The following is a 55,279-nucleotide window of genomic DNA, read 5'->3' as shown; positions in this document are numbered from 1 at the left end:
CCGACCTGCTCACGCGGCACACCCAGGACATCTGGTTCGGCAAGGCGAACATCGAACAGGCCGCGGACGCCTTCGTGCGGGAGGCCGACAAGGTGCTGGGGCGAGCCAGTTGATCAAGCGTGACCTGGCGGCCTACGCGTTCCTGATCCCGTGGGCCGTGGGGCTGCTCCTCCTGGTGGTGGCGCCGCTCGGCTGGTCGTTGTACCTGTCCTTCACCGACTACGACCTGCTGTCGTCTCCTCAGTGGATCGGCTTCGGCAACTATCGGGAGCTGTTCACCGACGACGACCGGTTCCTGCACTCGGTGCTCATCACCGGCGGGTACGTGCTGGTCGCGGTTCCGCTGCAGCTCGGCGCCGCGCTGGCCGCCGCGCTCCTGCTCGCCAGGGAACGCCGGGGTCAGGGCGTCTACCGCTCGCTGTTCTACCTGCCGTCGCTGCTGGCCGCCAGCGTGGCTGTCTCCATCACCTGGCGGGCCATGTTCGACTACGGCGGCCCGGTGAACGGGGTGCTCGGCTGGTTCGGCGTCTCGGAACGTTCCTGGATCAACGATCCGGGAACGGTGATCTGGACGATCATCGCGCTGGAGATCTGGCGCTTCGGCGCGCCGATGGTCATCTTCCTGGCCGGGCTGAAGCAGATCCCCGGCGAGTTGTACGAGGCCGCCGCGCTCGACGGCGCGGGCCGGCTGCGCAAATTCGTCAGCGTCACCGTGCCCATGCTGAGCCCGATCGTCTTCTTCAACCTGCTGCTGGGCATCATCGGAGCGTTCCAGACGTTCGCTCCCGCCCAGCTCGTCGGCGACGGCAACGGCGGCCCCGCCGACTCCACCCTCTTCTACGCGCTGAACCTCTACCAGCAGGGCTTCGACCATCAGCGCATGGGATACGCCTCGGCGATGGCCTGGCTCATGCTGGTCGCGCTGGCCGGGGTCGCGGCCGTCCTGTTCCGCAGCTCGCGCCGCTGGGTCCACTACGGGGACAACACATGACAAACCGCCTCGCCCACGTCGCGATCGTCGGAACTCTCGTGATCATGCTCTATCCGCTGGTGTGGATGGTCATGACGGCGTTCAAGTCGACGACCGAGATCGCGCAGAACATCTCCCTCCTGCCGACGGAGCCCACGCTGGACAACTTCGTCCAGGGCTGGGACGGCGCGGGCGTGGAGTCGTTCGGCACCTACCTGCGCAACTCCACCGTCATCGCGCTGCTGGCGGTCGCCGGGAACGTGATCTCGTGCTCGCTGGCCGCCTACGCCTTCGCGCGGCTGAGCTTCCGCGGCCGAGCGGTGTGCTTCACGCTCACCATCGGCATGTTGCTGCTGCCCAAGGACGTGCTGCTGATCCCGCAGTACTCGATCTTCCACGCGTTCGGCTGGGTGGACAGCCCATTGCCGCTGATCGTGCCGTACTTCCTGGCGATGGACGCCTTCTTCGTCTTCCTCAACGTGCAGTTCCTGCGCGGGCTGCCGCGCGAACTGGACGAGGCGGCGGCCGTGGACGGCTGCGGCGCCTTTCGCAGGTACTGGCACATCACCCTGCCGCTGATCAAACCCGCGTTGGCCACCACGGCGATCTTCACGTTCATCTGGACGTGGAACGACTACCTTCCACAGTTGATCTACCTCAACAGCGCGGAGAAGTACACCCTGCCCGTCGGCCTGCGCATGTTCCTCGACGCCACCGCGGGCTCGGACCTCGGGCCGATGACCGCGATGTCGGTGGTGTCGCTGCTGCCGCTGTTCCTGCTGTTCATGTTCTTCCAACGCCGGCTGGTGCAGGGCATCGCCACCACCGGCCTCAAATGACTCCCGGAGCTTCCATCTTGATCATCATCACCGCCGGAGACCGCACGCCCGCGCGCCCGTACGAGGCCGCGATCGAACACGTCGGAGGCGTCCCGCGCACGATCACGCCGTCGCAGGACACGCTCGACCTGCCCGCCGAAGCATCCGCGCTGGTCATGGCCGGCGGCGCCTCGGTGGAGCCCGCCCGCTACGACTCGCCGGTGGAGGACGGCGTGACGGTCACGCTCGACCAGGCGCGTGACCGGCTGGAGTGGGCCATGCTCGACCAGGCGATCGAGCGCGGCCTGCCGGTGCTGGCGATCTGCCGCGGCCTGCAGGTGGTCAACGTGTACTACGGCGGCGAGTTGCACCAGGACCTGACTCGAACGCCGTACTCGGTGCTCCACCGGCCCGACGCGGCGCGCACCCATCTCTCCCACCGGGTGACCGCCAAGGGCGGGCGCCTGGGTGAGCTGTTCGGCCAGGACGAGTTCGGCGTCAACAGCATTCACAAGCAGGGCGTCAAGCTCCTCGGCGCCGGCCTGGACGCCACCGTCTTCAGCGAGGACGGCCTGATCGAGGGCCTGGAGCACACCAGGGACCGGATCCTGGCCGTCCAGTGGCACCCCGAGGAGCTGATCACGACCAGCCCGGAGTCCCAGGCCCTGTTCACCGACCTCATCAGAAAGGCCACCCCCAGGTGAAGAAGAAACCTCTGCTCGCCGCCGCCGCCGCTCTGGTCGCCGTCCTCGTCTGGACACCGCCCGCGCACGCCTCCAGCTCCGCCGTCGCCACCGGGGCCTCCACCGTGGACGGCCGCCCGGTCGTCTGGAAGAACCGCGATCACTGGTCCACGCCCGACGGCTGGCAGGTCGTGCCGTTCCACCAGCCGGCCGACGGCAGCAGCTTCGGCGGCGGCGACCGCTACACCTCCCGCTTCGGCTACACCGGCGTCACGGCGCGCGGCTCGTCCGGCCTGGACCCGATCACCGGCTCGACCATCCCGTGGGCCGGCGCCAACGACCGCGGCCTCGGCCTGGTGCAGGTCGCCGGGCACACGCTCGACTCCGCCTTCGCCTCCAGCCACGGCTTCCCCGTCTCCCAGGACCTCGCCAAGGGCATGACCGGCGGTTACCTCAACCACCTGGTGCTCTCGCGGGCCGAACGGGTGGACGAGGTGGAGCAACTGCTGCGCGACACCAACGACGGCGGCGGGTTCAACGCCAGCACCGGCCGCAACACCTCCACGATCATCAGCGTCTTCGACCGGTGGGGCAACGCCGCCGTCTTCGAGATCGACGGTGACAGCTTCACCCGCGACAACATCACCTCCGAGTACACCCAGGACGCCGACGGCCACTACTCCGCGCCGCACACCGACGACAAGGATGCGGCCAACCCCGCCGACGGCGCCTACTCGGGCTACGACTGGCGGACGAACTTCAGCAAGGTCCGGTGGACCAAGCCGAACGGGTTCCCGTACTTCGTGGACGAGCAGGTCACCACGGTGGAGAACGACGTCGTGGTCAACACCGGCGACACGCCGGACGGCGTCCACGACTGGGAGGACTCCACCAGCGGCGTCATGCGCCACAACCGCGCGGGCATCCGCATGGACGATCCACACAAGAAGGACTACCGCTACTTCATCCAGAAGGAGGTGCGCGGGTACGGCATCCCCGGCAATTACTCCATCGAGTCTCTGTCCAAGAGCATCGGCGACCTGCCCTCCGGGGAGAAATCCACCGGCTACCACCTCAACCGTTTCGTCTCCACGTTCGGCACCGTGATCACCGGCTCCAAGATCGGCGACCCGTACGAGGGCAAACTCACCACGATGTGGGTGGCCCTCGGCGAGCCCACGGTCAGCGTGTTCGTCCCGCTCTTCCCGTACGCGGGCACGACCCCACCCGAACTATCCGACATGTACCTGGCGAGCAACGCCAAGCGGCACCTCGTCTACGACTACACCGACGACAACTCGTGCGGCTACAGTTGCGGCCGCAACGCCGACCACACGATCGACCCGGCCGCACTGGTCGGCGCCGGAGGCTACTACGGCACGGGCGGCATCCAGAAGTACACCTTCGGCATCGAGAACTGGGCCTTCGACCAGTACGACGACTTCATCGCCGACCTGCGCACAGGCACCCGCACCCCGGCCCAGCTCAAGGCGGACATGACGGCCTGGCAGCGCTCCATCGCCCAGACCGTCAAGAGCAACTACGTCAACGGCACGATCCCGGCGGCCCAATAACCGGGGAAGACACGGGCGCAGCCGGTCGAGACCGGCTGCGCCGCTGACGACCGCCCTCGTCCATCCCAGCCGGAAAAGGCTTATCGATACGGAATGGCTGGATCATGTTCGCGGACGAGAGCGACGCCCGGCTTCTGCCGAACCCCTTGGCCATGGCCGCGGGCAATATCGTCGCCCGGGACAACGTCCAGCACCTGCGCGGGCTGGCGCATGGCGACCTGCATACGGGCAACGTCCTCCTGCCGCGCATGGGGCAAGGGGGACTCCTGCCGCAGCGGTTCAGGCTACCTTCGTCGCTGCTGGCCGCCGCGCTCCTGCACTGCACGTTCGGCGATCTCGACGAACGTACCCGCTGGTGGTTCCAAGGCCATGCCCCGCCACAGCGCGCGATTCCGCACGTCTCCCGTGCGTTCGCTCGCCGCGCCGGGCCGGGCCGGGGGCGTCATCGGCGGAGCGCTGCGGGCGGGTGCCGCGACTAGCTGGTGACGACCCTTTCGTCCTGGCGGCCCAGGAAGAAGTAGACGCCGCGATCGGCCTGCATGGCGGTGTGGAACTTCTTGGCCTTGGACTTGGCCGACTCGTTGGCGGTGACGATCGTGATGACCATGTAGTTCATGTACGAGCCCGTGAAGATCGCGCCGTATGCGTACCTGCTGTGGGCGCTGCTCCTGCGCCAGTTCACCTTGTTGTCGGCGGTGTTCTTGAACGCGTTCGCGGTCTTCTTGGCGTCACTGCTGTCGGCGAACGACAGCATGATCTGCACCGCCTTGAGGTTCCCGCCGTAGGCGCTGTACGCGAGTTGGACGGCGTTTTCACAGCCGTTGTCGGCCATCAGCCCCTCGGCGTCCACCGGGTCGCATGAGTCGTACGTCCAGCCGCCGACCTTGTTCGCCGCGTACTTCTCGTCCTTGTAGGAGTAGTTCCAGTCGCCGAATTCCGTGTGCTCTATCGGCCCGTCCGATCTGCTGGCGGGAGTGCTCGGCGAGGTGGCCGGCTCAGTGGGCTCGACGTCGGGCGATTCGGTCGGTACGGACGACGGCGGCGCGGACGACGGTGGCGCAACCGACGGCGACCCGGACGGCGGCTGGAGGCTCGGCTGGGCGACGGTGGTGGCCTCCGGGCCGGGGGTGTTGAGATAGACGTACGTGCCGAACGCGCCACCGCCGAGGAGCAGCAGTGCCGACAGGGCGATGATCACGCCGATGAGGGCGGGGTTGGTGCGGTTGCCGGGCGGAGCGCCGGTGGGCGGTGTGGATGCCGGCCACGCCTGGGTCTCAGTGCGGTACTGCCCCGGGTTCGGCCCGTAGGGCTGCTGCCGGCTCTGCCCGTGCGGCTGCTGCGACTGGCCTTGACCGTAAGGCTGCTGGTGGCCCTGGCCGTAGGGCTGGTGGCTCTGCCCGTGCGGCTGCGGCTGGCCCTGGCCGTAAGGCTGCTGGTGGTGGCTCTGGCCGCCAGGCTGTGGCTGACCCTGGCCGTGGTGACCCGCGCCCCGGCCGTACGGCCCGGGGCCGGGGCTGGGCGATGGCCCGTAGCCGTCGGTGCCAGGAGGCGGACCGCCCTGGCCAGGCTGCGGCCAGTGCGCCTGCTGGTGGTGTTGGCCGTGTTCCTGGTGGCCGGGGCCCTGCTGGGGGCCGTAGCCGGGGACGCCCTGGCCTGACGACGGCCCGTACCCTGGCTGTCCCTGCGGCCCCCAGGGTCCCTGCGGAGCGGGCTGCTGAGGCTGTGCCGCCCCTCCACCGGGAGGTGGATTATCGCCGCTTGCCGCAAATGCCCCATGATCACGATCTGACACGATGCCGTACCATTTCCTTCCCCGAGCCGACGCGGAGCCGACGCACGCCTAGGGATCGGCATCTTTCCATATGTCGTTTGATTTCTACTGAACTATCTCTATATGGAGACTCCGACAGAGGCGTCGTGGCCGCTCTGACCAGGCGTTCCAGCGCCGCCGTCTGCGCGGGCCAGGCCATCTGGATCTTAGGGCAGGAGTTCGACCCGGCCCGGTTCGCCCCCGAAGCCAGTCGCGCCGAGCGCCCGCCTCGGCTGGATGATCAGATGCACGTCTCGGCGGCGCGGCCCGCACCCGTTCCCGCCGCAGCACTCGCCCCGTACGGACGCCCGGCTGATCCCGGTCAAGCCCGCGAACAGCGGTTGGTGGCACAGGGCCACAGAGAAGGGGCCCGCTGTTGGCGCAGCAGGCCCCCGAGGTCGAGGTGTTCCGTGGTCGAGACGGATGATCCCCTCCGAAAAGCTCACCAGCGCTCAGGCGAACTTTCCTCTATTGAAGCGGTGCAAAATAGACATCGGTAGCGTGTGTGGCATATTCGCACGTTCACGAATAGCGGTGTCCAACTCTGAACGCCACCGAACAGTGGTGAACGTCTGTGAACATCCGTGCTCACCAGCGTTTCCCCGATTCCGCGCATGGAGCCGAACAGGCGTGCGGCGTGGGCCATCATTGGTTCAACGCCCCTGATTCCGGACGGTTGGCGCCGATGGGATCACAAGGTTGTTTGGGGCCTTTCCGTGGTCGAGCCTTCAAAAGTAGGTGATCCTCTCGATGTTCTCTGTTCGTTTCCGATTCCCGGGTGCCGGCGTCGTCATCCTGATCATCGTCATCGTGTTCACGGTGACACTGCTGCGTCTGGGCTACGAGCCGGAGGTGGCTCTCGCGCTGATCGCGGGCACCGCCGCGGTGGCGGTCAAGGCCACGCAGCGGTTCCTTCCCCGGTCGAAGACGATCTGAGCGAATGGTGGTTCGCAAGGGCGGGGAAGAGCCCCAGCGCCCGGCAGGGAAAGGAGCGGCGGACAACTCGTTGTTCCGGCTGCGGGAGGCGTTGCAGACCTTGGCGGTGGCGGAAGAGGACCGCACGCGCGCACTGGGAACCCTGGCCGCCGCCGAGAAGCAGCACAAGCGCGCCGCCCGGCTCCTGGCGACGGCCGAAGAAGACCGCGAGCAGGCGGCACTGGCTCTGACCCTGGCCAAGAAGGACCGAATACGCGCCGTACGGGTCCTGGCGGAAGAAGCCGACCAGGCGTACGCGAGAGTCGGGTCTCTGGACGCCAGAGAGAACAGCGCGGTCGCGCGGGCGGAGGGAGGGCTGGCGGAGGCCGACGGTCGTAGCGCGAGTGCCGAGGACGACCTGGCGCACGCCGACGCCCGGTACCGGGACGCGATAGAGGAACTGGGGCGAACTGACGCCCAACGCGTGCGTGCCGAAGAAGAGCTGACGCACGCCGATTCCCGGCGCGCGCAGGCGGAAAGGAGGCTGAGGCTCACCGAGCAGCAGCACAACCTCACTGAGCAGCAGTACAAGCGCGTGATGGCTGAGGCGGGGGTCGCTCGTGCCGCTGCCACGACCACGGCGATAGAGTCCCACATCGCCGGAAGCCTCAGCGGTCAACGGCCGAACCAGGCGGAGGCCAGCGGGCCGCCGGAATTGCCGTTCGGGCCGCCGGCAGACCTTCCCGGCTATGTTCTGAAGCCGGATCCGCTGTCCGCGCGGACTCCCGCCGAGTTCGTGGAGCTGCTGAAGCAGTACCGGATCTGGGCGGGCGAGCCCAGCTATCGGGAAATCGTCCGACGCGCTCGCAAGGCGTTCGGAGCCAGCACGTTGTGTGAAGCTCTGAAGTCCTCCCACCTGCCGCCCGAGAAGCTGGTACGGGCCTTCGTCTGGGCCTGCTCCGGCTCCGAAGAGGACCTGCAGGCGTGGACCACCGCCTGGCGGCGGCTACGCATGAAGCATCAGCGGCCTCAGAACGAGACGCCGGCCGCCCTCACGACGTTGCCCATCAGCGAGGAGGCCCCCGGCCTCGTCGGCTGAAGACCGTCGGCTGAAGACGCAAGATGCGCTTCCGGCGGGCCTCGCGAGAAGTCCGCCAGAAGCTCCGCTGCCCCACCACCGCCTGGCCTCCCCGCCCGTCCATGCCCCCGCAGGAAACGAACGACCACGCGACCGTCAGAAAGCTTGACCGCCTGGGTCTATGCTGTCGGCGGAGAGCGTCTCCATGGTGACGTAGCTGGTCACCGTGGCCACGCCGGGCAGGTCGGCCATCCGGTTGGCGTGGAAGTCCTCATAGGCGGGCAGGTCGGCGACCTCGACCTGGAGCAGATAGTCGAAGTTGCCGGTGATGTGGTGGCACGCGACCACCTCGGGCAGCCGACTGACCGCACGCTCGAACGCGACCACGTCCGTTCGGGTGTGCCGCATCAGCCGTACCCCGGCGAACACCCGCAGACTCCGGCCCACCGCAGCGGGATCGATCAGCGCCCGGTATCCGCGGATGACCCCAGCTTCCTCCAGTTGGCGCACCCTGCTCGGCCGCTTGGAGGCCCTGCACTCCGGCGTGACCACGATGCTGGACTGGTACCACATCGCGCAGAGCCACGAGCACGAGGACGCCGCCGTCGCCGCGCTGCGGGACACACCGGGGCGGTCGATCTTCTGCCTCGGCGCCGGATGGGGCACCCCCGACCCCGTCGACGCCGAGATCCGCCGCGTCCGCGCCGGCCCCAACGCCGGAGACGGCCTGGTCACCATGGCGCTGGGGCTGCGCGGGCCCGAGGACACCAGCGTGGAAACCGTCGGCAAGGAGCTGGAGCTGGCGGCCGAACTCGGCCTGCGCACCAGCCTGCACATCGTCTCCGACGGTACGCGGCGCCCGGTCGCCGAGTTGCGCGAGCACGGCCTGCTGCGGGACACCACCACGTTCGTGCACGCCAACGGCATCAGCGACGAGGAGTTGCGGATGCTCGCCGACGCGGGCAGTTCGGTGTCGATCAGCCCGGACGTCGAGCTGAAGATGGGGTTCGGCTGGCCGATGACCGGCCGGGCGCTGGCGGCCGGCCTGCGCCCGACGCTGTCCGTCGACGACGTCCCGTCGGCCGGCGGCGACATGTTCTCCACCATGCGCACCGCCTTCGCCGTGCAGCGCGGCCTGGACGGCGGCCTGCGCTCCCAGGACCTGCTGTCGTTCGCCACCATCGACGCCGCCCGGTCGTGCGGACTCGACGCCCGAACCGGCAGCATCACACCCGGCAAGGACGCCGACCTCATCCTGCTGCGCGCCGACGACCTGACCGTCTTCCCGGTCACCGACCCGGCCGCCGGCATCGTCAGCGCCGGCCATCCCCGCCTGGTCGACACCGTCCTCGTCGCCGGCCGCGCGGTCAAACGCGACGGCATGCTCGTGGACGTGGACCTGGCGGCGCTGAGGACCCGCCTGGTCGAGTCACGCAACAAGATCGCGGCCGCCGCCGGCATCCCCCTCGACGGCACTTGGCGCCCACAGCCGTAGGTTGTACAACCAGGCAACCGTCAGCTCTGGAATCGCGGATCTTGTCACCGACGGATCCTATGCTCCACCCATGAGCGCGGATGAGACTCCTGTTGTGCATGCCGTGGAGCTGGACGTGCTGGTGGATTACCACCAGACCTATCTCGTGGACGATGGGTGCAGCGCGGGCCAGGTTTATGACGGGCCGAGCAGCCACCCTGTCGGGATCATCCAACTGGGGGAAGGCACCGCCCTCCTGACCGTGGGCCTTCAGTGGGGGCCGATGGGATTCACAGTGGCCGTCGCCGATGGAGATCCGGGTGCTGACTTCGATGGCTACGAGGACATCGTCGAGATCAGCTACGAGTCCCCATCGGGCCGGGTTTCTCTGGAGGAATGGGGAGGGGGAACGACGCATGTTCTTCCGCCGTTGCCCGCCGGCCCCGGAACGTATCGATTGCGATACCACGCCAAAGGTATGGACGAGGAAAGCGCGGAGGAGATGGATGAGCACTACCTTCTGCAGATCTGGCCTCAGCCGCACGGGGATCCCGCTGTGCTCAAATCCACGAGTTGGCTCTTTGAATACTGGCTGAACTCTGAACGGTCTCGTCAGGTTGTCGCGGAACAGGGTGATCGGTCGTAAGGGCTGTATCTGTGCAGCGGCATGGCAACCTCGGTCGGCGCGTTCGGTCCGGATGTCGACTTCAGTTCTGCGGAAGCACGGCCGCCGCGATGACGACGTTGTTGACGATGGTTGCGGTGACGGTGCGCGCGACCGCTTCGGCGGCGGCTCCGGCGCCCCAGTTGCCTTGCTCGAGCTCCTTGGCGCGGGTGATCACGGGAGAGGTCCAGGGGATCTCGCGGTGGAACTGGGGAAGCGTCCCGCTTCCCGAGAGCAGTGCCGCGAGCGCGGCGGTACGGGGCTGCGGCTCCGCGCCCTCGACGAGCACGTCGCGGACGTCCTCGAGGAGCCGGGACCGGCGCCCGCTCCCACCGTCCTCGAGGACCGTCGTGTTGAACAGGCCGAGCGTCTTGCGGCTTCCGCGGCGGATGTCGCCGCGTTCGACGAGCCTGTCCAGCAGCGGGCCGCGCAGCGTCGGCCCGATGGCCGCGAGGACCGTCTGGACGCCTCGGGGCTTCCGGGAGACGTAGTCCCATGCGGAGCGGAGGATCTCGTCCGACGGCGGGCGGTCCTCGACGGCTTCCACCAGTGTCGCCCCGCCCCTGCCGGTGTCGGTTCGGACGTGATGGCCGAGGGCGAGATCCGCGAGCACCGCTCCTGCGAGGGTGTAGAAGAGGGTGTTCTCGCCTGCGATGGTCCCGGTGCCCGCCTGGAACAGGAGGAGCAGGAGATCCTCCGCCAGGGTCGGAGCGCCGAGCCGTTCCGCCTCGCCGGGCGTCTCGGTCCCGCCGCCGGCGAACGGTTCTTCAGGTTGTTGATTCATCGGTCACTTCTTTCTGTCGTGGATCGGTTCTGTCGATCGGGAGGGCGCTGACGTCACGACGAAGATCCGCCGCGGTGTGTTCAGGCCAGCAGGGCCGTGAGCATGCCCCAGGACAGGGTCGTGGTCACGGTCGTCCAGACCACGATCGCCACCGCCTGCCACAGCAGGACCCACCCTCGCGGCGTGCCGGAGGCGACGAGCATGGCGGAGGTGAACTGGGTGGGAATTGCCAGGGGCCCGAGGAGGCTCGCGCCGGGCACGCCGAACCGGACCAGGTACCTACGGAAGCGCCGGCGTCCCTTCGACTCGGGCTTGGGCTCCGCGGGCGTCTCGATCCGGCCCGCGCGACGAGCCGCCGCGGTGGTACGGACGCGTGTGCCGAGCAGCACGACCGCGAGAACGCTGAGGAAGTTCCCCGAGGCCGCGGCGATGCCGGCGACGATGGGATGAATCCCACCCAGGACGCCGATCGGCGACGCCCCCTCGCCCTCGATGAACGGGATCATTCCGGCGAGCAGGACGATGAAGGGCTGGACGAGGTCGGGAACCTGGGCCACGAGATCTTGGAAGTTGCGGACAAGGGTCTCGACGGGATTCACGAGGGCTCCTCGGGCGGCGTCTCGCGCATATCGGCGATCTGTTTCGACTGGAGCCCCAGTAGAGACCGTGTCCTTGGAACATGGTCAAACCCCGTGGAAGGCGACTGTCAGTCGTCGCCGTTCGCCTCGCGCGCGACGCGCGGCTGCTCGTGCGCGAGGATGCTGGCGCGGCGCAGCACGTCGAGTTGGGCGGTGTTGTACAACTCGACCACCGCTTCGATGAACGTCTGCCGCGTGACGTGTTCACTCTTCGACAGATGCGCCGCCGGATCGCTCAGCCAGGGGTAGTCGACGAGGTTCTGGGCGAGGATCGGCGCGAGCTTTTCCGCGAGTCGCTGCCGGGTCGCCTCGTCCGCGTCGGGCGACAAGGCGTCGATGTCGGCGCCGATGGAGCCGGTGTCGGCCTCCACCATGCGCCGCACGTCCTTCATCGCATCCTCGTCGTAGAGCTGCGTGTAGATGTGGATGATCGAGCTGTCGGCCTCGGACAGGCGTGCGGCGACGGACTCGAACCCCGCCGGCACGTCGGCCGGCGCGCTGCCACGCAGGATGGCCGCGATGTCGGACCGCGCTCTCTGCAGGTGCTCGATGCGTGCCGCGAGTTCGGCGTCGAGCTGTCGCAGTGCGTCCGGGGTGCTGTCCCCGCCCGCGCCGACTTCTCCGATCCGCGAGAGGGGCACGCCGAGATCGGCGAGCCGTCGGAGGCGCAGGAGGCGCACGAGATCCTGCACTCCGTACTGTTTGTAGCCGTTGTACCTGCGCTCGGGCTCGTCGAGCAGGCCGAGCCGGTGGTAGTGCCGGATGGTGTTCACCGTGGTGCCGGCCAGCTCCGCGAGTTCGCGTGTGCTCCAGGCCACGTCGTCTCCTTCCCTCGCTCACAGGGTGCGTCGTCGTCTCGCCCGCCGACATGACCAGCGTCTCGGCTCCATTCCGTACCGAGGAGTACAATTGTGGCATGGGTGATTCCCGGAGCACTGTCATGGGCCGGCCCAGGGAGTTCGACATCGACGAGGCGCTGGAGCGCGCCATGCGGGTGTTCTGGGAGCGGGGATACGAGGGGGCGACCCTCTCCGATCTGACCGGGGCCATGGGGATCACCAAGACGAGCATGTACGCGGCCTTCGGCAACAAGGAGCAGTTGTTCCGCAAGGCGCTGGAGCGCTACCACGAGGGTCCGGCCTCCTACGCGACACGCGCCCGGGAGGAGCCGACCGCACGGGGGGTGGCCGAGGCGCTCCTGCGTGGAGCGGTTCGGACCACCACCCTTTCCGAAGGTCATCCCGGATGCCTGACGGTGCAGGGCGCGCTGGCGGCGAGCGACGGAGGCCGGCCCGCGCACGACCTGCTCGTCGGCTGGCGGAACGACGCGGGTCTACGCCTCGAGGAGCGCTTCCGGCGCGCCGTCGAGGAGGGCGACCTCCCGCGCGACGCCGACCCGGGGCGACTCGCCCGATACGTCATGGCGGTGGCATTCGGCATCGCCGTCCAGGCGGCCGGCGGCCTCGGTCACGACGAACTCCAGGACATCGCCGACCTGGCACTGCGTAGCTGGCAGCCGTAGCGGGTGTGCCTACGAGCGCGCCCTGGCCACCGCCGGACACCGGCGCTCGCCGCCCGACAGTTGGTGCCCTTCCTGGCCGACGAGGGTGTCGAGGCCGTGCGGCAGGTCGAGGGTCTGGCCGACGCCATCGGAACTCCTTTCTGTGCGGAGACGCACCGTTCAGCAGGAGTGACGGTAGGGAGGGGTGGTATGCCGGAGGTATGCCATCCGCTCTCACGCTCCGACGAGGTCAGAAAAGTGTTCATATGGTGAGCACTTTGCTTGAGAGCATCGATCTCACAGGCCGTCGAACGGAAGGCTGACCACGATGACCGACAACGCCCTGCTCCTGGACGACGCCGCCGCCTGGAGGGCCTGGCTCGCCGAGCACCACGAGACCGCCCGCGACGTCTGGCTGATGATCGCCAAGAAGAACGGCGACGCGACGACCGTCACCCTCGACGAGGCCCTGGACGAAGCTCTGTGTCACGGCTGGATCGACAGCCACCGCAGGGCGTTCGACGGCGACTACTACCTGCAGCGCTACTCGCCGCGCACCCGCCGAAGCCCTTGGTCCAGCATCAACGTCGCGAAGGCCGAGGCGCTGACGGCCGCCGGCCGGATGCGCCCGGCAGGCCGCGCCGCGATCGAGACCGCCAGAACCGCCGGCCGCTGGCCCGCCTAGCAACCCCGACCCCGGCCCCGGCCCCGACCTGCGCGCCGACCTCGAAGAAGTGCCCGCCACCTGCCGATCCGCCGTCGGCCGCGGCCACGCGGCGGTCGGGCACGCGCCGGAGCGCGGGTCAGAGCATGTTCTTGATCGGCTGGGGCGTTTCCGGCACGGGCTGGGCGAGGATCTCGGCCGCCTCCCCTGGGGTGAGCAGGCGGGCGTCGCGCAGCAGGCGGACGGACTCCTCCCACTGCCTCCGTGCCTCGCCGTGCCGTTCGAGGCCGTGCAGCGTGGTGCCGAACCACCAGCGTGACACGGCTTCCTTCAGTCGGTATCCCGACTCGTGGAGCAGCCGCACGGCCGTCGTGTAGCTCTCCACCGCCTCGGTCAGCCGACCTGCATGGCGGTAGGCGTCGCCCAGCGAACCGTGTGCGATGCCCGCATCGGCGGGCGGGTCCGTCTTCGGCCACAGTTCCACCAACTGGCGTGCTTCCGCGATCGCCTCGTCGAAGCGCCCCTGCCGGTAGTAGACGTGCACCCGGTTGTTGCGGAGCACCGCCGCGGCCGCGGGGCGTTCCGCGTCGTCGTTGAGCGCCAACGCGGACTCCAAGTAGCCGAGCGCCTCGTCGAGACGGCCCACGATCGTGTTGATGATGCCGAGGTTGTTGAGCACCCCGGCCTTCCGCCGGGGCAGGCCGGCGCGGTCCCAGTCGGTGAGGGCCGTCTCCAGTTGGGCGATCGCGGCGTCGTACCGGCCCTGGTCTCGGTGTACCCAGCCGAGGAAGTTGCGGAGCTGGGCTTTGTCCTCCCACGCCTGGATATGGTCGGCCACCTCGATGGCGTGGGTGTAGATGTCGGCGAGTTGTGTGTGCCAGCCCTGGTAGCAGAAGGGCCAGTGCAGTCCGATGACCAGGCCGACGGCGGTCGCCGGGTCGGGGCCGGTCAACGCCTGCTGTGCGGCGGTGAGCAGGTTGTCCCGTTCGTCGTGGACCCATCGTTCGGCTTCGGCCGGGTTCTGGAAGGTGGTGCCGGGCAGTTCGACGGGGCAGCGCGGTACGGGCTCGTTGTTGAACAGGGTGCTCGCCATCCACAGGGTGGTCAGATAGTGGTGCAGCGCGCGCTGTACGGCGTTGGTGCGTTCCTGCTCGGGCAGGTCCTGGTGTGCTCGTTCGCGGGCGTAGAGGCCGACCAGGTCGTGGAACTGGTAGCGGCCGGGTCCGGCGGGTTCGAGGAGGCGGGCGTCCAGCAGGCGTTCCAGGGCGGCCTCCGCGCGGTGGTGCGGCCAACCGGTCAGGGCGGCGGTGGCGGCGGGGGTGTGGGCAGGCAGGTCGAGCAGGCCGAGCAGGGGCAGCAGGCGGGCGGCGTCACGGCCGGTGGGCTCTTCGTGGAGGTGGTGGTGGCTGACCGCGATACTGGCGCGGACGGCCAGGTCGGCGTACTCCAGCACGTCCAGGCGGCGGGTGGCGTCGGCCAGCCGCGCTTCCAGGTCGGACAGGGCCCAGTCGGGGCGGGCGGCCAGGCGGGCGCCGACGATCCGCAGGGCGAGAGGAAAGCCACCGCACAGGCGGACGACCCGCTCGGCCGCCTGCGGTTCGGCGCGTACCCGGTCGGGTCCGGCCAAACGGGACAGGAGCGCGGCGGCGTCGGCGGCGTTCAGGGCGCCCAGGTGGAGGCGGCGGGCGCTGTCGAGAGTGGCCAGCGGGTCCCGGCAGGTGATCAGCACCCGGCAGCCGGCGCCGGCGGGGATGAGCGGGCGGATCTGGCGCACGTCACGGGCGTTGTCCAGGATGACCAGCAGGTTGCAGGTCGCCGTCAGTGACCGGTAACGCGCGGCGGCCTCGTCCTGACCGGCGGGAACGGCGGCGCCGTCCAGACCGAGAGAGCGCAGCAGATGGCGCAGGGCCTGAGCCGGGGGCAACGGGTCGAGACCGGGAGTGGACCCGTGCAGGTTGAGGTAGATGACGCCGTCGGTGAACCGGGCCGCCATCGCGTGGGCGACGTGAACGGCCAGGGCGGACTTGCCGACGCCGCCGGGTCCGTCGATCACCGTGACGGCAGGCCCCCGGCCGGGCCCAAGTGCGGTGCGCAGGCGGTCGATCTCGGCGGCGCGGGCGGTGAAGGCACGAGTGTCGGCGGGCATCTCGGCCGGGACGTACGGCTCGCCCGCCGTGACCTGCTGGGCCGGCGCGGCCAGATCGAGGGCAGGGTCCTTGACCAGGACGGCCTGGTGCAGGCGGCGAAGTTCGGCCCCGGGTTCGATGCCGAGTTCGCCGACCATGACCTGGCGGATGTCCTGGTAGACCGCGAGCGCCTCGGGCGAACGACCGGCGCGGTGCAGGGCGAGCATGAGCTGAGCGGCGGCACGTTCGCGCAGGGGGTGGGTCCGCACGTGCATGGCCAGGTCGGTGGCCACCGCGTGGTGGTCCCCGGCGGCCAGGCGCAGATCGGCGTGGTCTTCCAGGACGGTGAGGCGTTCTTCCTCCAGACGGGTGGCTTCGATCCGCGCCCAGGGGGCGGCCAGCTCTGCCAGCGGTTCCCCCCGCCACAACTGCAGCGCCGCGCGGAACAGGGCGTCCGCGGCGGCCCTGCCCTCTTGCGCCTGGGCGATGCGGGCGCGTTTGACCAGGCGGCCGAACAGATGGGCGTCGACGTGGTCGGGTTCGAGCGCGAGCCGGTAACCGCCGGGCACCGTCTGGATGACCTCCTCAGCGCTGTGGGGCCCGAGGGTCTCACGGAGTTTGGAGATCACGATGTGAAGCTGCTTGCCCGCGGTCAGCGCCGAGCCGTCTCCCCAGACGTCGGTGAGGATCCGCTCGGCGTGCACGGCCTGCCCGGCGTTCATGGCCAGCCTGGTCAGCACACCGATACGCCGGCTCCCCACGACCCGTACCGGTCCGTCACCGCCCAGGACCTGCAACGGGCCGAGAAATCCGATCTCCAACGCCATCAGGAGACACTCCCCGCCCTTGACGGAGCCGGCAGCGCGACGACGCGGCCGGGCCCATTCGTGGCGATGACGTAGAGAACGACGTCGGGAACACGGCCCTTGTGCGGGCTTCTGGCGCCATGGTTCACATGTGCATGTATAGAAGCGCAGAGTTGCAGATCCCTTACAGATGACTCGTCAGGCTACCGATTCATCAGCGTCACCTTCCTGCCCTATGCGGAGGATTGTGTCGCGATCTCTGTGTCCCTTACGATCGCCCCTGCGTCTTCGTCTCGCACAGGAGGTCTCATGACACACGCCAGACTGCTCAAGAAGCTCTCCGTCGTGGCCGCGGCCGGCTTTTTCGCGCTCGGCCTTGGCGCTGCGACTGCCGCTTCCGCCTCCGCCGCCGGGCCCACCGAGATAATCGACGACATCACCCCCTCCGGCGAAATCTCCGGCAAGCCCACCACGGTCGCCCCTCGGTAACGATTCCACGCCGCCCCCTGCGCGTCCGTGTGTGGGCACCACCGCGCACTCCGGCTTCAGCGGTCTCGTTCCGGCAGCCGCAACCACAGATCCGGCGGGCCGACGACGGCCCGAGCGTCAGGCAGTCGCAGCCCCGCCATGGCACACAGATATGCCACGGCCTCGCCTTGGTAGAGGTATTCGGCGAGAATCTCGTCGGCCGTCAGGTGTCCGCCAACGTCGCCGGCGCCGGGATTCGTGTCGGAGTCCTCAATCGCTCCATCGCGGCTCACCAGCCCTTGGCTGCCGCTCTTGGGGTTGGCGAACAGGCTGTGGCAGACAGTTCCCTCGGACAGTGGCAAGGTCACTTCGGGGGTGGAGGGGACGTATCCCCAGGGTTGGGTGACGACGCATCCGCCGGGGACGTCGGTGATTCCGACGATTCCCAGATGGGCATCGGGATCGGCCCAAGGATCAGCCAGGACCGCCTCGATGGCGGTGTCGTCGGCCGGCCGGGCTTGCAGCCGCCGCGCAGCCTCAGCCGCGGTGAGATCCGCCACGCACGCCACACCCATGTAGTCGTCGCCGACGTTCTCCAGCGCGGCGATCAGCCGCCGCGCCTCCGCGACCGTCGCAGCCACGTCGGAGGTCAGGCCGGGGTGCCCGGCTGGGATCGGGAACAGGCCGGGGGCCGGGCCAGCTCGGCCACCGTCTCAGGAGTCCCCCATTCGGCCGCGAAGTGCAGGGGCTTCCCCTCGTAACCGCCGAAGGCGTAGACGCCCGAGTTGGGGTTGGCACCCGCTTCCAGCCTGACGCGGATCGCCTCGAGATCAGCCCATCCACGCCCATCGATACCAGACCATCCTGCCATCTGAGGATCGGTCATGACGCTCCCTCGGATCACGGGACAGAACACCTATCCCGCCGGAACGATCTTGTCAAGTGTTGATCATTTTCGGCCGGTACCATACTTTTCGTTCATCCGACCCTGACGGGAGTAACGGATGAACGTTAATGCGGCAGTCGTGGCCGGAGCCGCAGCTCAGGTCATACTCATCGTGGTCTTCCTGATAGCGGCGCTGTCAAAGATCCTTACCCATCACGAACTCGGCCAGACCATCGCACGGCTCGGTCCGGCGGCTCTGGCGAGGCAGGCCGCGATCGCGGTGATCTCCGTGGAGATGCTGGCCGTGGCCGGACTGACGGTGGCGCCGTCCGCAGTGTGGCCCAGAGTGCTCATCGCGCTGCTGGCGCTGGCGTTCGCCGGTGCCGGAATCCGCGCGCTGGGCCGCGGAGAGAAGATCAAGTGCGGTTGTTTCGGGAACAGCGGCGCCGTGCTCGGCTGGCGCCAGGTGCTGTACCTCCCGCTGTGGTTGGCGCTCGCCGCACTGGCCGAGGCGAGCCCGCCGACCTGGACCGGGCAGGAGGGGCTGCTCGGCCTGGCCGTGGCGCTGCTCGCCTTGGTCGCCTGGAAACTGAGGGCCGAACTACGCGTGATGCGCCCGCTGCGGGAGGACCGGATGGTGCTTCCCGACCCGACCCAACCCGAAGCGGAGGTGCACGCCGCATGACGACGGTGCTGCTCATCGTGATCTGCCTGCTGGCCGTGGTGCTGTTCATCCAGATCGGCGCGCAGGTGGAGCTTTTCCAGCAGGTCAAGCAGATCCGGGCGTACCTCGACATGGAGGACAAGCCCACCCCGGTGGAGTTGGGAACCCTGGAAGGCGCCCGGCCGAGCAGTTTCGGCCTGCCGGCGGCGCTCGACGAGGCCGAGCGGGCCATGGTGCTGTTCCTCTCCAACAAGTGCGAGACCTGCCACAACCTGGCATCGGCGCTGCGTGGGGGTGCGGTGCCGCCATCGATGTGGGTCGTGGTTGTCCCGGTGTCCGGGGACGGCAACGAGTTCATCTCCGAGTTCGGGCTGTACGGCGAGCGGGTCCTCCTCGACGAGGAGGAGCGCATCGTCGACAGCATCGGGCTCGACATCACACCCGTCGCACTCCACGTCACCGAGGGGAAGCTGACACGCGCCCACACGGTGCCGACGGTCAGGCAGATGTACGCGGCCGCCCCTGTCCCCTACAAGCACAACCTGGCCGGCAAGCCTTCCGTACGGCACTGATCCGATTCACCCCACGGTCAGAGAGGCCAGCATGGACCATCTCAACAAGATGTCGGAAGGAACCGATTCATCGGGCAGGCGAGGATTCCTCGGCTGGATGGGCAGGGTCGGCGTCGCGGCGATCGGTGCGGTCGCCGGCGCGGCCGTGATGAGCAAGCCGGCGGCGGCGGCGAACTGGCGCTGCTGCAGCCTCGCCCTCCCCAACAAGTTCTGCAACACCAACAGCAGCGGACAGTACGTCTGCCCGTCGGGTTACAGCATGAAGGTGTGGCAATGCTGCAGCGGCTCGGCGCCGTACCAGCGGAGGTACGCCTGCGGTGAGTGCACCAAGGGCGGTGACTGCTACACGGGCCCGTTCATCTGCTCGGCCGGCTGGACGGTCAACGCCAACGGCTGCTAACAGGTAACCGAGTGGCCGGCCGGACGCGACGCCGTTGGCCGGCCACTCCGGATGGAGAATGCCGTGTCCTTTGACACCTGGGTGACCTTCGCGTTGCTCCTGCTCATCGCGAGCGCGGGCTTCGCGCAGTTGTTCAGCTTTTGAGGCCTGTCCTTCGTCGGATACCTCCGCCCCCTGGTCCAGGGGAGAGTTCCCGGGGAGAAGGCCATGTATCGGCCGATCCTCATGCTCATGCTCGGCTTCAGCCTCTCCGCGCTGACCATGTACGGGCTGGTGCACCTGCTCGGCTCCGGCCTGTTCGGCGGAGTGCCGGGGACGGGAGCCAAGCTCACCGCGGCGACGGTGATGCTCGCCTGCCTGGTCATCGACTCCGGCCTGTTCGGGCTGCGCACACCCATGTGGCGGCGCCAGACTCCGCAGCAGCATTTCTACCGGTTCGGCCCGGCCAGGGGCGCGCTCCTGTGGGGGCTGGACACCGGCCTGGTCCTGACCACGTTCAGGGTCACCTCGCTCACCTGGGCGGCACTCGGCGTCACGCTGTCCGGGCTGGTGCCGTGGTGGGCGGGACTAGCGTACGCGATCGGCTTCACCTGGCCGGGTTTCGTGATGGTGGCGGTCGTGCCACCGTCGAAGGACCTGGTGGAGATCCCTGAGCCGATGTGGCTGATCGACTGGCTCATGGACAGAGAGAAGCCGGTCAGGCGGCTGGCGCTGGTTGTTCTCACGGTCGCGTTCGCCGGCGTCGTCACCTCGTTGTTCCTGGGCTGAGGCGCCGCCCGCCGCTCGCGCGGGCGGCGCCTCCTCAGGTCACTCCTCAGGTCAGCAGGCGCCGTTGAAGAAGGAGATCTCACGCCGGACGACGGCCTCGCCCGGCACCCGGAACTCCAGCGGGACGCACCTGGGTTCCTTCACGTAGAAGCCGCCCACGAAGACCGTGTCATGGTCGGAGCACGCGGTGAACGACACCGCGTGGTCGGCCTCGGCCGGGGTACGGGCATTCCTGGACGGCTCGGAGTAGAGCAGGCCCGCGCTGTCGTGGAACTTCGCGGGGATGGACACCGTGATCGTCTTGCCCTTCCTGACCAGCGCGCCGACCTTGAACCTGTGGTCGCTGCCGTACTCCTCGGCTCGGGCGCCGCCCCACGCGAGCAGTCCGGGGATGACCAGCGGCCCCACCACGAGGTCGTCCGGCACGGCGGCGCGGCTCGAGTTCTTCTCCCCCGGGAACTCGGCATTGCGGTTCGCGCAATTCAGCACCCGCGGATTGCCGAGGCTTCCCGGTCGCCCGGCCGACTGCGCGGCCTCCGCCCGCGCGTCGGCCTCTCCTGCTGCACAAGCGGTCAAGGACGGCAGCAACGCCACCAGCGCCGCCCAGGTCGATCCCCTGCGAACTCCTTTGAAGATCATTACCTAGTTGTACACCCGGTCCAGGACACCGGCCAGAGGTCAGCGGATCACGACGGTGTGGCGCTCGCGGGGAATCAGCTCACCGATCACCGGAGCCCCCGGGATCTCCCCGGCGACCAGCAGGCCCCCGGAGGTCTGCGCGTCGGCGAGGAGAAGGAGCGTCTCCTCGTCCACCACCCCGGTGTCGGTGTACGGGGCCACCCAGTCCAGGTTGCGGCGCGAGCCTCCCGGCACGTAGCCGTCGCGCACGGCCTCACGGGCGCCCTCGATGAGCGGAACGGCCGCCGCGTCGATCACCGCGGTGACGCCGGAGGCCCGGGCGAGCTTGTACAGGTGTCCCAGCAGACCGAAGCCGGTGACATCGGTGACGCAGCGGACGCCGGCCTCCAGAGCGGCCTGGCCGGCGTCGGCGTTGAGCCGGGTCATGACCTCGATCGCCTGCGGGAACACCTCGCCCGTGGCCTTGTGCCGGTTGTTCAGCACGCCGGAGCCGATGGGCTTGGTCAGCGAGAGCGGCAGCCCGGGGCGGCCCGCGTCGTTGCGCATCAGCCGCGCGGGGTCGGCCAGCCCGGTGACCGCCATGCCGTACATGGGCTCCGGCCCGTTCACGCTGTGCCCGCCCGCCACGTGGCACCCGGCCTGCCGCGCGACGTCCGCGCCGCCCCGCAGCACCTCCCTGGCGATCTCGTACGGCAGGCCGTCCCGGGGCCAGCACAGCACGTTGAGCGCGACGAGCGGCCGCCCGCCCATGGCGTAGACATCCGAGAGCGCGTTGGAGGCGGCGATCCGGCCCCAGTCGTAGGGGTCATCGACGACCGGCGTGAAGAAGTCGGCCGTGCTCACGATCGCGGTGTCGCCCTGGACTCGGACGACGGCCGCGTCGTCACCGGTCTCCGTGCCGACCAGCAGTTCGCCCAGCGGATCGTCGGGCGGCACCGCGCCGAAGCCCGCGAGCACGCTCTCCAACTCCCCGGCTGGGATCTTGCAGGCACAGCCGCCGCCCTGCGCGTAGTGCGTCAATCGCTGCATGATCGTAATGTACCGATCTGTTGATCATGGCGTAAGTGCGGATGTAACGACAGAGGGCTGCGGCGTCGTGCCGCGCCGGATAGGGCTAAGATCACGAACGGAGGCGTCCGGGTGCCTGGTGGCCCTCTCGGTCTTCAAAACCGATGGCGTCGAGCAACTCGGCGCGGCGGGTTCGATTCCCGTCCGCCTCCGCCAGATCCCCCTGGAGTCTCATGAGCATCGACACGCTACTGGCTCAGGCACGTGCCGGGCTGCGCCGCCTACCGCCTGCCGAGGCCCGTGCCGCCGCGAGCCGTGGCGCGGCCTTCATCGTGGACACCCGGCCAGAATCCCAGCGCCGCACCGGCGGCGAGGTGCCCGGCGCCATCGTGATCGAACGCAACCAGTTGGAGTGGCGGCTCGATCCGCGCTGCGACGCGCGGATCCCCGAGGCCACCTCGGCGCACATCCACTGGATCATCCTGTGCGACGAGGGATACTCCTCCAGCCTCGCCGCCTCGACCCTCAGGCAGATCGGGCTGGCGAACGCCACCGACGTGATCGGCGGCTTCCAGGCGTGGACCGCGGCCGGGCTGCAGGTCAGCCGGCCCGCCTCCCCCACCCCACCGCGAGGTCCGGGCGAACCCGCCATCGACGCGGAGCCGACGGCCGCCGAGCACGCATGTGGGTGATGGCCACCGCCGGGCACGTGGATCACGGCAAGTCGACCCTGGTGCGGGCGCTCACCGGAATGGAGCCTGACCGCTGGGCCGAGGAACGGCTCCGTGGCATGACCATCGACCTCGGCTTCGCCTGGACCACGCTCGAGTCGGGCCGGCAGTTGGCGTTCGTCGACGTCCCCGGGCACGAACGGTTCGTCACCAACATGCTCGCCGGTGTCGGCCCGTGTCCCGCGGTCATGTTCGTGGTGGCGGCGGACGAGGGGTGGCGGGCCCAGTCCGCCGAGCACCTGGCCGCCCTGCACGCCCTGGGCGTACGGCACGGTCTGCTGGTGATCACCCGCGCAGACCTCGCCGACCCGGGACCCGCGCTGGCGGAGGCCCGCCTCCACCTGGAGGGGACGAGCCTGTCGGAGATCGAAGCCGTCGCCGTCAGCGGCCTGACCGGGCAGGGCCTGCCTGAGCTGTCCGCCGCGCTCGACCGGCTCGCGGCCGAGCACCCGGAACCGCGCCGGGACGGCCCGGTGCGGTTGTGGATCGATCGGGTGTTCACCATCACCGGGGCCGGAACCGTCGTCACCGGCACACTCACGCACGGCACGGTGCGGACGGGCGACGAACTCCTCGCCGGGACGGACCGAGTCCAGGTCCGTGGCCTTCACACGCTCAACCAGCGGAAGGACGCGGTGTCGGCGACCGCTCGCATCGCCGTCAACGTCAGGGGCGTCGACCGCGACACCCTGTCCCGTGGCACCGCGCTGCTGACACCGGACGCGTGGATCACCACCGAGTCGGCGGACGTACGGCTGGAGCCCGGTGGGGACATCGGCGGGGAGCTGCACTTTCATCTGGGTTCCGCCGCCGTTCCTGCTCGGCTGCGCCCGCTGGGCGCGGACACCGCTCGCCTCACCCTCTCCCGGCCCATGCCGCTCAGGGCCGGTGACCACGGGCTGCTCCGCGATCCCGGCCGCCGGACGATCGTGGCGGGCGTGCGCGTCCTCGACGTACGGCCGGCGCCTCTGCGGCGCCGGGGAGCCGCGGCGGTCAGGGGGGCGGCGCTCGCCGGGGTGACCGTGCCCACCGCTGCGGACCTCCTGCGCTGGCACGGACTGCTGAGCCGGGCTGAGCTGACCGCGATGGGGGCCGCGCCCAGTGGGCAGCCGGTGACGGGCGACTGGTTCGCCGACCCCGGCCACTGGTCCGAGCTTCGCCGGACCCTGGCGGAGCAGGTGTCACACCGCGACCAGGGAGTCACCGTGGAGGCCGCCGCCCGGCTGCTCGGCCTGCCCGACCGGCGGCTGGCACGGGCGCTCGTCGCCGAGCCGCTGACGATCAGGGCGGGGGTGATCCTCAGAGGCGATCGGAAGCAGGTCTCGCTGCCTCCTCAGGTCGAGAAGGCGATCGCCCGGCTACGGACCGACCTCGCCGACCGGCCCTTCGACGCCCCCAGCGCCGAACGCCTGGCCGAACTCAAGCTGACCGGCGCCTCCCTCACGGCGGCCGTGCGGGCGGCGGCGTTGCTGCCCATCGCGAGGAACATCGTCCTCCTGCCGGACGCGCCGGAGCTGGCGGTGGCCGTGCTGAGCGAACTGCCCGCGCCCTTCACCATCAGCCAGGCGCGGACAGCCCTGGGGACGAGCCGCCGCGTCGCCGTACCGCTCCTGGAGTACCTCGACGCCCATGGCCACACCCGGCGACTCGACAACGAGTCACGGATCTGCGTACCCCCCAGGGGAGCGGATTCGTGATTTTGCGCTGGGTGACGGCCTCCCCGTCGCTCGCATGCGTGAGGACGCCTGGGCCGCTCATCCCCCACCCCATACTGATGGCTTTGGCCCCGCCTCGGGAGATCGATCGAAGAGCCGGGTCGCTCGCGCACACACGGTCTCCGATCACGGCGGTCCACCCGCCCGCCTTCCCGGCAAGAAACGCCCGGTCGTCATGGATGTTCATGGCGATGCCGGCGCAGTCGGCGAACCTGGCTGCGGTGGCCGAGCCCAGATCGGCGCCCAGGCGGCGCGCGACCTCCCGTTCTGCAAGGCCCTGACACCAGACGGCGTAGAAGGCGGGGAGAGGGTCCTCCGCCTCATCGTAGGAGCACAGCAGTTCGTAAAGATGGTCACGATCGGCCATTGAATCCGTTCCTTGAAGAGCCGTCCGGCGTTGCGCAGAGCGGCTGCGCCGGAATCCGGGAAATCTCGATCGCATGCGAGCCTTCGGCGACGTTCTTCGAATATCAGATCAGGCGTGGTGAAGGCCGTGTTCACAGGTTCGGCCCCGTCGATGTAGCCGCCCGGCATCTGAAATCTCACGTTCTGCGGGCGGCGGACGTCTACCAGTCAGGAGAAGGGAAACGCAGATGAGTACTCGACACATCGTGATCGAGACCCGCCTCGGACCGATCACGCTCGTGGCGAAGGGCGAGACGATCGCCGGCCTGTACTTCAGGCACCACGTCCGTCGGCCCTCGCAGGAGACGTTCGGCCCCGAGGTGGCCGAATCCACGGACCCGCTGCTGAACGAAGCCGCCCGGCAGTTGCGCCACTATCTGGCGGGTCGGCGCAGGCAGTTCGATCTTCCGCTGGCCGCCGAGGGCGACGCGTTCCAGCATGCCGTCTGGGACATCGTGAAGAGCGTTCAGTGCGGTGACACGACCACCTACGGTCGGATCGCCGAGCAGGTCGGAGACCGCGGTCTCGCGCAACAGGTCGGACAGGCCGTGGGTGCGAACCCGCTGTGCATCTTCGTGCCGTGTCACCGCGTCGTCGGCTCCAAGGGTTCCCTCACCGGGTACGCCGGCGGACTGAAGCGCAAGCAGGTGCTGCTGGAGCTCGAGGAGCCGCCCGCGGTCAGCGCTGGACGGTTGTTCTGACCGGAAAACTCGCGTTCGCCATCGAAAGTATGTCGTCAATGGGATGGACATGAAACAACCGTTCGAGAACGTGGTGGCGCAGCACGGCGCAACCGTGCTGCGCGTCTGCCGGGTCCTCCTCGGCGCGCACGACGCGGACGACGCATGGTCGGAGACCTTCCTCTCCGCCATGCGCGCCTATCCCGACCTGCCTGAGACGGCGAACGTGGAGGCGTGGCTCGTGACGATCGCGCATCGTAAGGCGATCGACGTGCTGCGTGTCGCGAAGAGGAGCCCCCTGCCGGTCGGCGAGGTACCGGAAGCACCGACAGGGCGGGACATCCCGGACGCTGGGGACGCTGACCTGTGGGCCGTGGTGAAAGGGCTCCCGAGCAAACAACGCCAGGCTGTCGCCTACCGCTATGTGGCGGGGCTGACCTACGCCGAGATCGCAGAGATCCTCGGCGGCACCGTCGAGGCGGCCAGAAGAGCCGCCGCGGACGGGCTCAAGACTCTCAGGAAGAAGTATCCGGGCGCGATCACGAAAGGAGCATCATCATGAACGACATTCGCCACGATGACGACATGACCGCCCTGCTGTCGACGCCTGTGGATGCCGGCACTCTCGGCCGGCTCCATCGCCGTCTGGAGCAGGCGGCAGAGCGAGCCGATCTCGTCGATGTCGCTTACACCACCATCGACTCACCCGTCGGCAGGTTGCTGCTCGCCGCCACCCCGGAGGGGCTGGTCCGCGTGGCGTACGCCAGCGAGGACCACGATCGAGTCCTGGAGGCCCTCGCCCAGAAGCTCAGCCCGCGCATCCTGCGCGCCCCGAAGCGGCTGGACGAAGTGGCGCGGGAGATCGACGAGTACTTCGCCAAGCGCCGTCAGGTCTTCGACCTGGCGCTGGACCTGTCCCTGTCCCGCGGATTCCGGCGCCTGGTGCAGACGCATCTGCCCGAGATCGGGTACGGCCAGACCCGCAGCTACCGAGACATGGCCGAGTTGGTCGGCAACCCCAAGGCCGTCCGTGCGGTGGGCACCGCCTGTGCGACCAACCCGCTGCCGATCGTCGTCCCGTGCCACCGCGTGCTGCGTACCGACGGCACGCTCGGCGGTTACATCGGCGGACTCGAGGCCAAGACCATGCTGCTGAACCTGGAGGCCGCGGCATGAGCACCGCGAAGGCGACCGGAAGGAAGCCGGATCGGTGGTGCGGCCGCGTCGAGTCCGGCGACTGGGAGGCGATCACCACCGAGGTCAACGAGTACGGCGGCGCACTGCTGCCGCGGCTGCTGACCCCGGCGGAGACCGTGCAGATCAGGGAGCTGTACGGGCAGGACGACCTGTTCCGCAGCACCGTCGACATGGGCCGGCACCGCTTCGGCGAGGGCCGGTACCGATACTTCAACGCGCCGTACCCGGAGCCGATCGAGCGGCTCAAGCAGGCGCTGTACCCGCGACTGCTCCCCATCGCCCGCGACTGGTGGACCAAGCTCGGCCGGCCCGCGCCGTGGCCGGACTCGCTTGATGAGTGGCTTCGGATGTGCCACGACGCCGGCCAGACGAAGTCTTCGGCGATCCTGCTCCACTACGGCGAGAAGGATTGGAACGCTCTGCATCGCGACCTGTACGGCGACCTCGTGTTCCCGCTGCAGGTCGTGATCAACCTCAACGAGCCCGGCGTGGATCACACGGGCGGCGAGTTCCTGCTGCTGGAACAGCGCCCGCGCGCCCAGTCTCGGGGCACCGCCACGCTGCTGCCGCACGGTCACGGATACCTCTTCACCACCCGCGACCGACCCGTCAGGTCCGCCCGCGGATGGTCCGCCGCGCCGGTTCGGCACGGCGTGTCCGCCATCCGGTCCGGCGAACGTCACACCCTCGCTCTCGTCTTCCACGACGCCGCATGAGCGACGCGACGAAGACGTACACCCTGCTGGGGGCGGACGGCTGTCCCTATCGGTCTGCGGTCAAGGGGCTGTGGGGCGGCCATCGCAGCTCGAAGATCTACGGGCGGCTCGACTGTCCCGCCGCGCTGCGCGCAATCGCTCGTGGCCGCTACGTGAAGCACCGGGTCTTCTTCGCCGACGAGGACACGGCGGTGGCCGCCGGGTTCCGCCCCTGCGGGGTCTGTTGCAGGGACCGTTATCAGAAGTGGCGGACCGACCGGGAGGACGGCGAACGATGAAAGCCCTGACCAGCCCCTTGCTGAAGGCGTCGGCGAGTCATGATGCGGACCTGACGGCTACGGACGCCGAGATCGCGACCGTCATCGGAATCGCCCGCGACCGCCGTGCGCGTACTGTCGTGATCGGCTCCGGCCGTACCCCGCATGCCCTTGCGACCTCACGCCTGATCGCATCGGCCTGGGATCGTGCAGGAGGCGCAACTCTCGATACGATCACCTGGCCCGAGACCGGGGCCTCCTGGCTGCGTCATGCGTCACGGTTCGCCGCCGCCGACCCCGACCTGTGGGTGATGGTCGGGCCGGCGATCGGTTGGGCCCAGATGACCCGGCGGTTGCTGTGGTCGACGCGCTGGAGCCCCGCCCGCACCCTCGCGACCGCCGGAGTCGGCGACCCGCGCACTCTCGCTCTCGTCGGACTGGCCGAGCTGGACGGCCTGGCCGGCGCGGGCGCGGACGGTAGCTCCTGGCTCGTCGCGGACGATTCGCTCGTGCGCCTCACCCACGCGGAGGGCAAGCGATGACAGCGCCGTCGGTCGCGGCCGGATCAACGTCACGATGCGCATGACCAGGCTTGACGGGTGATCGAATGACACAGGATGCCACCAGCGCCACCGCCGACCCTGGCGTCGTCGTCGGCGACGACGGGCTCGCCCGGCCCGCATGGGCAGCCGCCGCCCCTCTGCTGCGCGACTACTACGACACAGAGTGGGGCATGCCGGTCACGGACGAACGCGGCGTCTACGAGCGCATCAGTCTCGAAGGATTTCAGGCGGGTCTGTCCTGGGCAACGATCCTCCGCAAGCGGCCCGCGTTCCGTGCGGCGTTCGACGACTTCCACCCGGACGTGATCGCCGCGTACACCGAGACCGATGTCGAGCGGTTGATGGACGACGTCGGCATCGTGCGCAACCGGCGGAAGATCCAGGCGACCATCACCAATGCCCGCGCCACCATCATGCTGCGTGAGGAGATGGGCCTGGCCGAGTTGGTGTGGTCCTTCCGGCCCGAGAGCACGCCCTGCCCCCAGACCTTTGCGGAGATCCCCACGAAGTCCGCGGAGTCGGTCGCGTTGTCGAAGGAACTGCGCCGACGCGGATTCGCCTTCGTCGGCCCGACCACCATGTACGCGCTCATGGAGGCGATCGGCATCGTCGACACCCATCTGCTCGGCTCGCATCGACGGGGCAGCTCCGGGATCTGGACCTCGTGACCCTTCATGGGCAAGCTCGTGGCGATCCCCGCCGACGGCCGTCGGCGATCCTGAAACCGGGCCCCGATCTCACGTTTCCGCGCGACCCGGCGTCTTCCCCATGCCGGGAGGCAACCGCCCGGCATCGCTGACACCAGTCAGCCCAGCATGCCCGCGGCCGTCATGCGCCCGGCGGTCGCGGGCACCGCTGCCATAGCGGGGCGTGCAGGGAGCACAGACGAATGACCAGTCGACAGGGCCAGGAATATGACCTGACCGACTTCGACGCCGACAAGTTCTGGATCGAGACGCACCGCGCGACCGCCGCCACGTACCGCTTCCCGAGTCTCGCGGACAAGAGCGCCCGGTCGACTCAGCTCGGCCTGGCGGTCGGAGACCTCCTCCAATCCGCCATGATCTGCGGTGGCATCGACGTGATGCCCTTCACGATCCGCGACGAGAGCCTCGTCGTCGTCGCGTGCAGAGGCTACGAGACCGTCGGCATCTCGATCATCGACGCAACCGGCGATGTCCCACGCGACGTCGTGACCTGGATGGAGCCGACCCACGCGGCGTGGGTGGAGCAGGTGCTCAAGATCGAACTTCTGCGCAACGCCCGGGAGGCGGGCATCGACCGGGTGATCGTCCGGGACGGCACCGCGACAGAGGCCATCTACAAGGCCCTTGGCCTGCGCCCGCGGCCTGCGGTTTCGCACGACGTCGAGCGTCACCCGTAATAGCGGTACAAGGCGAGCCAGAGAACCGCCACGTGGTCTTCGGAGGCGAATGCGATCACCTCGTCGCGGGACAGGTAGTCCTCAGACCAACGGTCCCAACCGGCATGTGCGCCGACGAAGTACCGGCTTCGTTCCGGCGGGAACGAGGTGAGGAGCTGGTCGGCCAGCGCTGCTCGGCCGGCTTGTGTCTCGGCAAGCTGGATTCGCCCCTGCTCGGTACGCGGAAGCTCGTCGTAGTCGCCATCGTTCATCGTCCAGCGCATCCGGCCGATCAGCCAGGCCGTCAGGAGGTCGGGGTCACCGGTCACTTCCTGCCACGGTTCTCGGCGATGCGGGGCATCGTCGTCTGAACCGCCGTCTTCGAACCCGAACCCGGCGGGCAGGTCAAGATTCCCGCTGGAGGTGAGGATGATCTGCTCACCGGCAGATCCCAGGGCCCGCACACCCGAACCGTAGGGTCCTGGCCCGGCCGGGAGGGGCCCGGCTTCTTCGTCGTCGTCGTCCCAATGCTTGCGCTCTTCCAGCGGCGTGAACGCCTCCGGCAGGCGCTTTTCGAGAAGGGTGTCGAGCAGCCGGAAAATTTCGTCCGTCGCCGTGACAGGGCCGCCATGGATGGATCGGTAGGTCACCGATGCCGTGCTGTCCGCCACGGCCTCCAGAGCCACCGCGCGTAGGTCGTCCACGCTGCGAACCCTGACGATGCACCTTTCCTCATACAGGTGCGCCACCTTGGAGTCGGACAGATCTGCCGCCAACGGTCCCACCGCTCTCGATTTGTCAACCAAACGTGCAAGGGACCTGGGATCTTAGCGGGCTCCTGATGGCTGAGGTGTTGTCGGGCGGCCCCGCCGGACAGGTCCGGGCAGTTCCAGCGCGATAGCGGTACCTTGGCTTGGCCTCGACCGGGCCGCCCCGCAGCGAGCGCCCTTCCCGATCCGGCCGAGGACGATGTCGAAGGCATCCGACGCGCCCACTTCGGCGGGCTGATCCGTGAATACGCGCAGGTCGCACAGGGCGGCCAAGTTTCTGGCACGCACAGGGAACCGGAGGATGCCCAGCGGGCTAGTGATAGGTGTATCGACCACAACGAGACGTGGATGGCCGTGTGTGAGTACCCCTGACGTCATACCTGAAGAATGGGATGAGGCGTTACTGAGACCCTCATCACTTGATGACCCCCGCTCCTTCGACGATCTGTTCCGCCGGCACGCACCACCGCTGCACCGCTACGCCGCCCGGCGGTTGGGCGGCCACCTCGCCGACGACATCGTCGCCGCGACCTTCCACCAGGCGCTTCAGCACCGCCACAGCTACGACCCCGCCCGCGGGGACACGTTGTCGTGGTTGTGGACCATCGCCACCAACCTGATACGCCGTCACCACCGTTCAGAGGCACGGCTCTATCGTGCGCTCGCACGTACCGGCGTCGACCCTGTCACCGAGGGCCACGCCGACCTCGTCGTCAACCAGGTCGCCGCGGCAACCACGACTCCGCGCCTGGCCAAGGCGCTGGCCGGGCTGCGCAAGGCCGATCGCGACCTGCTGCTGCTGATCGCCTGGGGCGAGCTGTCGTACCAGCAGGTCGCCGACGTGCTCGGCATCCCGGTGGGAACGGTCCGCTCGCGGCTGAACAGAACCCGCGCCAAACTTCGCAAAGCTCTGGGAGAGGTATCCGATGGATGAGATGAAGCTGCTCCGGCACATGCGCGCCGAGGTAACCGCGCCCGACCCGGACGAGCTGGCCGCGTCCATCGGCTGGCGATCGGAGCACCCGGCAGCACCGGTCCGGTCGAACCGCCGGCGCTCGCTCGCGTTCGCCCCGAAGCGGAACCGGGGACTGATCGTCGGCGCTGCGCTGACCGCGGCGCTGGCGGCGGCTTTGGTGATCGGCCCGAGTGTGGTGCCCGGAGGACTGGGCAGCGCGACCTCCTACGCCAGTGCCGCCATCGAGATCGAGAAGGCGGACGGCGACTGGGTGGCCAAGATCAAGGACCCTCTCGCCGATCACGAGCGCTATGCGGAGGGGTTCAGGGCGGTGGGGCTGGATGTGCAGTTGCGCCTGGTTCCGGCCTCCCCGGTAGATGTCGGGAAGGTGGTCGGGGGCGACCGGAGCGGGCCGATGCCGAGCCCGGTGCCGGGAGATGACGAAACGCCGGGCGGCCGTACGATCATCACCGCGGGCAAGGAGCCTTCCGGCTGCCAGATCGGGCAGGGCGACTGCCACCTCGCCATCCGGATCGCCGAAGACTTCCGCGGGACCATGTCGTTCCAGATCGGCCGACCCGCACAGCAGGGAGAGCCCTACCAGCGCCCGACTCTTGCCACGGACTCCGGCGAGGTGCTTCAAGGGGTCGCGGCACACGAGCGGCCAGTGGCCGAGGTGCTCGAGGAGATCAAGAAGCGTGATCTCCAGGTCGTGTACGAGCGGGCGACGTCCCAGGACGAGGGCCCGTCCAACTACGTCACCGACCGGCAGTACCACCTGACGTTCGAACCCGTCGATGCCAGTGAGGTCGGGCCGGACTGGCTCGTCTGGCAGGCGCGGTCGATCCAGGACGGGGTCATCCAACTGCAGGTTTCGCCCGAGAAGCTCAAGCCACTGGCGGAACCGGCCGGCTAGGCCCTTCCTGCCGACGTGGCGGGTATCGGCGAGTTCGGCCGGCCGGAACCCTGTTCAGGCCGGCCGAACTACGTGGACGACGCCCGCCCCGCCGCCGGCGGCGGTCTGGGGAACGCCGACGTGGTCGAAGGCCCACCCTCGGATGTCGAATCGGCCCGGAGACCACGGTCGCCGAGACCACTGCCCGCCGCCTATTCGAACAGGGACGTGTCTCCCGTGCCCCGGCGCAGAATCTCGGGCTCCTCCTGCGAGAAGTCGACGACGGTCGTCGGAGTGGGGCCGCATTCGCCGGAGTCGACGACCGCGTCCACCACGTGGTCGAGCCGCTCCTTGATCTCCCACCCCTGCATCGAAGGTTCGGTCTCGTCGGGCAGCAGCAGGGTGCTGGACACTAGCGGTTCGCCCAGCTCGGCCAGCAGCGCTTGGGCGACGACGTGATCAGGGATGCGGACGCCGACCGTCTTCTTCCGAGGATGCAGCAGCCGCCGCGGGACCTCCTTGGTCGCGGGCAGAATGAACGTGTAACCGCCCGGAGTCGCCGCCTTGACCTGGCGGAACAGCGCATTGCTCAGGTGAACGAACTGGCCGAATTGCGCGAAGTCACGACATACCAGGGTGAAGTGGTGGTCACTGCCAAGGCCGCGGATCTCCCTGATCCGGTCGAGGCCCTCCTTGTTGCCCGGTCGGCAGCCGAGGGCATAGCACGAGTCGGTGGGGTAGGCGATGAGCCCGTCCGCCCGCAGGATCTCGGCGATCTGGCTGATCAGGCGAGGCTGGGGATTGTCTGGATGAAGATCGAAGTATCTGGCCACGCCTCGGATCCTAGGGTCCGGAACCATGGCATGCGCGCGGCCCCACGGCGGTGCGGTCCCGCGTACAGGCAGCCCTCCGCCGCAGGATGGAGGCGCGGCGTCTCTCGACGACCGCGCCCTTGCCTGGGCGGCCACGTGTCGGCCAGCTCACCCACACGCGGCCGGCGCGGCTGCCTCGAACGCGGCGTACGCCTGCGGGCATCTGGGGTTCGGGCTGCCTCTGACGCCGAGCCAGTGCGCCGACAGGCTCAAGACAGGTCGCCTTCGTACATTCCCATGAAGACGCGGACTCCACGACGAGGGGACCGCTGATCGAGAGGAGATTGTCGTGCGTATCGGGTGGGTAGTCGCCATGGCCGCCGCACTGGTCATCGGGGGGTCGGCGGCGGGTGCCGCCGACAGCACCGACGGCACGCGGGTGACCGCCGGCAACGAGTGGTTCCAAGGCGGCGGTTCGACCGACGGGACCCGCGTGACGAGCACCGACAGCGGGGTCCTCACGTAGGTGAGCGATGCCCTCAGGTGGCGGGAGTCCTGAGGTCGGGGAGCCCGAGGAGAGGTCGTCCTCGGGCTCCGCAGATCCCGGCGTGACAGTCCCCCGTCACCGGGCTCCTGTCGATCTCGTCCTCGCCCCCAGTGGGCGAAGAGCCGGGGATGCTGGCGGGTGGCCGGGCCGCCCAGGTGGTGCACGCGGTCAGCCGGCTCAGGGGGAGGCCAGCGCGGCGACGCGCTCAATCGCGCGGACGGCGACTTCGGGCTGGTCGAGGTAGATGTAGTGCCCGCTCTTGGCCGCCGTGCTCAGCTTGCTTCTGCCGGACAGCGCGAGCCACTTGCGCTGGCCCGCGGACCAGGCCTTCTCCAGGAGCGGGCCGTATTCGGGGAGGGCTGCGAGGTACTGCTCGCCGTGCTGGACCACTTCCACCGGGATGTTCCCGGCGGAACGGACGTCGCCGTCGGTGATGGCGAGCTTCTCCGGGTTCGCGCCCTTGAATATCGCGAGGTTCTGGGCGCGCACCTCAGCCGCGGGGCCCTTGGCGGACGCCGGGATCGCCTTGGTGATGTCGGCGACCATCGTGGGTGAGGTGGTGTCCAGCAGGACCAGGCCCTTGACCCTGTCCTTGTGGTCGGGGGCGTACCGGGCGGCGATCAGCCCACCCAGCGAGTGCCCCGCCAGAACGACCGGGCTGTCCCCCGCGACCCGGTCGAGCACCCCGGTCAGCACCTTTCCGGTGCTCGAGAAGCTCTGCGGGCCGGTCGGCTTGTCGCTCGCACCCGCTCCCAGCCGGTCGTAGGAGCAGACCCGGTTCTTCTTGCTCAGCGTCTTCTGGAGGGCGGCCAGCTTGTCCAGGCCGTCACCGCCTCCGTGCATGAGGATGACGACCGGCCCGCCCTCCGCCGGATCCCCGGAGCACGACACGTTCACCGACTGGCCGTCGACCTTGATTTTCTCGGTTCCCGAGATCGGTTCGGCATCGGCCTTCCGCGTGGACCCGAAGAGATCCCAGTCCGTCCCCGAGTCGCCGCCGCAGCCGACGAGCGCGGCACCGGCCACGATGCTGCACAGCGTGACCCCGACGGATGCCTTGATCTTGCGGAACACGATGTCCTCCAGGGGGAGCGGTTCGTACGGCGGCGGTGTGGCGAGAAACGGGGCGGAGGCGCGCCGTGACTGAGAAGTAACGCTAGGGAAGCGACCGCCCCGGTATCGTCACCGCACGGTGGACATTCGCCGGTAGCTCGCACGGGGGACAAAGGGACCTCGTGACAGCGCCGCCGCGACGTCCGCCGTGCCGAGCGGCGCGGCGGATCGTCGCCTTCGCGACCGCCGGGGCGGCCTTCCGGTCCTCGCGTTGGAGCGGTGTCGTGCCGGCACAGCCACTAGGCTCTCCCCGTGAGCGGTCTCCTACGGGTCCTGGAACTGTGGCGCAGATGTGACGTCAAGTTACGGGATCTCCCGCTCGCGCTGGTGCTCGTCATCGCCTCGTTCCTGCCGGTGCTCCGCGGCCACGAGACGCAGGTCGGCGACCTCCCGGCGCGTCCCTTCGACGCCTTGGGCGCTGTGGTGCTCGCCCTGCTGTGCCTGCCCCTCGCCGTGCGCCGGCAGTGGCCGGCCATCAGCCTCGCCGTGGTGTCGCTGGGCTTCGTCCTCGCCCACCTCGGCAGCTACCACCTGGTCGCGGGCACCGCGCTGCCCATGGCGCTGGTGAGCGCGGGCGCGCATCTGGCACATCACCGGCGGCTCACCCTGGCCGTCCTGACGGCGGTGTACGTCGCACTGGCGGTCGTGCTCGACGGGCTCGGCTCGCCCGAGGGCCTGGACGGGTTCGTGGCCTTCTACCTGGGGCTGGCAATCGCGTGGTGCATCGGATCCTGGCTGCGCTCCACCCGGGTCGCCGAGGCGGAACGGCGCCGCCACGTCGCCGAGGCCACCAGGGCCGCCGAACGCACGCGCATCGCCCGCGAACTCCACGACGTGGTTACCCACCACGTCACGGCGATGGTCGTGCAGGCCGAGGCCGCGCGCTACCTGACCGCCGTACCCGATCGCCTCGACGAGACCCTGACCGCCGTCACCGACACCGGACGGCGGGCCATGACCGACCTGCGGCACCTGCTCGACCTGCTCAACCCCGACCACGACGCGGACGTCAGGATGCCGCCGGTCGGCGACCTGCACACGCTGGTGGAGCGGACCCGCCAGGCCGGGCAGCCGGTGGAGTTCACCGAGGAGGGCAAGCCTCCGGAGACCCCCGGCAGCGCCGAGTTCGTGGCCTACCGCGTCGTACAGGAGTCTCTGACGAATGCCCTCAAGCACGCCCGCGGCAGCCGTACCGCGGTCCGCCTGCGCCATGGCGCGAGGGAGATCCTCGTGGAGGTCAGCACCGACGGCCCGGGTTCTCCGGGCTCTCCGGGTGGGAGCGGGCGGGGTCTGGCCGGGCTCCGCGATCGGGTCGACGCGCTGGGCGGCGAGTTCAGCGCGGACCGGCGGGCGGACGGCGGCTTCGCCGTACGGGCGCGCATCCCCGCGGGGAGCTCGTCGTGAACGCGCCGGTCAGGATCCTGATCTGCGACGACCAGCCGCTGATCCGCACCGGGCTCTCGACGATCATCGATGCCCAGCCGGACCTCGAGGTGGCGGGCGAGTGCGGGGACGGACTCGCCGCCATCGACCTCGCCCGCCGGCTGGACCCGGACCTGGTGGTGATGGACGTACGGATGCCGATCCTCGACGGCATCGAGGCGACCCGCAGGCTGGCCGGCGCCGGGGTGCAGCATCCGGTCAAGGTGCTCGTGGTGACGACGTTCAACCTGGACGAGTACGTGTACGAGGCGCTGCGCGCGGGGGCCAGCGGGTTCCTGCTCAAGGACGCCCCGCCAGGGCAGCTACTGCACGGGATCCGCACCGTCGCCGCCGGTGCCGCGCTGCTCGCGCCCGAGGTGACGCGGCAACTCGTCGGCAGGTACGCGACCCGGATCCGTCCCGCTCCCGACGCCGAGGACGGCATCGCGCTGGCCCCGCGCGAACTGGAGGTGCTGCGCCTCATCGCCAACGGCATGTCCAACAGCGAGATCGCCGAGACGCTGGTGCTCAGCCAGGAGACCGTCAAGACCTACGTGTCGCGCATCCTCACCAAGCTCGACCTGCGTGACCGGGTGCAGGCGGTGGTCTACGCCTTCCGCCGGGGCCTGGTGACCTGACGCCCATGGGCACGGCGGCGTCGCCCGCCAGGCTCGCGGCCAAGAGGCGTGGTGGTATTCGTTGATCGTGCGTTGCGTGAGTGGGCTTGACCTTGCCCCAGGGTCAAGGTCGGACGATGCTCTGCATGACCGACAACGCACTGCACGCCATCGAAGCCCACCTCCGCGAGCAGGCCGCCGCCCACTGCGAGTCCAGCGACATCCCCGGATTCGTCGCCGGCGTCTATCACGCCGGCGAGCAGATCATCGTCGCCCACGGCACCGCGAACATCGCCACCGGCGCACCGATGCTCCACGACACCGGGTTCCTCTTCGGCTCCGTCACCAAGGTCCTGACCACCACCCTGGTCCTCCAGCAAGCCGACCGCGGGCTGCTGGACCTCGACACCCCGGTGGCGAAGCACCTCCCGGAATTCGGGCTCACCGCACCGGGCGCGGCGGACAGGATCCTGGTCAGGCACCTGATCTCACACACCAACGGCATCGACGCGGATCTGTACTTCCCCGACGACAAGGGCCGCGACGCCCTGAAGACCTACGTCAGCGGCCTCGCGAGCAACTGCGGCACCCTGTTCGAACCCGGCGAGCAGCTCAGCTACTCCAACGGCGGCATGATCGTCGCGGGCCGCCTGCTGGAAGTGGTGACCGGCCTGCCCTTTCCCGACCTGCTCCAGCGCGACATCTACGCACCCGTGGGCATGAAGAACTCCAGCACCTCAGCAGAACAGGCCATCCTGCGCAGCACGGCCGTCGGCCACTTCCTCGACCCCGAGACCATGGCGGCCAGGCCCACCGGCCTGTTCATGCTGCCCGACACCTGGGGACCGGCCGGCAGCACGCCGATCGGCACTATCGCCGACCTGCTCGCCTTCGGACGCACCCACCTCGCCGGCGGTGTGTCGCCGTCCGGCGCACGCGTCCTGTCTGCCGCGTCGACCGCGCTGATGCAGCAGGTCTCGCACGACATGGCGACCCCGAACGTCCCGCCGATGGGCCTGGGCTGGGTGCGATACCCGTTCGGCGACACGACCGTCCTGGCCATGTCCGGCGCGTCGCCCGGCGGCGTGTCCATCCTGTGCGTCGTCCCCGAACACGACCTGGTCTTCACCGCCTTCGGCAACAACCCAGGGGCGATCATGCTGCAGGACCAGATGCTGCAGTGGCTCCTGAGCGCGCATCTCGGCGTCCAGATCCCCACCCTGGTCACCGAAGCGGAGCAGGACGTCGACCTCGCCCCCTACGTGGGCACCTACCGCTCCAACCAGCTCCGCATCGACGTCACCATCGTCGACGGCCAACTCGAGGAGCGGACGACCTACGAACCGGCGGACGAATCGCAGGAGCGGATCTTCACCGAGTTCGCCGGCGGCACGACCTCCGCCCCGCCGCAGCGCTACGTGCCGATCCGGCCGGGCCTCTTCGCGCCCGCCGGCTACCCGATGGAGGCGTTCGACGGATACCTGCGACTGCTCCTCGTCTCCTTCCACGACGTCCGCGACGGCCGGGCGCGCTTCCGCAACGGCGGCGGCCGTCTGACCCGCCGGGTCTGACTGCTCCATGCCGAGGTGACAGGATGTCCAGCATGCTCACGATCGGCCGGCTCGCGGACTACGCCGGAGTGACCATCAAGGCCATCCGCCACTATCACGAGCGCGGCCTGCTCACCGAACCCGCCCGCGACGCCTCCGGCTACCGGCGCTACACCGCCGAAGACGCCATCACCCTCGTCAAGATCAGAACCCTGACCCATGCGGGCGTGCCACTGGCCCGCATCAGGGACCTTCTCGACGCCGACCCGGAGACTCTCACGGCGGCCATCGCCGAGATCGATCACGACCTCGAGGACCGCATCGCGCAGTTGGCACGAACCCGCGACCAACTCGCCCAGCTACGCGGCGGCGACCGGCTCTTCGTCTCCCCCGAGGTCGCCGACTATCTCGACGACCTGCGCGACCTCGGCGTCAGCGAGCGCGCGATCCAGGTGGAGCGCGACGGCTGGATCCTCATGCAGACGGCCTCGCCCGAGGACACCTCCCTGTGGATCTCCGAGAAACGTGAGCTCATGACCGATCCTGAGTTCCGCGCCCTCTACCTGGACTATGACGCCGCCTACGACTGGTCGCCGAACGATCCCCGCCTCCTCGACCTCGCGGACCGTACCAAGAACTGGTTCACCAACCGCCACAGCCGATCCGAGTCCAGCCCCGTCCACAACCCCGCCATCGCCCGACTGGCCGAGCGATCCCAGCCCGGAGCCTCATCCCCAGCCTGGGACCGCCTCGCCCGACTCACGAACGGCTAGTCTCGATCATGTGTGACTGCTCTGATCCCCGGTAGTCTGATCTCGGCCTGACCGGCCGAGCGCGACGCGTCCCGCTTCACTCCCCGCATACATGCGGCCCGCGCGTCAGGGTTCTTCGGACGCCTCGACGCCGAGTTCGGCTCTGAGTCCCAGGGCTCTCTCGCGTTGATTCGCGCGCAGGTCGTCGCGGGCCAGGAGCAGGTCGCAGAGCACGGCCACAGGAGGGGTTCCCCGGTGCTCGGTCCCCCAGGTCAGTGCCAAGGTCGCGGCGCGTCGCGCATGACCCGTGCCCAGGTCCTCCTGGTGGAGCAGCGCGCCCAGCACCTGGTGGGCCGCGTGGCTTCCGATGTGCTCGTCGAGCCAGTCCAGGCTGTGCGCGACCAGCGATCTGCCACGTTCTTGATCGAGGTCGGAGCGCGCCAGACAGGCGGAGAGCAGGGAGCCGGCCGAGTGCTCCAGGCGGTGTTGGGCGAGCCAGCCGTCCGCATACTGCCATACCCGGACGATCTGGTCGTCGACCAGGTCGTCGCGGCTCAGCAGCGCCCGGACGACGTCGGGCGCGGCGGCCTCCCCGGCTTGCCCGCCCAGCCAGGCCAGCGCCGCGCCGCAGGTCTCGCGGAGCTGGTCGGCGGGCAGCGCGGAGCACCTCAGGCAGGAGATCAGCACGGTGCTCGCGGGAGGCCGGGCCTCGTAAGCCCGCACCCAGGCCAGAGCGTGCCTGACGACCTGCCCGCGCTGCGCGGCGCTCAGCCTCGCGCGCCGCAGCAGGCTGTTGAGCAGGTGGTGCGACTGGGGACGGAGCCCATACAGTTCCAGCCAGTCGAGCGCCTGGCGGACGGTGATCGCCTCGTCCTCCGGTGAGCGCTCCTGACGGCCGACGAGCGGGGTCAGGACGAAGGTGGCGTCGAACTCGCCGGCGTGGACGTCCAGCCAGACGACCGCGTGCCGGATCGCCGCCGTCGATGCCTCGGCGGAGGTCCGGTCCAGGAGATGCTGGAGCAGGACGGCGCTCCTCGCATCGGCCGGGTACGCGTCCAGCCAGTCGAGCGCGAACCTGGTCACCGAGTCGTGCTCGTCCGTGAGCGGCCTGAGGAACCTGAAGACCGCCGAGCAGACCGTCACGGCCTCCGGCCTGCGGCTGTGCTCGCCAAGCCAGCGCAGGGAGAGGCTGATCAGCTTCGGCCTGTGGTCCTGGAGTTCGCGCACGCCCAGCAGGCTCGCGATCGCGCCGCCGGCCTCGGCGAGATGAGCTGTCGGCTCGATGCCGCCGAGCGCGAAGTCCGGCAGGGAAGTGGTGCCGCACCCGTCCGGTCCGGGCAGTTCCCAGTCGAAGGCGGGTCGCAGGCCGGGAAGGAACCGGCTGTCCAAGGCCGCGCCCACCACCCTGGCGAACAGGTCCGGCGGAAGGTCCGCCCGCACGAGCAGCCGCTGCAGCACGTAACGCGGGTCAGGACGTTCCACGCTCGGGTTCCGCAACTGCCCTTTCCTGTTGAGATCCTCCAGCCTGTCCACCATCAGCGAGGACCACTCCAGAATCCGATCGGTCAGGAGCCGTACCTGACCCTCGTCGAGGTGGTCGAGCTCCGCCAGCGGCCGCAGGACGTAAGAGGCCCGCTTCTGCGTCCCGTGTTCCGCCAGCCAGGCGAAGGCGTACCGCGCCGATTCCTGCTGTTCGCGCGGGGTGAGCCCGGGGTGGTCGACGCAGTGCCGCAGCACCTGCAACGCGCCGAATCCCGCGTGGTGCCGCGCGAGCCACCGCAGGGCGAGACTCAGCAACCGGCGTCCCTGCTCCGCGAAGCGTTCCTGGTGGTCGAGGAGGACGGGGAGGATGTGGTGGCTCCCGAAGTCCTCCGAGTACTCCTCCAGCCAGGTCAGCGCGAAGCCCAGCGCGCGTTCCACCGCCGCGTCGTCGATGTGCGGGGCGCGCAGCAGGCGGGACATCAGCGCGCCGATGACGCCCCCGGCCTCATGGCCGGCGTGGTTGGCGTCCAGCCAGGCGAACGCCTGCTCGTCGAGAGCCCATCCCGGCTCGTCCGGCTCACTCTCCCCCTCGGACTTCGCCCCGCCGACGCGGCCGAGGAGCACGATGTCCTTCTCGCGCCAGTGCAGGGCACGCAGGAGCACGTCGGCCATGAGCCGTGGCGGCAGTTCCGGCCGGCCCAGCAGCGCGCCCAGAAGCGTCGGGTTGAGCCCGGACCGCCTTCTGAACCAGGGGGACATCCACTCGATCGCGAGCGCCGCCGCGTCGCCCAACTGCGCCCTGGTGAGTTCGGCGCGCCGGAGCAGACCGGTGATCACCAGAGCCGGGCCGTCGTGGACCGCCTTGGCCTGGCCGGCGTCGTTCCAGTGGTGCAGCCACGAGAAGGCGAAGTCGATGACCCGCCGCGCCTCGGGAGTACGCAGGTCATTCCACCTCAGGATGCCCCGGAGGACGAAGTCGGACCGCTGGTGCTCCGCGTGCAGTTCGAGCCAGTCGAGGATGGCCGGGACGATCTGCGCCGTCTGTTTCTCGGTGAGGTTCGGGACGCCGACCAGAAAGCAGGCTTCGTTCAGGCTGAGCCGGATGGGAGCAGGCAGTGGCACGGAGCCGTCGTCCTGCGGTCTCCGGGTGCGGTGCCGGGCGGCGAGAATGGCGTCGATGAGGGCGGAGTTGTGCTCCGCCCTGCCCGGTTCGCGTGGGGGGCAGTTCTTCAGAAGCTTGAGGACTCCCGCGTAGAAGGTCTCGCCGGGCGGGCGCTCGGTCTCGCGAAGCCACTCGGCCGCTCGATCGAGCGCCTCGCCCACCTGCTCGTCCGAGAGCCGGCCTCGACGCATCAGCTCCCCGAGCACCGAACCGTACCAGCGGTCGTTCCTATGGGTGCTGAGCCACGCGAGGGCGTGGGCGGAGATGCGCTGCCCCTGCTCCGGCCCGCAGTGCCAGAAGCCGAGCATCGAGCTCAGCAAGAGGGCGGACATTCGCTCGACCCCGTGGGAATCCATCCAGTCCGCGGCGTGGCGAGCGATCTGGTCCGGCTGCGTCGAGCTGAACTCCATCCGGTCGACGACCCGGGGGTTCTCCTCGGAAGGCTTGCGACGGCCCCGTCCGGCCAGCGCGTGGATGACCTCCTTGGCATCGGGACCGGACTGGGCCTCCAGCCAGATCAGCGCGTGGGCGACGGCGCGCCGGGCCTGTTCCCGGCTGATGTCCTTCTCCTTGAGCCGGACCACCTCCTTGACCAGGTGGAGGCTCTCCAGGTGGGTGTTGTGGGAGTCGAGCCAGTCCAGCACGGCGTCGGTCGCCGACAGTCCGTCCCTCAGCTCGAACAGGACATCCGCCAGTTGGTAGGCGGCGTTGGACTGGCCGTGCGCCGCGAACCAGTTCAGTGCGTGCGACACGGCCGGATAAAAGTGCTGGGCCCCGATGCCCTGGGCCGCCAGCAGCGCCCTGAGGACGAAGTGCGCATCGGCACGCGTGTCGTGGTGGCGGAGCCAGGCCAGGGCCCGCTCGACGGACTGGACGCGAAGCCGCTCGCCCGGTGCCCCCCGCTCCAGCAGCGGGCGAAGCACGAAGCTGCCCAGGGGCTTCTCCCCGTGCCTGTCCAGCCAGCGCAGGGCGGCGGCGACCACCTTCGCGGCTTCCCCGTCCGGCAGCGCGGTGCTTCTCAGCAGTGGGTCGAGCACCCGGGAGGCGGTCGACCAGATGGCGTTCTCCGACAGCCACTCCAGGGCCTGAGCCCGGCACGACTCCTCTCCCGCGGCCCCGGGTTCGAGACGGCGCAACAGCACGCCGAGCAGTTTCGGCGCGTCCAGGTGGCCGGGGAACCGCCGCAACCAGTCCAGCGCCGACTCGACCAGCGGCAGGGGTACGGGCCCCTTGGGGCACTGGTGCAGGAGGTTCGTGAGGACGAGGGATGCCCGCTGCCCCGTCTCCGCCGCCTGGAGGCAGGGGCCGGCGACGACCGGCCAGTTTCGCGTCAGCGCGGCGTGCCAGGGCGGCCCGGCGACCATGGCCAGCAGTCCCCGCTCAGCCTCCTGGGTGTCGCCGCCGTCCCCCAGGAGCACGCCTGCCTCCCGCGCGTGCTGATCCAGCCACAGGCCGCAGAGCCGCTCCAGCAGCGGCCGCAGCGCGCTCTCCGGATAGCCGGCGGACATCAGCCGCAGCCGGTGCGCGAAGCGGGCGAACGTGGCCGTGTCCGTGAGCGCGACGTCCAGCAGCGCGGCCGACCGTGCTCCGTGCAAGGTCTCGCCGGATGGCGTGACGAGGCAGTAGCGCAGCAGTTCCTCGGTGACCAGATCGTGCACGCTGTGCAGGCGTTCCTCCCGCTCCTCCAGCCAGCCCCGGTTGACCAGCGTGTCCACCACGGACGCGGCGTCCAACCCGCTTCCGGGGAACCCGGCGAGCAGCCGGCCGAGGGCGGACTCGACCAGGGGACGCGGCTGCGGGCAGGCGGCCAGGGCCGCCGCCGCGGCGAGCGGGTACGGCCCGCGCCCGGCCGTGACGCCCGGTTCCGGGAACAGTCCGTCCGCGCGCAGGTGCGTCAGCAGCCAGTTCGACAGCTCGCCTCCCGGCAGCCGGGACCTGCGCGGCACCGCGGGCTCTCCCGCGCCCCGCCGCCTGACCTCGGCGGCGATCAGTACGGCGAGGCCGGGCCGCAGCCCGCACAGTCCGGCCAGCTCCTCCGCGCTCCATCCGGACGCCTTGCCCGGCGGAGGTGCGATGCCACCGAGGATCTCCTGCTGTACGCGGCGCAGGTAAGGCTCGGTGTCGGGCACGGCCGCGTGCCCGAAGAGCTGGGCCACGCAACGTTCGCGGAGCGTGGCGAACGCGGTGGGACCGGCCGAGGCGAGGACGGCGACAAGGGGCAGCCGGTGGTCCGTTCCCTCCCGCAGGGCGCCCGGGTCGAAAGAGATGTCCGGCCGGACGTCGTCGAGGACGATGAGGACCTTGCCGCGACCGGAGCGCACGGCCAGGTCGACGGCCCGCTCGACGGCCGGGTCGGTGGCCGGCCGCTGGTGCAGCACCTGCCAGCCGTCTCGCTGGGCCAGCGCGGCGGTCTCCAGGCAGATGCGGCTCTTACCCGCCCCAGCCGCACCGGTGAGGAGCACGCCGGGGGTCTCGAACTCCAGCCGGGCGAGCAGGTTCTCGGGGCGGGCCGGGTGATGTTGTTCCGGTCTGGCGAAAGGGATCCGCTCCGTGCGGAGAGGGCTGCCCGAGTTCGCCAGCTCCGCGACGACGTCGTCGTGCGGCACGAGTTCCCGAAGGTCGGAGGAAGGGGTTTCCCCGGTGTGCTCCAGCGGTCGGATGCCCCGCGGCTCCAGCAGGCTCCGCAGCGGTGGGTCCTCCTCCAGGTGAGCGACGCTGACAGCCCGCAGTGAGGGGGACAGGTGACCGGTGCAGACGCCGACGACCACGCCCTTCCCTTCGACGAGGACGGCGGCGCCGGAGACCCCTGCCCAAGGTCTCCTCTCCGGGGTGATGCCCCGCGCCATGTCGATGAGGACACTGATCTCGGCCTGGCCGGAGTCGACGGTCAGCTCCAGCCGGTACGGATCAGCGAAGGAGCCGAGCACGATCGTGCCGAAGAAGTGCCGCCGGCCCGAGAGGCGGTTCTCGACGCCGTACTTGGGAAAGCCGATCACGTCATAGCGGACCTGGTCGGCGTTCTTCCGCAGTTTCGTGATCCGGGCATTCCACAGATCCGGCCGCGCTGCGCTTTCCAGCACCGCCAGCGCGATGTCGTACGTTCCGTCGTCGTCAGGTGCGTAGCGCGAGTGTCGCTGGAACCTGCTGATCCGCAACAGCCGGCCGGTGTCCGTCAGCCGGACGAGGCCACGGTCGCCGTCGCGTGCGTCATTGAAGAGGTGCGCACAGGTCAGGACCAGATCCGGCGCGATCAAATAGCCGGAGCCGTGGAACGTCCCGTCATCTCCGAGGATCTCGACGGCTCGGTCGAGTATCGTGTCGCTGGCCAAGGATGCCGACGCTCCTTTCGATGCGGCGCTGTCAGCGGCTGCCGTGAGTGAGCGGGCCCGCCGGCCTCCGGCCCGCCCCGGTCCGCACGTAGTCGCCGTCCGCGGTCTCGGCTGCCAGCTCCAGCGTGAGCGTGTGGGTGGACACGGTCTGCCTGGACAGCTTGCCGTCTCCCGAGAACAGCCAGATCTTGACGGCCGCGCCCCCCTCGCGTCCGGCCGTCACGGCGACCTGGGCCTCAAGGTTGATTCTCTCGATCCGGAACCGGACCGCTTCGCCCTCGCTCTCCTCGATGGACCTGGACAGCTCCTGGCGAAGGGCCTTGAGTGCGTCGGCGAGTTGGATCTCCATGCGCTCCCTCACTGTTCGGGCCGCGGCGGGTGACGCCGCGGGTCCATCGAGTGTCCGGGGCGGGGACGTCCGAGGCCAGAGCACTTCGCGTGGAAGGCGGATTCGCTGCGGAAAGTGCGGAACCGGTGACGACTACCGGTACGCGACCAGGGTGTCCAGGGCCTGCGTCAGCCCCAGGCGCTCGCCGTCGGCGTACTCCTGCTGGAAGACCTTCTCGCCGAGAATCCGCCGAATCTGGCCGATGCTGCGGTCGCGGCTGTGCACCAGGTGCGAGAAGCCCCACAACTGGGGGGCTCCGGCCGGCTGCCAGATGCTGTGCGCGGCGCCGAGCAGCAGCGCCGCCGGCCGGGGCTCTCCGCGCTGTGCCAGGACCCTGGCGAGCGTCTCGCTCACCGTGGCCGCTCCCAGTCGGTCACCGAGCCGCCGCTTGAGCTCCAGGCTGCGCGCCAGCAGGGCGACGGCCTCCTCAAGCTGGTTGATCTCGGCGTACTCCATGGCCAGCGTCCAGAACAGATAGGAGCGATGCCAGATCTCGCCGCAGGACTCCGACAGCTCCAGCGCCTGCTGGAAGAAGCCGGCAGCCTCCTCACGGCGACCGCGCATCGACGCGGCCAGCCCGAGCTGCGCCAGCGCCTGCTGGCGTGTCAGCATGCCGTCGCGGTGACCGTCGGCGCGCAGCGCCGCCCACGACTGCTCGGCCGCCCTCTCGGTGTCACCGACGAACAGTGCGGAGAGCCCGCGTAGCTGGTGAACGGCGGCGCGGATGCCGTGCCAACCCCCGCCCTCGCGCCGGATGACCGGCTCGACGCGCCTGAGCAGGACTTCGGCGCCGTCACGGTCACCGTGCACGAGCAGCACGAACGCGGCGCTCCACAGCGCCCGGCACCAGGCGGGGGCCAGGTCGTCATCGGGTGGCCCAGGGTGGAGGCCGGCCATCCGGCGCATCCAGTGGACGCCCTCCCCGACCTTCCCGCGTGCGATCCAGTACAACCACAGCGCGTAGGCGCCCTCGAAGAGGGTGCCGGACGCCGGGCCGCCCTCGGCCAGCGCGTACGTGAACGCCTGCCGGATGTTGGCGTGCTCCTCCGCGAGCCGCACGAGCCAGGACTGCTGCCGCGGCGTGGCGTACGCCTGCTCCGCGTGCCGGGCGAGGCCGAGGTAGTGGACGTGATGGCGGCGTCGCGCCTCGGGCTCCCGCCCTGAGGAGGCCAGCCGCTCCTGCCCGTAGAGCCGGACCGTCTCCAGCATGTGCAGCCGGGTCCGTCCGCCGGATTCGGCCCGCCGCAGGAGCGACTTGTCGACGAGCCCCGAGAGCGCCTCGAACGCGGCGTGCGGGCCGAGCCGCTCGTCGGCGCACGCCGTTTCGGCGTCGGCGAGGGACACGCTCCCCGCCCAGACCGACAGCCACTCCCACATGAGCTGCTCGTCCGCCGAGCACAGCTCGTAACTCCAGTCGAACACCCCACGCAGCGTCCTGTGCCGCGGGGGCGCCGTACGCTCCCCGCTCGCCGGCCCGAGCAGGTGGAAACGCCGGTCGAGCCGGTCGAGCAGGTCGTCGGGAGAGAGCGTGCGCAGGCGGCGGGCGGCCAGTTCCAGCGCCAGCGGCAGCCCGTCCAGCAGGCGGCACACCCGGACCACCGTGGCCCGGTTTCCCGCGGTCACGCGAAACCCCGGTCGCACCGCCCGTGCGCGGTCGGCGAAGAGGTCCACGGCCACCGAGTCCGTGCCGGTGTCGCCCGGGAGCGGGAACGGGCCGACCTCCAGCACGTGCTCACCGGCCACGTTCAGCGGCTGCCGGCTCGTCGCCAGGATGCGCAGAGTGGGTACGGCCCGCAGCAGCGCCCTGGCCAGGGCGGCGGTCACGTCGAGCAGGTGCTCGCAGTTGTCCAGCACCAGGAGCACCCGCTGACCGGCGAGCGCCTTGGCGATGGCCTCCAGCGGTCGCTGATCCGCGTTGAGCTGGACACCGATGACGGTGGCGACGGCGTGGTCGACCATGGCCCGCTCGGTGAGCCCGGCCAGCTCGACCAGCCACACCCCGGCGGGGAACCAGCCTGCGCTCTCTTCCGCCATCCTGAGCGCGAGACTGGTCTTGCCGACGCCACCGACCCCGGTCAGGGTCACCAGGCGGGCCGTCATGACCAACCGGGCGCCCTCTGCCAGCTCCCGTTCCCGGCCCATGAAGCCGGCCAGCGCCGACGGCAGGTTGCCCGGCGGCGTGGGTGGCTCCGCGGCGGGCCGGTCGGCCCGGAGGTCGTGACCGGGCACCCTGCTTGGTTCCGTTCGGTCATCGGAGAGGGAGATCTCGCGCCAGCGAACCGCCCAGGTGTGGAGGAGCGCCGACAGGTGCCAGCCATGCGCGGTCTCGGCCGCCCGCTGGGGCTGCGCTTCCGCGAAGGCGGCGCAGGCACGGACGAACGCCTCGACGACTTCCCAAGACGGCCGGACACGTCCGGAGGCGGCGTTGCGGAGTGAGGTCTCGGAGTACGGCGTGCCCAACCGGCCGGACTCGCGGGCCAGCGCCTCGTAGCTGGGATCACCGGCCTGGTCGCGCAGGTCGCGCAGCGCCTGGGCGAAGCGCCCGAGGAGACTGCCGGGGTCGGGGACGGGAGAGGACCGACGCCCAGGACGAGCCAACCGACCCATGCCGCCTCCGCCATGACGGTTTTCTGGACAGAGGGTCAATTGTATTCGAGTTCGTCCCGGCGGATCCCGCGGTGCTCCCAGGGGAGGGTGCCCTACTCCGCAGGCTACGACCTGTGCGCCCGGGCCGGCAGGAGCAGGGCGGTGACGACCACAGCCACGGACAGCACCGCGCCGATGACGAAGGCCAGCCGCATGCCGTCGAGGTTGGCGAGCATCTCGGTGACTCCCGCGGACTTCAGAGCCTCAGCCCGCGCGCTCATCACGGTGATCACGAGCGCGGTGCCGAAGGCCGCGGAGACCTGTTGCAGCGTGCTCAGGATCGAGCTGGCGTGGGAGTAGAGCGACGGTGGGACCGCTCCGAGCCCGAGGGTGAACACCGGGGTGAAGGTCGCGGCCAGGCTCACCATCAGCAGCGTGTGCAGACCGAGGAGCTGCCAGAACGGCATCGTCGTCGTGACCTGGGTGAAGCCGGTGAGCGCGAGCGCGATCCCGAACGCGCCGGGGATGACCAGAACCCGGCCGCCGAACCGGTCGAACAGGCGGCCGACTGTCGGACCGAGCAACCCCATCGCGAGACCGCCCGGCATCACGAGCAGCCCGGTCTCCAGGGCGGTGAGTCCGCGGACGTTCTGCAGGTACAGCGGCAGCAGGATCATCGAGCCGAGCATCGCCATGAAGGCCACCGACATCAGGATCAGCGCGACCGTGTAGGTGCGGTGCAGCAGGGTGCGCAGGTCCAACAGCGGCACGCCGCGCTTCTGCAACGACAACTGGCGGACGACGAAGACGGCGATGGCGAACAGGCCCGCCGCCACGATCGCGGCGGCGACGCGGGCGTCACCGCCCTCGAACCGGCTGAGCCCGTAGACCAGGCCGCCGAAGCCCGCGGCCGCGCTCACCACGCTCAACCAGTCGACCGTGCTGAGCCGGGGCTCTCCGACGTTCTTGAGCTGCTTCAGGCCGCGCCAGGTGATCACGGCCGCGATGGGGAGCACCACGGCGAACAGCAGCCGCCAGGGCCCGAACTGGAGGATCACGCCAGAGACCGTCGGGCCCATCGCGGGCGCGACCGAGATGGCCAGGGAGACGTTGCCCATCACCCGGCCCCGGTCCGCCTCGGGCACCACCTGCATCAACGTGGTCATCAGCAGCGGCATCATCACGGCCGTCCCGGACGCCTGGACGATGCGGGCGCCCAGCAGCACCTCGAACGAGGGCGCGACGGCGGCCAACGCGGTGCCGAGCAGGAACAGACCCATCGCGGTGGTGTACGCGTGGCGGGTGGACACCCGCTGCAGGAACCATCCGGTGATCGGGATGACGGCGGCCATGGTCAGCATGAAGGCGGTCGAGAGCCACTGCGCGGTCTGCTCAGTGATGTGCAACGAGTCCATCAGCGCCGGGATCGCGTTGATCATGATCGTCTCGTTGAGAATGACCACGAACGTGGCGAGCACCAGCAGCCGGATCACGGCCGGGGTGCGACCTGAAACGGCGGTCGCGGATCTTACAGGTGAGTCGAGCTGGGGGCCGGGCACGGTACCTCGATCAGAGTTGTCGGACATGACGTGGTCATGGCTGGGGTCACAGCCTTGGATCTCGCAAGACGGCGTGGTCATGCACAGACTGACCTGCACCACCGACAAAACTCATCGACCGCGCCCAGCATTCCGGCAGGTGATGCGAAATGTCACCTGGTTTTCACCGGCGTTTTCACCGGCGGCAGATCGCCAGATCGCGCGAAGGAGCACCCGTATCGCTCGATGGCCTGGATGGACACCACCCGCCCTGAGTGCTGGGCCTGAACACGGCTCCCGCGCGGGTTGCGCAGCTCGCGCAGATCCACCCGGACGCCGCGGAGGTCCCTGTCGCCGGCGTTCATGTGCGCCGCCCCTGCGATGTCGTCCAGCGACAACCGGGCCGCGTAAACCGGAGTGAATCACCTTCATCATGGCCTGGATCCGCAGCGCGGTGCCGTGGTGGAGAACGGACGGCTCCGTCCCGTCGCGAGCAGGATGTAGGGCGCCCGGCTCAGCACGACGAGGATCCTGATCAGCTCGACCGTCCGCTCCGGGGCGGCGAGCCGGTCGAGCCCCGCGAGCGGGGGGACCACGTCAGGGAAGTGGATGCCGCGCAGCGAGTCATCGAGCATCCGCCGTACGTTTCCGAACTCCGGTGAGTCGAAGAACTCCGGGGCCGAGAAAATCCCGGGTGAAATGGACGACGATCGGCTCGCCTTCGGGCGTCGACACGTACGTGTGCGGCAAATCGGGGCCGAACAGGGAAAGGTCTCCGGGCCGGTATTCCTCGGCCGAGTTCCCGGCCATGCGGGTGCCGTGTCCGTCGAGGATGCAGGTCAGCTCGTAATCGTGATGGAAATGCCAGTACGCCTCCAGCCGAGGCTCCTCGAACCGCGGGTAGCGCCAGTTCACCGGGAATTCCGGCTCAAGGTGCTCATGGACGATGCGCATGGACCATGGCCCTTCTTTTCCGCAGCCCGGTCCGGTGCTCACCACTCAGCGTAGCCACCACGCCGGCTCTCCGGCCGTGGCGCCGGGGCCCGGCCTCCCGCCGTCCGGCCCGGCTGCCATGCCGCGGGGGCTGTTGAGCGTACCCTCGACCAGGTCGGGCCTGCTCAGGACGCCGCCGCGCCGGGCGTTCGGCCGGCCCTCCCTCTTGCCGGCGGCGGGAAACGGGATGATGTGCCGCGGCGCTGCGACAGGCACGGTCCACTGGTGTTCGCGCTCGCAGCCGAAATTGATCAGTCCATTGTCATAGCTTGACGCTACGATCTTCCGCATGCTGGACGAGACGTCGGGAAATGCCCACTCCTTTCAGGTTGACCTGCGAGGACTTGTTGATCTCCTGTCCCACCACCTCTATTCCAGTCCTCGCGTCTACGTGAGAGAGCTGCTGCAGAACGCGGTCGACGCGGTGACAGCGCGGCAACGGCTGGACCCGACGGCGTCCACCGCCATCCGGATCACTTCGAACGAGACGGGGCTGCGGATCGACGATCCGGGTATCGGCTTGACGGAGGCGGACGTCCATCGGTTCCTCGCGACCATCGGCCGGTCGTCGAAGAGCGATGACCTGGAAGGGGCTCGCCGCGAGTTCCTCGGCCAGTTCGGCATCGGCCTCCTGGCCTGCTTCACCGTCGCCGAGCGGATCCAGGTGATCAGCCGTTCTGCCGCCGACCCGGATGCGCCGGGCATCGAGTGGCTGGCCACGTCCGACGGGACGTACTCGGTCCGGCGGCTCGCGCCGCATGAGCGCGACGTTCCAGGAACGACCGTTCGCCTGACGCCACGAGCGGGAGCCCAACGGTGGTTCGCCCCGGACGTGGTCACCGACCTGGTCCGCGACTTCGGTTCGCTGCTGCCGTACGAGGTGACGGTCGACACGAATGGGCGGACGATCCGCACCACGGACAGCCCGCCGGTGTGGGACCGCCTGTACGACTCGGCCGCCGCACGCCGGGCCGCGCTGATCGAGTACGGCGAGCACGCGCTCGGCTTCACCGCGCTCGACGTCGTCGAACTCGACGTGGAGCTGGCCGGGATCAGGGGCGCGGCCTACGTGTTGCCGCAGCCGGCGAATCCGGCCGACAGCGGCCGCCACCGCGTCTACCTGAAGGGCATGCTGCTCAACGACGCGGCCACCGGCCTGCTCCCCGAATGGGCGTTCTTCGTCCGCTGCGTGATCGACACGGACACGCTGCGCCCGACCGCGTCGCGTGAAGGTCTGTACGAGGACGAGACGCTGATCGCGGTCCGCGAGGCGCTGGGTGTCCGGCTGCGCGACTGGCTCACCGGGCTGGCCGCACAGGAGCCGCGGCGCCTGGCCGCGTTCCTCGCCGTGCACAGCCTCGGGGTGAAGGCGATGGCCAGGCACGACGTCGAGCTGTTCCGGATCATGATGCCGTATCTCACGTTGGAGACGACCGACGGTCAAGTGACGTTGGCCGAGGTCGCCAGGAAGCACCCCGTGGTTCGGATCACGCCCACGGTCGAGGAGTTCCGGCAGATCGCGACGATCGCGTCGGCCCACGGCGTGGGGGTCGTCAACGGGGGTTACACCTACGACAGCGAGCTGGTCGCGCTGCTCCCTGACGTCATGCCCGGGGTGGTGGTCGAGGAGCTCCGTGCGGACGTGGTCACCGCCGCGCTCGACCCGGTCGACAGCGCGACTGAGCTGGCCATGGCCGGGTTCATGGCGATGGCGCGCGCCACGCTTGACCCGCTGGGCTGCGATGTGATCCTTCGTGCGTTCTTTCCCGCGTCGGTGTCCGCTCTGCATCTGGACTCCCGCGCGGCCCGCAACGAACGAACCCGCGCGGAGGTCGCCGCCGACGCGGACGCCCTGTGGACCGAGATCCTGGGCGCGCTCAAGTCCACTGAGCCCCGCGCGCAGCTCGTACTCAACCACCGCAGCCCGGTGGTCCGCCGGCTCGCGACGATCAGCGATCGCGCCCTGCTCGTCACCGCCGTCGAGGCGCTGTACGGCCAGGCGCTGCTGATGACGCACCGGCCGCTGCGGTCGGTCGACACCGCGCTGCTCAACCGCGCCTTCGACGAGCTGCTCGGCTGGGCCTCCCAGAACGTGACCGAATCCACTGAAGAGGACGGCAAAGCATGAACGTCGCCGAGATCCGCGACGCCCTGGGCCAGACCTACGCGCTGCCGCCCGGACGCCAGAAGGCCGAACGCCTGGAACTGCTCGCCACCGCGGCCAAGGCGGTCGAGGACCGGTCGCTGGAAGCCGAGGTGCTCCTCACCCTCATCTATGCCTACGAGAAGAGCGCCGAACGTGACCGCACGCCGGTCGCGTTCGGACGGCTCCTGCAGATTCACGACGACTTCCCGGCCGAGGTGGGCACGTTCAGCCATCGCATCCACTGGCAGCTCAAGTGGATGAGCTACACCCTCATCTGCAACCCGGCCGTGCCGCTGGCGACCACCCGCCGCTGGCTCGACGAGCTGCAGAACCGCTATCGGCAGCGCGGATACAGCCCGCGCCCGGTGCTCTTCCTGCGTTCGCTGCTGGCGCAGGATCTCGGCGACGACGAGACGGCAGCGGCGGCGATGGAGTCGGCGATCTCCACTCCCCGCGACGAGATGGCCGACTGCGACGCCTGCGAACGCGACAACTGGGGCACGTGGCGCGCCATGGCGGGTGATGACGCGGGGGCGTTGGACTACTGGGCGCCGGTGATCGACGGCGAGCTGTCCTGTGCGGAGGAGCCGCACAGGGTCCTGGCCCAGGCACTGCTTCCCCTGCTGCGCACCGGACGAACCGAGGACGCTCGCAGCGCCTTCCTCAGGGGATACTCGCTGGTCCGCCACGATGTCAACCTGCGCGAGCCGGTCGGCCACCACCTCGAGTTCTGCGCCCTGACCGGCAACGAGGCGCGCGGCCTGGAGATCCTGAACGAGCACGCGTCCTGGATCACGCAGCAGCACGAGGACGTCGGGCAGCGGGTCGGCTTCGTGAGCGGTGTCGTCGTACTGCTCCGCCGCCTGACCATGCTGGGCCACGGCGGCATCCGGATCGGCGACCTGACCGTTGAGACGGCTCTCGCCAGTTTGGAACAGGAGATCAGCGAGCTGTGCGCCCGCTATGACGCGCGCAACGGCAGCAGCGTCTTCAGCGAGCGCGTCGCCAAGCGCCTCGCCCAGGAGCCGTTGGCGGATCGGCTGCCGCTCGGCGTCCCGGCGACGCTGCCGCAGCCGGCCGGTCGTGCCGTACCGGTCCCTCCGAAGGGCACCGATTCGAGCCTCGACGACCTGGTCGCAGAGGCGCGGCGCCTGTCCGAGACTCGTCATCCCCACGCCGACAGAGCGTGGGAACGAGTCGCGGCCGGCGAGCTGCCGCTGCCCGAGATCGTGGTCGCGGAGGTCGAGTACGCCAGAGCGCTCTCCCTGCTGGACTCGGACCCCGGCGCGGCCCACGACGCGCTGCTGGCTGTCGCCGAGAGCTTCGACCGGCACGCCGACCTCGCCAAGGCTCTGGGGGCCCGCGCCGCCGCGGCCCTGGCACGCTTCCGTACCGGAGATCAGACCGGAGGCGAAGCATTGGCGGGAAGCGTCACGGCGCAGGCGGAAAGCGCGCACACGGCCGGAAAGCTCACCTCGGGCGAATACCTGACCGTGCGAAGAGCCGGTCCCCTCATCGCGATGGCGGCGCTGGGGCAGCGGGAGAACCCGGCCGAGGCCGAGCTCGAGGCCACCCATGCGCTGCTGGAGGCCGAACTCGCCGTGGCGGTGGAGCTCGCGGTGACCGAGCGCATGGCCATGTATCACGACATGCTGGCCCGGATCTCCTTCCCGCTCGGCGACGCGGACGGCGCGCGGGCCCATCTGCAGGCCGCCGTGACGGGTTATCTCGAAGCCGGGCAGCCGTGGCGCGCCGCGAGTCCCGCCTCCCTGCTCGGCGAGCTCGCCCTCGGGAGCGACGATCCGGAGGCGGCCGAAGAGTTCGCGTCGAAGGCGATCGGCTACGGCGCCGATCTCGTCCCCCACGATCAGACCGCCCAGCTCAGCTCCCTGCTCGTCGAGGCCATCTCGAGACAGCCCGGCCGTGAACGCGACCTGGTGGGCGCGGCGCTGACCGCGGCCGCCCGCTGGGATGGCCTGTCCGAACCCGACACCCTGCACAACACGTTCACGGCGGCGCGCGCCTATCACCATCTCGAGAGGCATGCCGAAGCGGTGGCACTGTTCGAGGACGTGATCCCGAGGGTGGAGATCCCTTACGACGCACCGGTCATCGCGATGACCCGGGCACAGTACGGCGCATCCCTGCGCGAGCTTGACCGCCACCGCGAGGCCGCCGAGCAGTTTCTCAAAGGTGCGGAGCTGGTCCAGAACGATCCGGACCAACGAGCCATGCATGCCGAACTGGCCTGGTCCGCCGCCGAAGCACTGCAGTATTCCGGACAGACCGCGGAAGCACTGGCCGCCTACCAGCGGGCGGCCGCGCTCTGGACCGAACTAGGCGGGCTCACCCCGCGCGTACGCTGCCTTCGGTCGGCAGCCTGGTTGCTGCACTACATGGGCGAGCCTGATTCCGAGGAGCACCCGGATGCGGAACGGCCCGGCGTCGCCGAGATGCGTGCGGTCCTCGCCGAACTGGCAGGGCTGGCCGAGCACAGCCCGTCCGAGGAGGTCCTGGCGGAGCTCGCAGAGACGCAGAAGCAGCTCGAGCAGATGATCACGGACGGCTTCGACGAGCACGACGACGTCGACTAGATGATTGATGCCAAGGCATAGCTGCGGAGATAGGGCGAGGGTGCCCATGCTCGATGTGTGACGAAAGAGTTAGACACCCTCGCAACTGCAC

The 55,279-nt window shown here is 69.6% G+C and carries 59 protein-coding genes and 1 tRNA gene (1 of these 60 cut by a window edge); 38 read left to right on the top strand and 22 right to left on the bottom strand.

Annotation, left to right across the window (positions count from 1 at the left end; genetic code table 11):
- The 6 genes from ACZ6S0_RS23655 to ACZ6S0_RS23630 all read left to right on the top strand — a co-directional run.
- Positions 1-113: the end of an ABC transporter substrate-binding protein gene (locus ACZ6S0_RS23655; protein WP_465921358.1), read on the top strand. 1,153 nt of this gene lie to the left of the window's left edge; only the last 113 of its 1,266 coding nucleotides appear in the window; its start codon lies beyond the left edge, outside the window; the stop codon is at positions 111-113.
- Positions 110-991: a carbohydrate ABC transporter permease gene (locus ACZ6S0_RS23650; protein ID WP_465921354.1), complete on the top strand. Its 882-nt coding sequence runs from the start codon at positions 110-112 to the stop codon at positions 989-991. The genes ACZ6S0_RS23655 and ACZ6S0_RS23650 overlap by 4 nt, the downstream gene beginning before the upstream one ends.
- Positions 988-1,809, top strand: a complete 822-nt coding sequence (locus tag ACZ6S0_RS23645; protein ID WP_465921349.1) for a carbohydrate ABC transporter permease — start codon at positions 988-990, stop codon at positions 1,807-1,809. The genes ACZ6S0_RS23650 and ACZ6S0_RS23645 overlap by 4 nt, the downstream gene beginning before the upstream one ends.
- A gap of 17 nt (positions 1,810-1,826) precedes the next feature.
- Positions 1,827-2,492 (top strand): gamma-glutamyl-gamma-aminobutyrate hydrolase family protein, encoded by a 666-nt coding sequence (locus ACZ6S0_RS23640; protein ID WP_465921345.1) that lies wholly within the window; start codon positions 1,827-1,829, stop codon positions 2,490-2,492.
- Positions 2,489-4,045 (top strand): C45 family peptidase, encoded by a 1,557-nt coding sequence (locus ACZ6S0_RS23635; RefSeq protein WP_465921341.1) that lies wholly within the window; start codon positions 2,489-2,491, stop codon positions 4,043-4,045. Before ACZ6S0_RS23640 ends, ACZ6S0_RS23635 begins: the two co-directional genes overlap by 4 nt.
- Before the next feature lie 104 nt (positions 4,046-4,149).
- Positions 4,150-4,524 (top strand): hypothetical protein, encoded by a 375-nt coding sequence (locus ACZ6S0_RS23630; protein WP_465921337.1) that lies wholly within the window; start codon positions 4,150-4,152, stop codon positions 4,522-4,524.
- Here the strand turns inward: ACZ6S0_RS23630 and ACZ6S0_RS23625 are convergent.
- A complete protein-coding gene (locus tag ACZ6S0_RS23625) occupies positions 4,521-5,243 on the bottom strand; it encodes a hypothetical protein (protein WP_465921333.1) in 723 nt (240 codons plus the stop codon). The genes ACZ6S0_RS23630 and ACZ6S0_RS23625 overlap by 4 nt on opposite strands.
- Before the next feature lie 129 nt (positions 5,244-5,372).
- On the opposite strand from ACZ6S0_RS23625, the gene ACZ6S0_RS23620 reads away from it, so the two are divergent.
- The 3 genes from ACZ6S0_RS23620 (at position 5,373) to ACZ6S0_RS23610 (ending at position 7,869) form a co-directional block, all read left to right on the top strand.
- Positions 5,373-5,702, top strand: a complete 330-nt coding sequence (locus ACZ6S0_RS23620; protein ID WP_465921330.1) for a hypothetical protein — start codon at positions 5,373-5,375, stop codon at positions 5,700-5,702.
- Positions 5,703-6,605: 903 nt separating this feature from the next.
- Positions 6,606-6,791 (top strand): hypothetical protein, encoded by a 186-nt coding sequence (locus ACZ6S0_RS23615; protein WP_465921328.1) that lies wholly within the window; start codon positions 6,606-6,608, stop codon positions 6,789-6,791.
- 4 nt (positions 6,792-6,795) lie between these two features.
- Positions 6,796-7,869: a hypothetical protein gene (locus ACZ6S0_RS23610; protein WP_465921326.1), complete on the top strand. Its 1,074-nt coding sequence runs from the start codon at positions 6,796-6,798 to the stop codon at positions 7,867-7,869.
- Between the two features lie 135 nt (positions 7,870-8,004).
- Here ACZ6S0_RS23610 and ACZ6S0_RS23605 read toward each other — a convergent pair whose 3' ends face one another.
- Positions 8,005-8,295: an Lrp/AsnC ligand binding domain-containing protein gene (locus tag ACZ6S0_RS23605; RefSeq protein WP_465921325.1), complete on the bottom strand. Its 291-nt coding sequence runs from the start codon at positions 8,293-8,295 to the stop codon at positions 8,005-8,007.
- Between the two features lie 34 nt (positions 8,296-8,329).
- Between ACZ6S0_RS23605 and ACZ6S0_RS23600 the strand changes: the two genes are divergently transcribed.
- Complete coding sequence (locus tag ACZ6S0_RS23600; RefSeq protein WP_465921324.1) at positions 8,330-9,343, top strand: amidohydrolase family protein; 1,014 nt, start codon at positions 8,330-8,332, stop codon at positions 9,341-9,343.
- 70 nt (positions 9,344-9,413) lie between these two features.
- Positions 9,414-9,968 carry a hypothetical protein gene (locus ACZ6S0_RS23595; protein WP_465921322.1) on the top strand — a complete coding sequence of 185 codons (555 nt, stop codon included), beginning with the start codon at positions 9,414-9,416 and terminating at the stop codon, positions 9,966-9,968.
- A gap of 61 nt (positions 9,969-10,029) precedes the next feature.
- Here ACZ6S0_RS23595 and ACZ6S0_RS23590 read toward each other — a convergent pair whose 3' ends face one another.
- The 3 genes from ACZ6S0_RS23590 to ACZ6S0_RS23580 all read right to left on the bottom strand — a co-directional run bounded on the left by ACZ6S0_RS23590 (position 10,030) and on the right by ACZ6S0_RS23580 (position 12,226).
- Positions 10,030-10,770, bottom strand: a complete 741-nt coding sequence (locus ACZ6S0_RS23590; protein WP_465921320.1) for a GOLPH3/VPS74 family protein — start codon at positions 10,768-10,770, stop codon at positions 10,030-10,032.
- An 80-nt stretch (positions 10,771-10,850) separates the two neighbouring features.
- A complete protein-coding gene (locus ACZ6S0_RS23585) occupies positions 10,851-11,369 on the bottom strand; it encodes a hypothetical protein (protein WP_465921318.1) in 519 nt (172 codons plus the stop codon).
- A gap of 107 nt (positions 11,370-11,476) precedes the next feature.
- Positions 11,477-12,226, bottom strand: coding sequence for a MerR family transcriptional regulator (locus ACZ6S0_RS23580; RefSeq protein ID WP_465921316.1), 750 nt, complete (start codon positions 12,224-12,226; stop codon positions 11,477-11,479).
- 98 nt (positions 12,227-12,324) lie between these two features.
- Here ACZ6S0_RS23580 and ACZ6S0_RS23575 point away from each other — a divergent pair, with 98 nt between their 5' ends.
- Entirely contained in the window at positions 12,325-12,930 is a 606-nt protein-coding gene (locus ACZ6S0_RS23575) for a TetR/AcrR family transcriptional regulator (RefSeq protein ID WP_465921313.1), read from the top strand.
- A 9-nt stretch (positions 12,931-12,939) separates the two neighbouring features.
- Here the strand turns inward: ACZ6S0_RS23575 and ACZ6S0_RS23570 are convergent, their stop codons facing one another.
- Positions 12,940-13,086, bottom strand: coding sequence for a hypothetical protein (locus ACZ6S0_RS23570; protein WP_465921312.1), 147 nt, complete (start codon positions 13,084-13,086; stop codon positions 12,940-12,942).
- 151 nt (positions 13,087-13,237) lie between these two features.
- Between ACZ6S0_RS23570 and ACZ6S0_RS23565 the strand changes: the two genes are divergently transcribed.
- Positions 13,238-13,594: a YdeI/OmpD-associated family protein gene (locus ACZ6S0_RS23565; protein WP_465921311.1), complete on the top strand. Its 357-nt coding sequence runs from the start codon at positions 13,238-13,240 to the stop codon at positions 13,592-13,594.
- Positions 13,595-13,712: 118 nt separating this feature from the next.
- Here the strand turns inward: ACZ6S0_RS23565 and ACZ6S0_RS23560 are convergent, their stop codons facing one another.
- Positions 13,713-16,526 (bottom strand): AfsR/SARP family transcriptional regulator, encoded by a 2,814-nt coding sequence (locus ACZ6S0_RS23560; RefSeq protein ID WP_465921310.1) that lies wholly within the window; start codon positions 16,524-16,526, stop codon positions 13,713-13,715.
- A gap of 288 nt (positions 16,527-16,814) precedes the next feature.
- Here ACZ6S0_RS23560 and ACZ6S0_RS23555 point away from each other — a divergent pair, with 288 nt between their 5' ends.
- The gene (locus ACZ6S0_RS23555; RefSeq protein ID WP_465921308.1) at positions 16,815-16,994 is read left to right on the top strand and encodes a hypothetical protein; all 180 of its coding nucleotides are present in this window, start codon (positions 16,815-16,817) and stop codon (positions 16,992-16,994) included.
- Positions 16,995-17,050: 56 nt separating this feature from the next.
- Here ACZ6S0_RS23555 and ACZ6S0_RS23550 read toward each other — a convergent pair whose 3' ends face one another.
- A complete protein-coding gene (locus ACZ6S0_RS23550) occupies positions 17,051-17,614 on the bottom strand; it encodes a hypothetical protein (protein ID WP_465921307.1) in 564 nt (187 codons plus the stop codon).
- Between the two features lie 8 nt (positions 17,615-17,622).
- A complete protein-coding gene (locus tag ACZ6S0_RS23545) occupies positions 17,623-17,859 on the bottom strand; it encodes a hypothetical protein (protein ID WP_465921306.1) in 237 nt (78 codons plus the stop codon).
- Positions 17,860-17,977: 118 nt separating this feature from the next.
- Between ACZ6S0_RS23545 and ACZ6S0_RS23540 the strand changes: the two genes are divergently transcribed.
- The 4 genes from ACZ6S0_RS23540 to ACZ6S0_RS23525 all read left to right on the top strand — a co-directional run bounded on the left by ACZ6S0_RS23540 (position 17,978) and on the right by ACZ6S0_RS23525 (position 20,263).
- On the top strand, positions 17,978-18,544 hold the full coding sequence (locus ACZ6S0_RS23540) for a MauE/DoxX family redox-associated membrane protein (protein WP_465921302.1): 567 nt from the start codon (positions 17,978-17,980) through the stop codon (positions 18,542-18,544).
- Entirely contained in the window at positions 18,541-19,095 is a 555-nt protein-coding gene (locus tag ACZ6S0_RS23535) for a hypothetical protein (RefSeq protein ID WP_465921301.1), read from the top strand. Before ACZ6S0_RS23540 ends, ACZ6S0_RS23535 begins: the two co-directional genes overlap by 4 nt.
- A gap of 31 nt (positions 19,096-19,126) precedes the next feature.
- Positions 19,127-19,495, top strand: a complete 369-nt coding sequence (locus tag ACZ6S0_RS23530; RefSeq protein WP_465921299.1) for a hypothetical protein — start codon at positions 19,127-19,129, stop codon at positions 19,493-19,495.
- Between the two features lie 207 nt (positions 19,496-19,702).
- Entirely contained in the window at positions 19,703-20,263 is a 561-nt protein-coding gene (locus tag ACZ6S0_RS23525; protein ID WP_465921296.1) for a hypothetical protein, read from the top strand.
- A gap of 51 nt (positions 20,264-20,314) precedes the next feature.
- On the opposite strand, the gene ACZ6S0_RS23520 is transcribed toward ACZ6S0_RS23525, so the two are convergent.
- The gene (locus tag ACZ6S0_RS23520) at positions 20,315-20,902 is read right to left on the bottom strand and encodes a hypothetical protein (protein WP_465921292.1); all 588 of its coding nucleotides are present in this window, start codon (positions 20,900-20,902) and stop codon (positions 20,315-20,317) included.
- A gap of 39 nt (positions 20,903-20,941) precedes the next feature.
- Positions 20,942-21,931 (bottom strand): selenide, water dikinase SelD, encoded by a 990-nt coding sequence (gene selD / locus ACZ6S0_RS23515; protein ID WP_465921291.1) that lies wholly within the window; start codon positions 21,929-21,931, stop codon positions 20,942-20,944.
- Positions 21,932-22,030: 99 nt separating this feature from the next.
- On the opposite strand from selD, the gene ACZ6S0_RS23510 reads away from it, so the two are divergent.
- The 11 genes from ACZ6S0_RS23510 (at position 22,031) to ACZ6S0_RS23460 (ending at position 29,558) form a co-directional block, all read left to right on the top strand.
- A tRNA-Sec gene (locus ACZ6S0_RS23510) sits at positions 22,031-22,126 on the top strand.
- Positions 22,127-22,143: 17 nt separating this feature from the next.
- The gene (locus ACZ6S0_RS23505) at positions 22,144-22,602 is read left to right on the top strand and encodes a rhodanese-like domain-containing protein (protein WP_465921288.1); all 459 of its coding nucleotides are present in this window, start codon (positions 22,144-22,146) and stop codon (positions 22,600-22,602) included.
- Entirely contained in the window at positions 22,593-24,338 is a 1,746-nt protein-coding gene (gene selB, locus ACZ6S0_RS23500; protein WP_465921284.1) for a selenocysteine-specific translation elongation factor, read from the top strand. The genes ACZ6S0_RS23505 and selB overlap by 10 nt, the downstream gene beginning before the upstream one ends.
- Positions 24,339-24,949: 611 nt before the next feature.
- A complete protein-coding gene (locus tag ACZ6S0_RS23495; RefSeq protein ID WP_465921281.1) occupies positions 24,950-25,462 on the top strand; it encodes a methylated-DNA--[protein]-cysteine S-methyltransferase in 513 nt (170 codons plus the stop codon).
- A 49-nt stretch (positions 25,463-25,511) separates the two neighbouring features.
- Complete coding sequence (locus ACZ6S0_RS23490; RefSeq protein WP_465921278.1) at positions 25,512-26,003, top strand: RNA polymerase sigma factor; 492 nt, start codon at positions 25,512-25,514, stop codon at positions 26,001-26,003.
- Positions 26,000-26,617, top strand: coding sequence for a methylated-DNA--[protein]-cysteine S-methyltransferase (locus ACZ6S0_RS23485; RefSeq protein ID WP_465921276.1), 618 nt, complete (start codon positions 26,000-26,002; stop codon positions 26,615-26,617). Before ACZ6S0_RS23490 ends, ACZ6S0_RS23485 begins: the two co-directional genes overlap by 4 nt.
- Positions 26,614-27,354 (top strand): 2OG-Fe(II) oxygenase, encoded by a 741-nt coding sequence (locus ACZ6S0_RS23480; protein WP_465921272.1) that lies wholly within the window; start codon positions 26,614-26,616, stop codon positions 27,352-27,354. The genes ACZ6S0_RS23485 and ACZ6S0_RS23480 overlap by 4 nt, the downstream gene beginning before the upstream one ends.
- Positions 27,351-27,632 carry an Ada metal-binding domain-containing protein gene (locus tag ACZ6S0_RS23475; RefSeq protein WP_465921271.1) on the top strand — a complete coding sequence of 94 codons (282 nt, stop codon included), beginning with the start codon at positions 27,351-27,353 and terminating at the stop codon, positions 27,630-27,632. Before ACZ6S0_RS23480 ends, ACZ6S0_RS23475 begins: the two co-directional genes overlap by 4 nt.
- Positions 27,629-28,153 carry a hypothetical protein gene (locus ACZ6S0_RS23470; protein ID WP_465921269.1) on the top strand — a complete coding sequence of 175 codons (525 nt, stop codon included), beginning with the start codon at positions 27,629-27,631 and terminating at the stop codon, positions 28,151-28,153. Before ACZ6S0_RS23475 ends, ACZ6S0_RS23470 begins: the two co-directional genes overlap by 4 nt.
- 65 nt (positions 28,154-28,218) lie before the next feature.
- The gene (locus ACZ6S0_RS23465; protein WP_465921267.1) at positions 28,219-28,842 is read left to right on the top strand and encodes a DNA-3-methyladenine glycosylase I; all 624 of its coding nucleotides are present in this window, start codon (positions 28,219-28,221) and stop codon (positions 28,840-28,842) included.
- A gap of 221 nt (positions 28,843-29,063) precedes the next feature.
- Positions 29,064-29,558, top strand: coding sequence for a hypothetical protein (locus ACZ6S0_RS23460; RefSeq protein ID WP_465921263.1), 495 nt, complete (start codon positions 29,064-29,066; stop codon positions 29,556-29,558).
- Here ACZ6S0_RS23460 and ACZ6S0_RS23455 read toward each other — a convergent pair.
- Positions 29,549-30,241: a hypothetical protein gene (locus ACZ6S0_RS23455; protein ID WP_465921260.1), complete on the bottom strand. Its 693-nt coding sequence runs from the start codon at positions 30,239-30,241 to the stop codon at positions 29,549-29,551. The two genes, ACZ6S0_RS23460 and ACZ6S0_RS23455, sit on opposite strands and share 10 nt — an antisense overlap.
- A 424-nt stretch (positions 30,242-30,665) precedes the next feature.
- On the opposite strand from ACZ6S0_RS23455, the gene ACZ6S0_RS23450 reads away from it, so the two are divergent.
- Positions 30,666-31,241 (top strand): RNA polymerase sigma factor, encoded by a 576-nt coding sequence (locus ACZ6S0_RS23450; RefSeq protein ID WP_465921258.1) that lies wholly within the window; start codon positions 30,666-30,668, stop codon positions 31,239-31,241.
- The gene (locus tag ACZ6S0_RS23445; protein ID WP_465921255.1) at positions 31,234-32,178 is read left to right on the top strand and encodes a hypothetical protein; all 945 of its coding nucleotides are present in this window, start codon (positions 31,234-31,236) and stop codon (positions 32,176-32,178) included. Before ACZ6S0_RS23450 ends, ACZ6S0_RS23445 begins: the two co-directional genes overlap by 8 nt.
- A 191-nt stretch (positions 32,179-32,369) precedes the next feature.
- Here the strand turns inward: ACZ6S0_RS23445 and ACZ6S0_RS23440 are convergent, their stop codons facing one another.
- The gene (locus ACZ6S0_RS23440) at positions 32,370-32,990 is read right to left on the bottom strand and encodes an L-threonylcarbamoyladenylate synthase (RefSeq protein ID WP_465921252.1); all 621 of its coding nucleotides are present in this window, start codon (positions 32,988-32,990) and stop codon (positions 32,370-32,372) included.
- Between the two features lie 328 nt (positions 32,991-33,318).
- Between ACZ6S0_RS23440 and ACZ6S0_RS23435 the strand changes: the two genes are divergently transcribed.
- A complete protein-coding gene (locus ACZ6S0_RS23435; RefSeq protein WP_465921251.1) occupies positions 33,319-33,495 on the top strand; it encodes a hypothetical protein in 177 nt (58 codons plus the stop codon).
- A 198-nt stretch (positions 33,496-33,693) separates the two neighbouring features.
- Here ACZ6S0_RS23435 and ACZ6S0_RS23430 read toward each other — a convergent pair whose 3' ends face one another.
- Positions 33,694-34,590, bottom strand: a complete 897-nt coding sequence (locus ACZ6S0_RS23430; protein ID WP_465921247.1) for an alpha/beta fold hydrolase — start codon at positions 34,588-34,590, stop codon at positions 33,694-33,696.
- Positions 34,591-34,881: 291 nt separating this feature from the next.
- Here ACZ6S0_RS23430 and ACZ6S0_RS23425 point away from each other — a divergent pair, with 291 nt between their 5' ends.
- The 4 genes from ACZ6S0_RS23425 to ACZ6S0_RS23410 all read left to right on the top strand — a co-directional run bounded on the left by ACZ6S0_RS23425 (position 34,882) and on the right by ACZ6S0_RS23410 (position 38,991).
- Entirely contained in the window at positions 34,882-36,033 is a 1,152-nt protein-coding gene (locus tag ACZ6S0_RS23425) for a sensor histidine kinase (protein WP_465921245.1), read from the top strand.
- Positions 36,030-36,689, top strand: coding sequence for a response regulator (locus tag ACZ6S0_RS23420; RefSeq protein WP_465921242.1), 660 nt, complete (start codon positions 36,030-36,032; stop codon positions 36,687-36,689). The genes ACZ6S0_RS23425 and ACZ6S0_RS23420 overlap by 4 nt, the downstream gene beginning before the upstream one ends.
- A 125-nt stretch (positions 36,690-36,814) precedes the next feature.
- Positions 36,815-38,239 carry a serine hydrolase domain-containing protein gene (locus ACZ6S0_RS23415; RefSeq protein ID WP_465921239.1) on the top strand — a complete coding sequence of 475 codons (1,425 nt, stop codon included), beginning with the start codon at positions 36,815-36,817 and terminating at the stop codon, positions 38,237-38,239.
- Between the two features lie 23 nt (positions 38,240-38,262).
- Positions 38,263-38,991, top strand: coding sequence for a MerR family transcriptional regulator (locus ACZ6S0_RS23410; protein ID WP_465921236.1), 729 nt, complete (start codon positions 38,263-38,265; stop codon positions 38,989-38,991).
- 105 nt (positions 38,992-39,096) lie between these two features.
- On the opposite strand, the gene ACZ6S0_RS23405 is transcribed toward ACZ6S0_RS23410, so the two are convergent.
- The 8 genes from ACZ6S0_RS23405 to ACZ6S0_RS23370 form a co-directional block, all read right to left on the bottom strand.
- Positions 39,097-44,943 carry a hypothetical protein gene (locus ACZ6S0_RS23405; RefSeq protein ID WP_465921233.1) on the bottom strand — a complete coding sequence of 1,949 codons (5,847 nt, stop codon included), beginning with the start codon at positions 44,941-44,943 and terminating at the stop codon, positions 39,097-39,099.
- A gap of 31 nt (positions 44,944-44,974) precedes the next feature.
- Positions 44,975-45,292: a trypco2 family protein gene (locus tag ACZ6S0_RS23400; protein WP_465921230.1), complete on the bottom strand. Its 318-nt coding sequence runs from the start codon at positions 45,290-45,292 to the stop codon at positions 44,975-44,977.
- Positions 45,293-45,424: 132 nt separating this feature from the next.
- Positions 45,425-47,938, bottom strand: a complete 2,514-nt coding sequence (locus tag ACZ6S0_RS23395; RefSeq protein WP_465921226.1) for an ATP-binding protein — start codon at positions 47,936-47,938, stop codon at positions 45,425-45,427.
- Between the two features lie 104 nt (positions 47,939-48,042).
- Positions 48,043-49,410, bottom strand: a complete 1,368-nt coding sequence (locus ACZ6S0_RS23390) for an MDR family MFS transporter (protein ID WP_465921224.1) — start codon at positions 49,408-49,410, stop codon at positions 48,043-48,045.
- A gap of 218 nt (positions 49,411-49,628) precedes the next feature.
- A complete protein-coding gene (locus tag ACZ6S0_RS23385) occupies positions 49,629-49,853 on the bottom strand; it encodes a hypothetical protein (protein ID WP_465921221.1) in 225 nt (74 codons plus the stop codon).
- A 33-nt stretch (positions 49,854-49,886) separates the two neighbouring features.
- On the bottom strand, positions 49,887-50,090 hold the full coding sequence (locus ACZ6S0_RS23380; protein ID WP_465921218.1) for a hypothetical protein: 204 nt from the start codon (positions 50,088-50,090) through the stop codon (positions 49,887-49,889).
- The gene (locus ACZ6S0_RS23375; protein ID WP_465921215.1) at positions 50,080-50,409 is read right to left on the bottom strand and encodes an AraC family ligand binding domain-containing protein; all 330 of its coding nucleotides are present in this window, start codon (positions 50,407-50,409) and stop codon (positions 50,080-50,082) included. Before ACZ6S0_RS23375 ends, ACZ6S0_RS23380 begins: the two co-directional genes overlap by 11 nt.
- 45 nt (positions 50,410-50,454) lie before the next feature.
- Positions 50,455-50,664 (bottom strand): hypothetical protein, encoded by a 210-nt coding sequence (locus ACZ6S0_RS23370; RefSeq protein WP_465921213.1) that lies wholly within the window; start codon positions 50,662-50,664, stop codon positions 50,455-50,457.
- 73 nt (positions 50,665-50,737) lie between these two features.
- Between ACZ6S0_RS23370 and ACZ6S0_RS23365 the strand changes: the two genes are divergently transcribed.
- Positions 50,738-52,576: an HSP90 family protein gene (locus ACZ6S0_RS23365; RefSeq protein WP_465921211.1), complete on the top strand. Its 1,839-nt coding sequence runs from the start codon at positions 50,738-50,740 to the stop codon at positions 52,574-52,576.
- On the top strand, positions 52,573-55,188 hold the full coding sequence (locus tag ACZ6S0_RS23360; RefSeq protein WP_465921209.1) for a hypothetical protein: 2,616 nt from the start codon (positions 52,573-52,575) through the stop codon (positions 55,186-55,188). The genes ACZ6S0_RS23365 and ACZ6S0_RS23360 overlap by 4 nt, the downstream gene beginning before the upstream one ends.
- The last annotated feature ends 91 nt before the right edge of the window (positions 55,189-55,279 follow it).

This window comes from Nonomuraea sp. NPDC051298, assembly GCF_055586305.1.
This window is presented reverse-complemented; position numbering and strand designations above follow the sequence as displayed.

Bases quoted from the DNA above. Each gene is read 5' to 3' on its own strand.
- ACZ6S0_RS23470 (WP_465921269.1), top strand. From the start codon at position 27,629: ATGAAAGCCCTGACCAGCCCCTTGCTGAAGGCGTCGGCGAGTCATGAT.
- ACZ6S0_RS23630 (WP_465921337.1), top strand. From the start codon at position 4,150: ATGTTCGCGGACGAGAGCGACGCCCGGCTTCTGCCGAACCCCTTGGCC.
- ACZ6S0_RS23505 (WP_465921288.1), top strand. From the start codon at position 22,144: ATGAGCATCGACACGCTACTGGCTCAGGCACGTGCCGGGCTGCGCCGC.
- ACZ6S0_RS23410 (WP_465921236.1), top strand. From the start codon at position 38,263: ATGTCCAGCATGCTCACGATCGGCCGGCTCGCGGACTACGCCGGAGTG.
- ACZ6S0_RS23590 (WP_465921320.1), bottom strand. From the start codon at position 10,770: ATGAATCAACAACCTGAAGAACCGTTCGCCGGCGGCGGGACCGAGACG.
- ACZ6S0_RS23415 (WP_465921239.1), top strand. From the start codon at position 36,815: ATGACCGACAACGCACTGCACGCCATCGAAGCCCACCTCCGCGAGCAG.
- ACZ6S0_RS23540 (WP_465921302.1), top strand. From the start codon at position 17,978: ATGAACGTTAATGCGGCAGTCGTGGCCGGAGCCGCAGCTCAGGTCATA.
- ACZ6S0_RS23480 (WP_465921272.1), top strand. From the start codon at position 26,614: ATGAGCACCGCGAAGGCGACCGGAAGGAAGCCGGATCGGTGGTGCGGC.
- ACZ6S0_RS23465 (WP_465921267.1), top strand. From the start codon at position 28,219: ATGACACAGGATGCCACCAGCGCCACCGCCGACCCTGGCGTCGTCGTC.
- ACZ6S0_RS23600 (WP_465921324.1), top strand. From the start codon at position 8,330: ATGACCCCAGCTTCCTCCAGTTGGCGCACCCTGCTCGGCCGCTTGGAG.
- ACZ6S0_RS23375 (WP_465921215.1), bottom strand. From the start codon at position 50,409: ATGCGCATCGTCCATGAGCACCTTGAGCCGGAATTCCCGGTGAACTGG.
- ACZ6S0_RS23495 (WP_465921281.1), top strand. From the start codon at position 24,950: ATGAGTACTCGACACATCGTGATCGAGACCCGCCTCGGACCGATCACG.
- ACZ6S0_RS23395 (WP_465921226.1), bottom strand. From the start codon at position 47,938: ATGGGTCGGTTGGCTCGTCCTGGGCGTCGGTCCTCTCCCGTCCCCGAC.
- ACZ6S0_RS23360 (WP_465921209.1), top strand. From the start codon at position 52,573: ATGAACGTCGCCGAGATCCGCGACGCCCTGGGCCAGACCTACGCGCTG.
- ACZ6S0_RS23560 (WP_465921310.1), bottom strand. From the start codon at position 16,526: ATGGCGTTGGAGATCGGATTTCTCGGCCCGTTGCAGGTCCTGGGCGGT.
- ACZ6S0_RS23485 (WP_465921276.1), top strand. From the start codon at position 26,000: ATGAACGACATTCGCCACGATGACGACATGACCGCCCTGCTGTCGACG.
- ACZ6S0_RS23460 (WP_465921263.1), top strand. From the start codon at position 29,064: ATGACCAGTCGACAGGGCCAGGAATATGACCTGACCGACTTCGACGCC.
- ACZ6S0_RS23610 (WP_465921326.1), top strand. From the start codon at position 6,796: ATGGTGGTTCGCAAGGGCGGGGAAGAGCCCCAGCGCCCGGCAGGGAAA.
- selD (WP_465921291.1), bottom strand. From the start codon at position 21,931: ATGCAGCGATTGACGCACTACGCGCAGGGCGGCGGCTGTGCCTGCAAG.
- ACZ6S0_RS23475 (WP_465921271.1), top strand. From the start codon at position 27,351: ATGAGCGACGCGACGAAGACGTACACCCTGCTGGGGGCGGACGGCTGT.
- ACZ6S0_RS23520 (WP_465921292.1), bottom strand. From the start codon at position 20,902: ATGATCTTCAAAGGAGTTCGCAGGGGATCGACCTGGGCGGCGCTGGTG.
- ACZ6S0_RS23490 (WP_465921278.1), top strand. From the start codon at position 25,512: ATGAAACAACCGTTCGAGAACGTGGTGGCGCAGCACGGCGCAACCGTG.
- ACZ6S0_RS23565 (WP_465921311.1), top strand. From the start codon at position 13,238: ATGACCGACAACGCCCTGCTCCTGGACGACGCCGCCGCCTGGAGGGCC.
- ACZ6S0_RS23525 (WP_465921296.1), top strand. From the start codon at position 19,703: ATGTATCGGCCGATCCTCATGCTCATGCTCGGCTTCAGCCTCTCCGCG.
- ACZ6S0_RS23445 (WP_465921255.1), top strand. From the start codon at position 31,234: ATGGATGAGATGAAGCTGCTCCGGCACATGCGCGCCGAGGTAACCGCG.
- ACZ6S0_RS23555 (WP_465921308.1), top strand. From the start codon at position 16,815: ATGACACACGCCAGACTGCTCAAGAAGCTCTCCGTCGTGGCCGCGGCC.
- ACZ6S0_RS23545 (WP_465921306.1), bottom strand. From the start codon at position 17,859: ATGACCGATCCTCAGATGGCAGGATGGTCTGGTATCGATGGGCGTGGA.
- ACZ6S0_RS23535 (WP_465921301.1), top strand. From the start codon at position 18,541: ATGACGACGGTGCTGCTCATCGTGATCTGCCTGCTGGCCGTGGTGCTG.
- ACZ6S0_RS23400 (WP_465921230.1), bottom strand. From the start codon at position 45,292: ATGGAGATCCAACTCGCCGACGCACTCAAGGCCCTTCGCCAGGAGCTG.
- ACZ6S0_RS23365 (WP_465921211.1), top strand. From the start codon at position 50,738: ATGCTGGACGAGACGTCGGGAAATGCCCACTCCTTTCAGGTTGACCTG.
- ACZ6S0_RS23615 (WP_465921328.1), top strand. From the start codon at position 6,606: ATGTTCTCTGTTCGTTTCCGATTCCCGGGTGCCGGCGTCGTCATCCTG.
- ACZ6S0_RS23575 (WP_465921313.1), top strand. From the start codon at position 12,325: ATGGGTGATTCCCGGAGCACTGTCATGGGCCGGCCCAGGGAGTTCGAC.
- ACZ6S0_RS23530 (WP_465921299.1), top strand. From the start codon at position 19,127: ATGGACCATCTCAACAAGATGTCGGAAGGAACCGATTCATCGGGCAGG.
- ACZ6S0_RS23595 (WP_465921322.1), top strand. From the start codon at position 9,414: ATGAGCGCGGATGAGACTCCTGTTGTGCATGCCGTGGAGCTGGACGTG.
- selB (WP_465921284.1), top strand. From the start codon at position 22,593: ATGTGGGTGATGGCCACCGCCGGGCACGTGGATCACGGCAAGTCGACC.
- ACZ6S0_RS23380 (WP_465921218.1), bottom strand. From the start codon at position 50,090: ATGCTCGATGACTCGCTGCGCGGCATCCACTTCCCTGACGTGGTCCCC.
- ACZ6S0_RS23645 (WP_465921349.1), top strand. From the start codon at position 988: ATGACAAACCGCCTCGCCCACGTCGCGATCGTCGGAACTCTCGTGATC.